Source organism: Streptomyces sp. NBC_01551, from assembly GCF_026339935.1.
Lineage (GTDB): Bacteria > Actinomycetota > Actinomycetes > Streptomycetales > Streptomycetaceae > Streptomyces.
The window spans coordinates 3,613,509-3,670,635 of sequence record NZ_JAPEPX010000001.1; the positions used below are offsets into that span (position 1 = coordinate 3,613,509).

Annotated in this window: 50 protein-coding genes, 1 tRNA gene and 1 pseudogene (2 of these 52 only partly in view); 27 read left to right on the forward strand and 25 right to left on the reverse strand. The window is 71.9% G+C overall.

What is annotated here, in order from left to right:
- The 7 genes from OG982_RS16220 to OG982_RS16250 all read right to left on the reverse strand — a co-directional run.
- Positions 1-285, reverse strand: partial view of a sulfate adenylyltransferase subunit 1 gene (locus OG982_RS16220; RefSeq protein ID WP_266948784.1) — the 5' portion only. 1,077 nt of this gene lie to the left of the window's left edge; the window shows 285 of its 1,362 coding nt (coding positions 1-285); it begins with the start codon at positions 283-285; its stop codon lies beyond the left edge, outside the window.
- Between the two features lie 2 nt (positions 286-287).
- The gene (gene cysD, locus OG982_RS16225; RefSeq protein ID WP_266786186.1) at positions 288-1,226 is read right to left on the reverse strand and encodes a sulfate adenylyltransferase subunit CysD; all 939 of its coding nucleotides are present in this window, start codon (positions 1,224-1,226) and stop codon (positions 288-290) included.
- The gene (cysC, locus tag OG982_RS16230; RefSeq protein ID WP_266786184.1) at positions 1,223-1,771 is read right to left on the reverse strand and encodes an adenylyl-sulfate kinase; all 549 of its coding nucleotides are present in this window, start codon (positions 1,769-1,771) and stop codon (positions 1,223-1,225) included. Before cysC ends, cysD begins: the two co-directional genes overlap by 4 nt.
- Before the next feature lie 56 nt (positions 1,772-1,827).
- Positions 1,828-2,604: an alpha/beta fold hydrolase gene (locus OG982_RS16235; RefSeq protein WP_266786182.1), complete on the reverse strand. Its 777-nt coding sequence runs from the start codon at positions 2,602-2,604 to the stop codon at positions 1,828-1,830.
- Between the two features lie 112 nt (positions 2,605-2,716).
- Entirely contained in the window at positions 2,717-3,337 is a 621-nt protein-coding gene (locus OG982_RS16240; protein WP_266786180.1) for a DNA-binding response regulator, read from the reverse strand.
- Between the two features lie 54 nt (positions 3,338-3,391).
- The gene (locus tag OG982_RS16245) at positions 3,392-5,503 is read right to left on the reverse strand and encodes a histidine kinase (protein ID WP_266786178.1); all 2,112 of its coding nucleotides are present in this window, start codon (positions 5,501-5,503) and stop codon (positions 3,392-3,394) included.
- A 208-nt stretch (positions 5,504-5,711) separates the two neighbouring features.
- Positions 5,712-7,916: a TOMM precursor leader peptide-binding protein gene (locus tag OG982_RS16250; protein ID WP_266948786.1), complete on the reverse strand. Its 2,205-nt coding sequence runs from the start codon at positions 7,914-7,916 to the stop codon at positions 5,712-5,714.
- A 330-nt stretch (positions 7,917-8,246) separates the two neighbouring features.
- Between OG982_RS16250 and OG982_RS16255 the strand changes: the two genes are divergently transcribed.
- Positions 8,247-9,134, forward strand: a complete 888-nt coding sequence (locus tag OG982_RS16255) for an AfsR/SARP family transcriptional regulator (protein WP_266786174.1) — start codon at positions 8,247-8,249, stop codon at positions 9,132-9,134.
- A 97-nt stretch (positions 9,135-9,231) separates the two neighbouring features.
- On the opposite strand, the gene OG982_RS16260 is transcribed toward OG982_RS16255, so the two are convergent.
- From OG982_RS16260 to OG982_RS16275, 4 genes and pseudogenes are all read right to left on the reverse strand, one after another.
- Positions 9,232-9,591, reverse strand: a complete 360-nt coding sequence (locus tag OG982_RS16260) for a hypothetical protein (RefSeq protein ID WP_266786172.1) — start codon at positions 9,589-9,591, stop codon at positions 9,232-9,234.
- 270 nt (positions 9,592-9,861) lie between these two features.
- Positions 9,862-10,086, reverse strand: a pseudogene (locus tag OG982_RS16265) (histone deacetylase); the annotation flags it as partial.
- A gap of 296 nt (positions 10,087-10,382) precedes the next feature.
- A tRNA-Pro gene (locus OG982_RS16270) sits at positions 10,383-10,456 on the reverse strand.
- Between the two features lie 107 nt (positions 10,457-10,563).
- Complete coding sequence (locus OG982_RS16275; RefSeq protein WP_266786168.1) at positions 10,564-11,502, reverse strand: metallophosphoesterase; 939 nt, start codon at positions 11,500-11,502, stop codon at positions 10,564-10,566.
- Positions 11,503-11,570: 68 nt separating this feature from the next.
- On the opposite strand from OG982_RS16275, the gene OG982_RS16280 reads away from it, so the two are divergent.
- Complete coding sequence (locus OG982_RS16280; protein ID WP_266786166.1) at positions 11,571-12,032, forward strand: GatB/YqeY domain-containing protein; 462 nt, start codon at positions 11,571-11,573, stop codon at positions 12,030-12,032.
- 73 nt (positions 12,033-12,105) lie between these two features.
- Here the strand turns inward: OG982_RS16280 and OG982_RS16285 are convergent, their stop codons facing one another.
- Together OG982_RS16285 and OG982_RS16290 are read right to left on the reverse strand one after the other, a co-directional pair.
- On the reverse strand, positions 12,106-14,445 hold the full coding sequence (locus OG982_RS16285) for a transglycosylase domain-containing protein (protein ID WP_266786164.1): 2,340 nt from the start codon (positions 14,443-14,445) through the stop codon (positions 12,106-12,108).
- Between the two features lie 614 nt (positions 14,446-15,059).
- Positions 15,060-15,545 carry a hypothetical protein gene (locus tag OG982_RS16290; RefSeq protein ID WP_266792360.1) on the reverse strand — a complete coding sequence of 162 codons (486 nt, stop codon included), beginning with the start codon at positions 15,543-15,545 and terminating at the stop codon, positions 15,060-15,062.
- 519 nt (positions 15,546-16,064) lie between these two features.
- Here OG982_RS16290 and OG982_RS16295 point away from each other — a divergent pair.
- Complete coding sequence (locus OG982_RS16295) at positions 16,065-16,415, forward strand: WhiB family transcriptional regulator (protein WP_214934658.1); 351 nt, start codon at positions 16,065-16,067, stop codon at positions 16,413-16,415.
- A 62-nt stretch (positions 16,416-16,477) separates the two neighbouring features.
- On the opposite strand, the gene OG982_RS16300 is transcribed toward OG982_RS16295, so the two are convergent.
- Both OG982_RS16300 and OG982_RS16305 read right to left on the reverse strand, forming a co-directional pair.
- Entirely contained in the window at positions 16,478-17,743 is a 1,266-nt protein-coding gene (locus tag OG982_RS16300; RefSeq protein ID WP_266786162.1) for an ArsA family ATPase, read from the reverse strand.
- Entirely contained in the window at positions 17,740-18,726 is a 987-nt protein-coding gene (locus tag OG982_RS16305; protein ID WP_266791920.1) for an ArsA-related P-loop ATPase, read from the reverse strand. The genes OG982_RS16300 and OG982_RS16305 overlap by 4 nt, the downstream gene beginning before the upstream one ends.
- An 84-nt stretch (positions 18,727-18,810) precedes the next feature.
- On the opposite strand from OG982_RS16305, the gene OG982_RS16310 reads away from it, so the two are divergent.
- From OG982_RS16310 to OG982_RS16330, 5 genes are all read left to right on the forward strand, one after another.
- On the forward strand, positions 18,811-18,975 hold the full coding sequence (locus tag OG982_RS16310; protein WP_266786160.1) for a DUF4177 domain-containing protein: 165 nt from the start codon (positions 18,811-18,813) through the stop codon (positions 18,973-18,975).
- The gene (locus tag OG982_RS16315; protein ID WP_266786158.1) at positions 18,972-19,442 is read left to right on the forward strand and encodes a RidA family protein; all 471 of its coding nucleotides are present in this window, start codon (positions 18,972-18,974) and stop codon (positions 19,440-19,442) included. The genes OG982_RS16310 and OG982_RS16315 overlap by 4 nt, the downstream gene beginning before the upstream one ends.
- A 483-nt stretch (positions 19,443-19,925) precedes the next feature.
- Positions 19,926-20,840, forward strand: a complete 915-nt coding sequence (locus OG982_RS16320) for an NUDIX hydrolase (RefSeq protein ID WP_266786156.1) — start codon at positions 19,926-19,928, stop codon at positions 20,838-20,840.
- Complete coding sequence (locus tag OG982_RS16325; protein ID WP_266786154.1) at positions 20,837-21,682, forward strand: MBL fold metallo-hydrolase; 846 nt, start codon at positions 20,837-20,839, stop codon at positions 21,680-21,682. Before OG982_RS16320 ends, OG982_RS16325 begins: the two co-directional genes overlap by 4 nt.
- Positions 21,679-21,960 (forward strand): hypothetical protein, encoded by a 282-nt coding sequence (locus OG982_RS16330; RefSeq protein WP_266786152.1) that lies wholly within the window; start codon positions 21,679-21,681, stop codon positions 21,958-21,960. The genes OG982_RS16325 and OG982_RS16330 overlap by 4 nt, the downstream gene beginning before the upstream one ends.
- Positions 21,961-21,964: 4 nt before the next feature.
- Here OG982_RS16330 and OG982_RS16335 read toward each other — a convergent pair whose 3' ends face one another.
- Complete coding sequence (locus OG982_RS16335) at positions 21,965-22,774, reverse strand: nucleotidyltransferase domain-containing protein (protein WP_266786150.1); 810 nt, start codon at positions 22,772-22,774, stop codon at positions 21,965-21,967.
- 231 nt (positions 22,775-23,005) lie between these two features.
- Positions 23,006-23,680, reverse strand: coding sequence for a Crp/Fnr family transcriptional regulator (locus OG982_RS16340; protein WP_003981529.1), 675 nt, complete (start codon positions 23,678-23,680; stop codon positions 23,006-23,008).
- Positions 23,681-23,968: 288 nt separating this feature from the next.
- Here OG982_RS16340 and nth point away from each other — a divergent pair, with 288 nt between their 5' ends.
- The 3 genes from nth to OG982_RS16355 all read left to right on the forward strand — a co-directional run bounded on the left by nth (position 23,969) and on the right by OG982_RS16355 (position 27,042).
- Positions 23,969-24,808, forward strand: a complete 840-nt coding sequence (nth, locus tag OG982_RS16345; RefSeq protein ID WP_266791918.1) for an endonuclease III — start codon at positions 23,969-23,971, stop codon at positions 24,806-24,808.
- A 355-nt stretch (positions 24,809-25,163) separates the two neighbouring features.
- Positions 25,164-25,826, forward strand: coding sequence for a CoA pyrophosphatase (locus OG982_RS16350; protein WP_266791917.1), 663 nt, complete (start codon positions 25,164-25,166; stop codon positions 25,824-25,826).
- Between the two features lie 13 nt (positions 25,827-25,839).
- On the forward strand, positions 25,840-27,042 hold the full coding sequence (locus OG982_RS16355) for a MarP family serine protease (RefSeq protein WP_266786148.1): 1,203 nt from the start codon (positions 25,840-25,842) through the stop codon (positions 27,040-27,042).
- A gap of 335 nt (positions 27,043-27,377) precedes the next feature.
- Here OG982_RS16355 and OG982_RS16360 read toward each other — a convergent pair whose 3' ends face one another.
- The 5 genes from OG982_RS16360 to OG982_RS16380 form a co-directional block, all read right to left on the reverse strand.
- Positions 27,378-28,349 carry an alpha/beta fold hydrolase gene (locus OG982_RS16360; protein WP_266786146.1) on the reverse strand — a complete coding sequence of 324 codons (972 nt, stop codon included), beginning with the start codon at positions 28,347-28,349 and terminating at the stop codon, positions 27,378-27,380.
- On the reverse strand, positions 28,346-28,804 hold the full coding sequence (locus tag OG982_RS16365) for a phage holin family protein (RefSeq protein ID WP_266786144.1): 459 nt from the start codon (positions 28,802-28,804) through the stop codon (positions 28,346-28,348). Before OG982_RS16365 ends, OG982_RS16360 begins: the two co-directional genes overlap by 4 nt.
- A 54-nt stretch (positions 28,805-28,858) precedes the next feature.
- Positions 28,859-30,280 carry a Na+/H+ antiporter NhaA gene (gene nhaA / locus OG982_RS16370; protein WP_266786142.1) on the reverse strand — a complete coding sequence of 474 codons (1,422 nt, stop codon included), beginning with the start codon at positions 30,278-30,280 and terminating at the stop codon, positions 28,859-28,861.
- A gap of 201 nt (positions 30,281-30,481) precedes the next feature.
- Complete coding sequence (gene acs / locus OG982_RS16375) at positions 30,482-32,437, reverse strand: acetate--CoA ligase (protein ID WP_266786140.1); 1,956 nt, start codon at positions 32,435-32,437, stop codon at positions 30,482-30,484.
- Positions 32,438-32,628: 191 nt separating this feature from the next.
- Positions 32,629-35,007 carry a SulP family inorganic anion transporter gene (locus OG982_RS16380; RefSeq protein ID WP_266948787.1) on the reverse strand — a complete coding sequence of 793 codons (2,379 nt, stop codon included), beginning with the start codon at positions 35,005-35,007 and terminating at the stop codon, positions 32,629-32,631.
- Positions 35,008-35,240: 233 nt separating this feature from the next.
- Between OG982_RS16380 and OG982_RS16385 the strand changes: the two genes are divergently transcribed.
- Entirely contained in the window at positions 35,241-36,569 is a 1,329-nt protein-coding gene (locus OG982_RS16385) for a hypothetical protein (protein ID WP_266786136.1), read from the forward strand.
- 57 nt (positions 36,570-36,626) lie between these two features.
- Here OG982_RS16385 and OG982_RS16390 read toward each other — a convergent pair whose 3' ends face one another.
- The gene (locus OG982_RS16390) at positions 36,627-37,643 is read right to left on the reverse strand and encodes an ATP-binding protein (protein ID WP_266786134.1); all 1,017 of its coding nucleotides are present in this window, start codon (positions 37,641-37,643) and stop codon (positions 36,627-36,629) included.
- Positions 37,644-37,752: 109 nt separating this feature from the next.
- Between OG982_RS16390 and OG982_RS16395 the strand changes: the two genes are divergently transcribed.
- Positions 37,753-38,574 (forward strand): oxidoreductase, encoded by an 822-nt coding sequence (locus OG982_RS16395; RefSeq protein ID WP_266786132.1) that lies wholly within the window; start codon positions 37,753-37,755, stop codon positions 38,572-38,574.
- Between the two features lie 1,111 nt (positions 38,575-39,685).
- Here OG982_RS16395 and OG982_RS16400 read toward each other — a convergent pair.
- The gene (locus OG982_RS16400; RefSeq protein WP_266791915.1) at positions 39,686-40,555 is read right to left on the reverse strand and encodes an HAD family phosphatase; all 870 of its coding nucleotides are present in this window, start codon (positions 40,553-40,555) and stop codon (positions 39,686-39,688) included.
- Between the two features lie 522 nt (positions 40,556-41,077).
- Here OG982_RS16400 and ssd point away from each other — a divergent pair.
- Genes ssd through OG982_RS16435 form a run of 7 tightly spaced genes read left to right on the forward strand, consistent with a single transcriptional unit; the run spans position 41,078 to position 45,952 of the window.
- Complete coding sequence (gene ssd, locus OG982_RS16405) at positions 41,078-42,211, forward strand: septum site-determining protein Ssd (protein WP_266791913.1); 1,134 nt, start codon at positions 41,078-41,080, stop codon at positions 42,209-42,211.
- Complete coding sequence (locus OG982_RS16410) at positions 42,208-43,356, forward strand: TadA family conjugal transfer-associated ATPase (protein WP_266786130.1); 1,149 nt, start codon at positions 42,208-42,210, stop codon at positions 43,354-43,356. Before ssd ends, OG982_RS16410 begins: the two co-directional genes overlap by 4 nt.
- On the forward strand, positions 43,353-44,237 hold the full coding sequence (locus OG982_RS16415; RefSeq protein ID WP_266786128.1) for a type II secretion system F family protein: 885 nt from the start codon (positions 43,353-43,355) through the stop codon (positions 44,235-44,237). Before OG982_RS16410 ends, OG982_RS16415 begins: the two co-directional genes overlap by 4 nt.
- Positions 44,237-45,013: a type II secretion system F family protein gene (locus tag OG982_RS16420; protein WP_266786126.1), complete on the forward strand. Its 777-nt coding sequence runs from the start codon at positions 44,237-44,239 to the stop codon at positions 45,011-45,013. The genes OG982_RS16415 and OG982_RS16420 overlap by 1 nt, the downstream gene beginning before the upstream one ends.
- A 36-nt stretch (positions 45,014-45,049) precedes the next feature.
- Positions 45,050-45,247 carry a DUF4244 domain-containing protein gene (locus OG982_RS16425; RefSeq protein ID WP_266786124.1) on the forward strand — a complete coding sequence of 66 codons (198 nt, stop codon included), beginning with the start codon at positions 45,050-45,052 and terminating at the stop codon, positions 45,245-45,247.
- Positions 45,234-45,602: a TadE family type IV pilus minor pilin gene (locus OG982_RS16430; RefSeq protein WP_266786122.1), complete on the forward strand. Its 369-nt coding sequence runs from the start codon at positions 45,234-45,236 to the stop codon at positions 45,600-45,602. Before OG982_RS16425 ends, OG982_RS16430 begins: the two co-directional genes overlap by 14 nt.
- Positions 45,599-45,952 carry an Rv3654c family TadE-like protein gene (locus tag OG982_RS16435; protein WP_266786120.1) on the forward strand — a complete coding sequence of 118 codons (354 nt, stop codon included), beginning with the start codon at positions 45,599-45,601 and terminating at the stop codon, positions 45,950-45,952. The genes OG982_RS16430 and OG982_RS16435 overlap by 4 nt, the downstream gene beginning before the upstream one ends.
- Before the next feature lie 585 nt (positions 45,953-46,537).
- On the opposite strand, the gene OG982_RS16440 is transcribed toward OG982_RS16435, so the two are convergent.
- Positions 46,538-49,060 (reverse strand): DEAD/DEAH box helicase, encoded by a 2,523-nt coding sequence (locus tag OG982_RS16440; protein WP_266786116.1) that lies wholly within the window; start codon positions 49,058-49,060, stop codon positions 46,538-46,540.
- A gap of 81 nt (positions 49,061-49,141) precedes the next feature.
- Here OG982_RS16440 and bldG point away from each other — a divergent pair, with 81 nt between their 5' ends.
- From bldG to topA, 7 genes are all read left to right on the forward strand, one after another.
- The gene (gene bldG / locus OG982_RS16445; protein WP_008743037.1) at positions 49,142-49,483 is read left to right on the forward strand and encodes an anti-sigma factor antagonist BldG; all 342 of its coding nucleotides are present in this window, start codon (positions 49,142-49,144) and stop codon (positions 49,481-49,483) included.
- A gap of 88 nt (positions 49,484-49,571) precedes the next feature.
- Entirely contained in the window at positions 49,572-50,000 is a 429-nt protein-coding gene (locus tag OG982_RS16450; protein WP_266786114.1) for an ATP-binding protein, read from the forward strand.
- 427 nt (positions 50,001-50,427) lie between these two features.
- On the forward strand, positions 50,428-52,836 hold the full coding sequence (locus OG982_RS16455; RefSeq protein WP_266786112.1) for a sodium-translocating pyrophosphatase: 2,409 nt from the start codon (positions 50,428-50,430) through the stop codon (positions 52,834-52,836).
- 138 nt (positions 52,837-52,974) lie between these two features.
- Positions 52,975-53,538, forward strand: coding sequence for a small secreted protein (locus OG982_RS16460; protein WP_266786110.1), 564 nt, complete (start codon positions 52,975-52,977; stop codon positions 53,536-53,538).
- 184 nt (positions 53,539-53,722) lie between these two features.
- On the forward strand, positions 53,723-55,249 hold the full coding sequence (locus OG982_RS16465; protein WP_266786108.1) for a methyltransferase: 1,527 nt from the start codon (positions 53,723-53,725) through the stop codon (positions 55,247-55,249).
- A gap of 102 nt (positions 55,250-55,351) precedes the next feature.
- A complete protein-coding gene (locus OG982_RS16470; protein ID WP_266786106.1) occupies positions 55,352-55,549 on the forward strand; it encodes a hypothetical protein in 198 nt (65 codons plus the stop codon).
- Positions 55,550-55,816: 267 nt separating this feature from the next.
- A protein-coding gene (gene topA, locus OG982_RS16475; protein WP_266786104.1) for a type I DNA topoisomerase crosses the window boundary here: on the forward strand, positions 55,817-57,127 show its beginning. Its footprint extends 1,518 nt past the window's final position; 1,311 of the gene's 2,829 nt are visible here — the first part of the coding sequence; the start codon lies at positions 55,817-55,819; the stop codon falls past the right edge of the window.

The following is a 57,127-nucleotide window of genomic DNA, read 5'->3' on the forward strand; positions in this document are numbered from 1 at the left end:
CCGCCGGCTGGTGGCGAAGTAGCGGTAGGCGACGTCGATGGTGATGCCCTGTTCCCGCTCGGCGCGCAGGCCGTCGGTGAGCAGTGCCAGGTCGGGGGCGTCCTGGCCGCGGCCGCGGGAGGCGTGCTCGACGGCCTCCAACTGGTCGGCCGGCACGGACTTGGAGTCGTGGAGCAGGCGGCCGACCAGCGTGGACTTGCCGTCGTCGACGGAGCCGGTGGTGGCGAAGCGCAGCAGCGAGGCGGAGGCGGCCTCCTGGGGGACGGCCTCCCGGGGGGCGGCCATGGTTAGAAGTACCCCTCGCGCTTGCGGTCCTCCATGGCGGCCTCGGAGAGTTTGTCGTCGGCCCGGGTGGCGCCGCGTTCGGTGAGTCGGCTGGCGGCGATCTCGGCGATGATCTGCGCGTTGGTGGTGGCGTCGGAGTCGACGGCGCCGGTGCAGGACATGTCGCCGACGGTGCGGTAGCGGATCAGCCGGCGCCGCGGCGTCTCGTGCTCCGCGGGGCCGCCCCAGTCGCCCGCGGTCAGCCACATGCCGTCGCGGCTGAACACCTCGCGCTCGTGGGCGTAGTAGATCTGAGGGAGCTCGATGCCCTCGCGCTCGATGTACTGCCAGACGTCCAGCTCGGTCCAGTTGGAGAGCGGGAAGACGCGGACGTGTTCGCCGGAGGCGTGGTGGCCGTTGTAGAGCTGCCACAGCTCGGGGCGCTGGCGGCGCGGGTCCCAGGCGCCGAACTCGTCGCGCAGCGAGAAGACCCGCTCCTTGGCGCGGGCCTTCTCCTCGTCGCGCCGGCCGCCGCCGAAGACGGCGTCGAAGCGGTGGGAGCCGATGGCGTCCAGCAGCGGCACCGTCTGCAGCGGGTTGCGGGTTCCGTCCGGGCGCTCGCGCAGCCGGCCGTCGTCGATGAAGTCCTGGACCATGGCCACGTGCAGCCGCAGCCGGTGGCGCGCCACCACGCGGTCGCGGTGCTCGATGACCTCGGGGAAGTTGTGCCCGGTGTCGACGTGCAGCAGCGAGAAGGGGACCGGCGCCGGGTGGAAGGCCTTGAGGGCCAGGTGCAGCATGACGATCGAGTCCTTGCCGCCGGAGAACAGGATCACCGGGCGCTCGAACTGACCGGCCGCCTCGCGGAAGATGTGCGCCGACTCCGCCTCCAGGGCGTCCAGGTGCGACAGCGCGAAGGGGTTCCCCGACGCCTCGGTCACACTCTGGGTCGCGGTCGTCATGCCAGGCCCCTCTCGGTCAGGAAGGTGTGCAGCTCGGCGGCGGATTCGGCCACCGAGCTGCCCTGCGTCTGGATACGCAGCTCCGGGTTCTCCGGCGCCTCGTACGGGTCGTCCACGCCGGTGAGACCCGAGATCTCACCGGCGGCCTGCTTCGCGTAGAGGCCCTTGACGTCGCGCTCGGAGCAGAGCCCGACGGGGGTGGCGACGTGGACCTCCAGGAACTGCGTGCCCTGGGCGGCGTGCCGCGCGCGGACGGCGGCGCGGGAGTCGGCGTACGGGGCGATGACGGGGGCCAGCACGATGACCCCGTGGGAGGCCAGCTTCTGAGCGACGAAGCCGATCCGGGTGACGTTGGCGTGCCGGTCCTCCCGGCTGAACCCGAGCCCCCTGGACAGGAATTCGCGGATCTCGTCACCGTCGAGCACGTCGACCTCGCGGCCCTCGGCGCGCAGCCGCTCGGCGAGGGCGAAGGCGAGGGTGGTCTTGCCGGCGCTGGGAAGCCCGGTCAGCCACACGGTGGCGCCCTGGATGTGAGCTGTGGTCACGGCGATGCTCTCCTGAAGGTGGGTGGACGGCCGGGACCGCGCCGTCTGCGGGACCGTCAGGTGGTGGCGAACTCGGCCAGGACCTTGCCGAGGACGTCCATGTCGATCCGGTGCCAGGATCCGGGCAGTTCGAGCCCCCGGCCGTTGGGAAGGGCCGCCGTCGTCGCCTGCGCGGCGGCGCGCAGCCAGGCGCTGGTGCTGTCGCTGTTGAGGACCAGCGTCTCGGTGGTGTATCCGGCGAGCCGGTCGGCCGGGACGCTGTAGTCGCCGCAGATCGCCGCGTCGTAGGAGAGCGTGTGGGCGTTCGCCAGGTTCATCGCCCAGATCGGGCCCTTGCGCCACTCCGCGACCGTGTCGGGGGTGAAGCCGAGGAAGCCGCCGAGGAAGTACTCGACGGCCTCTTCGCGCCGGTCCTCCGACAGGATGACCCGGAGCGTCTTGGCGAAGTTCCAGACGGGCTTGGGGAATCCGTCGACCCGGTAGAACGGCTCGTGGAGCGCCAGCTTGGTGATCGGGGCGCCGGCCAGCGCCGCCTCGATCGCCAGGTTCGCGCCCGAGGACCCGGCGAAGACGACGGCCTCGCCGCCGGCCTCCTGGATCACCGCCTCCAGGTCCTCTATCTCGCGCTGGACGGCGTACTCGGGGGCGTCGCCGCTCTCCCCGCGCCCGCGGCGGTCGTAGACATAGGTGGTGCAGTGCGGCGCGAGCTCGGGAACGAGCGCGTCGAAGATCGTGTGATCGCGGAACGAACCGTTGAGGAGCACGATCGGCGGGCCTTCGCCCGCCTTCTCGTAAGCGATCGACGTGCCGTCCCGCGAAACGACCTTGCGCATCACGCACTCCTCATGCCGAATGGAGGTGCTCTCACCCCGCCGTATGTCGGCATCCTTGAGCGCGTCGGTGGACTGCCGGTCGAGGACCGGTCGCGGGTGGCCCGCGTGCCCCTCAGGCGAGCCAGCCCGCCTCGGTGGCTATCCGGACGGCATCGATCCGGTTGCGGGCGTTGAGTTTCACCACGGTCGTCGTCAGGTAGTTGCGCACCGTGCCGATCGACAGGTGCAGCTTCGCCGCTATCTCCCGTGGCTCGTCGCCCTGCGCGGCCATGCTGAGCACCTCGGTCTCGCGATCGGACAGCGGGTTGTCCCCGATGTCCCACGCGCTCATCGCTAACTGCGGGTTGATCACCCGGCGGCCCGCGGCCACCTCCCGTACGGCCTGCGCGAGCCCCTCGGACGGGGAGTCCTTGAGAAGGAACCCCGTGACGCGCGCGGACATCGCCCGGCGCAGCAGGCCGGGACGGCCGAGCCCGGTCATGATCAGCGTGCGGCATTCCGGCAACTGGTCGTGCAGCGCCTCGGCCGCCGTGAGGCCGTCCATGTTCGGCAGGTCGACGTCCATGATCGCCACGTCCGGCCGGCACTTCATTGCGGTGGGGACGATCAGGTCACCCCGGTCCACCACGGCGACGACTTCCAGGTCCGGCTCCAGTTCGAGCAGCGCGACCAATGCTCCCCGCACCATGTGCATGTCCTCGGCCAGGAGAATTCTGAGCCGCCGTCTCTCCACTTATCCCCCACCTTCCCCTGCGAATTAAACACCCGGAAAGTGCTCGCGACCCCGTCAGATCGCGGCCTCCGCCTGTTGACGTGTCAACGGCGGGTCGTCTGCCGGGGACACGTCCGATCCCGGCGGCCGCCGGCGCTGCGACAGGTCGAGCGCGTCCGGCTGCCCGCGGTACCCCCGGTACCCGCGCGCCACCAGCCGGACGTCGGCGAGCGCCTGGCGGGACAGTTCCAGCATGGTCGCCAGCTCCTCGCGCGCCGGCTCCGGCGCGTGCGGCAGCAGCCGGTGGATCAGCGCGCACTTCATCGTGACCTCGGACAGGCTCGACCCGAGCACCTCGTGCAGCTCCCGCTCCACGATCAGCCGCTCGCGGGCGACGGCCAGCCGCGCCAGCGCGCCCCTGGCCTCGTGCAACTCGGTGACCAGCCGGTACAGAGCGGTGAACCCGTAGACGACCAGACCCGCCACCAGCGAGGAGTCCGCCAGGTAGACGATGTCGGCCAGCGGGACGCCGACGGCCGCCGCCAGGGGCACGACGACCGCGACCGAGGCAGCGTAGAGCACCAGCCGGAGCCTGCCCGCCACGGTGATCAGGAGCGATCCGGCGAGGAACCCGGCCATCGAGCCCCAGGGCTTGCCGAGCCACAGCAGCGGGGCGTAGGTGGCCGCGGCCTGGAGCCCGAGGCTCAGGGCCCGCGCCCGCACGGACCAGGCACGGGCGCCGCGCAGCGAGTGGAGCGTCTGCACCACCACGACGACGGCGAAGCAGCCCAGGAAGGCGAGCACGGCCGTCCCGGAGGCGGCGTCGCCCGCCGCGTTGATCACGGTGATGAGCGTGTAGCCGGCCAGTACGGCCACGAGCATGCTCCGCGCCATGCGGGGCGCCCAGCGGCCGTCGGCGCGCTCGCGGTCCCGGGTGCCGGCGGTGTCTTCGGCGCCCTCGGCGTCCCGCGCGCCCTGTGCGCCCTGCGCGTCGGATTCCGCGCGCCGGTCCTCGCGCCGGCAGGTGACCGGGGCGTGGGCGACGACCTCGAACCAGCCGTCGCCGGCCGGTCCGCTGGTCAGGTCGCCTCCGACGCCGCGCAGCCGGGTCGTCAGGTTGCCGAGCCCGCTGCCGCCCGCCAGCCCGGTGTCCGCACTCACGTCCCCGACCCCGTCGTTGCGGATCCGCAGCGACACCGTCCCGCCCTCCCGGGTGGCGGTGACCGAGCAGTGCCGCGCCCTGCTGTGGCGCAGCGCGTTGGTCACCGCCTCGCGCAGCACGATGGCCAGTACGGTGTCCATCTTCTGCGGCAGCGGCCCACAGGCCAGGTCGGCCTCGGCCTCGATCCGGGCGGCCTGGAGCACCGACAGCGCCGACTCGGTCTCGGTGGCCAGCGACATGTCGCGGTAGCCGGTGGAGACCAGGCGTACGTCGGCCAGGGCGCCGCTGGCGATGCCGAGCACCTCGGCGATCTCGGACTTGGCCCGGTCGGGCGCGGCCGGGAGCAGCCGGTGGCCGAGGTCGGTCTTCAAGGCGATCGCCGACAGGCTGTAGCCGAGGACGTCGTGCAGGTCGCCGGCGACCCGCAGCCGCTCCTGTACGACGGCCATCCCGGCCAGCTCGCGCCGGGTCTCGCGGATCTCGGCGACGAGCCCGGACAGCGAGCTGACCCCGAAGATGATGAGGCTGGCGAGCAGCGTGGCGCCGAACCCGTAGACCGCGATGCCCGCCCCGGCCATCGCGACGACCGCGGGCACGATGCCCGCGGTGACCACGGCGTACAGCGGCCAGCGCAGCCGGCCCGGCACGGCCAGCAGCACCGAGCCCGCGAGCAGTCCGGCCATCGCGCCCCACGGCACCCCGAGCCAGGGGAGCGGGAGGTAGGTGACCACGGCCTGGGCGGCCAGGGTCAGCACACGGACGCGGACGGGCCAGGTGCGCGGCCGCCGGGTCGAGTGCGCGAACTGCAGGGCGAGTACGGCCACCAGACAGAGCGTCAGCAGGACCAGTCGCCCGGGGCCGGGGTCCTGGTCGAGGACGTTCAGCACCGTGACGAGCGTGTGGCCGCCGAGCACCCCCAGTGTGACCAGGAGCGCCATGCGCGGCGCCTGCGGTCCGGATCCGTCGTCCGCGCTGTCCCCGTCGTGCGTGCCGTCCGTGCCCTCGCCGTGGAGTGCGTCGAGCATCGGCGCATGCCTCCTGGTCCGACCTGCGGTGACTGAGAGGACAGGCAACTGCCCGGCATCCCCCCATTGGATACCGCGGATGATCTTACCGACGAAGCATCATCTTGTCATGAGCAAGTCTGTAATTCTCTTAATTCGTTTTTGACGGACTCCGATCGTCACCTTGGGTGATCTTCCGGGCCGGAGGAAAATGGTTGATCTTCCGGTTCTAGAGGAAAAGCGGAATCGGGTTGAGATTCTCATAACGGGTGGGGGAATCGAGCCTCCCCAGACGTACCGGTACGTCGAACAGCCGGCCCGGCGCGAACCTGGCCCAGAAGTGCCGCAGCCCGGGTACGACGACCTTCACCACCGGCAGCCCGAGGTCGGGCCGGGTCTGGTCGAGGACGAGCACCTCCAGACCATGGCTCCGGGCCAGCTCGCAAAGGTGTTCCAGGTCCTCCAGCAGGTCGGCGCGCGGGGTGTACCCGTATTCCGCCGGAGTGCGCGCGGGCAGTTCGGGGTCGGGCAGGAGATAGGTCTGGGAGGCGACCTTTGCCCCGCGGAACCAGTCCAGCAGGTGCCCGGGCAGCCCCGGCGCGTAGCCGTCCGTCACGGCGGGCAGCAGCTGGCCCAGCTCGGTGACGGCGCGGCTCAGTGCGACGGCGGGGTCCAGGTGCGCACCGAAGCCGAGCATGATGTCCTCGGCGTCCGCGCCGACGCGGTGCGAGACCGCGGCCATCACCGGGATGCCCAGATCGGCGGTCAGATCGAGCACCCAGAGCGTGCGGTCCAGCTCGCGGAAACGTTCCGGCAGAGCGGAGATCCACGGGGCGCCGAACGAGTCGAGATCCACCCCGGCGTGATGCGTCCGGTTGTACCACCACAGCGCCACGGCGTCGCGCTCGACGAGTTCCAGGAAACCCTGGAGGATCGCGTCCTCGACCGAACCGCCCGCCGCGTTGCCATTGGAGTCGGCGAGCACCGAGGCGACGCCCTCGCCGCCGAAATACAGCTGGCCGGTCGGCAACAGCCGGTGCCTGCCCCCGGTGAGTGACCACACCGGTGTCCATTCGATCTTGGCATTTTCGTCGAACGGCTCTGGCACATGCTGGAAGGGAATACCCGGGGCATTCCACCGCTCGCGCTCTTGGTACTGGCGTTCGTCGAACAGCATGCATTCACCCGGGTGTACGGCGACGGGCGCGAGATCGCGATAACTGCCCAGCACCGTCGCCTCGTCACCGCAGCGCGACGCGCTGTACCGCTCGACCGCCTCGCACAGCCCGCTGACTCTGGCGTCCAGATCGGTGCGCCCCTTGCCCCCGCTCTGCATGCGCAGTCCGGCACGGAAGGAGGGCAGATCGGATTCCGCCAGCGCCAGGTTCGGCCCGGACCGGTAGCAGTGCAGGAACGACGGGCTGCGCGGATCGCGCACGACCCGTTCGACGATCCCCGTGACGGGGTCCGCGAGGTGCCCGAACCGCTCCCACATCTGCTCCGCCGACAGCGCCCGGTGCCCGGTGCCCGCCAAGGAGCCCTTCGGCCGAGAGACCGGGCGGACCGGCCGCAGGGCACGGTCGCCGACCAGGCCGGGATCGCCGCAGTCCTGACACTGCGGGCGGACCGGGACGCGGTGGTGGGTCGCGTTGAGGGTCAGCGTGTCCAGGGTCCAGACGGCGTTCTGGCAGTCGTCGCGCAGGCCGGCCAGCCACTTCGCGGCTTCGAGCGCCGCCGTCTGCAGCCCGAGCTCGCGGGTCGCCGCCAGCGAGGCCTCCGGCACCCGTACCGGGCCGGCCAGTCCCAGCGCGCGCCGCACCTGGCTCTCACCGCGCCGGTGCGAGCGCAGCCGTACGGCCAGGCAGGACCAGCAGGGCCCCGTCCCCGGCTCGAACACCGGGCCGATCCAGAGCTGCGCCCCGTACGGCTTGGCCGGCAGCCACGGACGCCCGTCCGCCAGCCGGGCGGCGTTGAACGCGGCCATCGCCGGGTCGAGGTAGTCGTCGCACACCACCAGGGTGAAGGGCGCCTCGGGGCCGCAGGACAGCCCCGCCGCACGGCAGGCGCGCTCGGCCGCGGCCGCGTCGGCCCCGCCGAACGCGACGACGCTCAGCGCGGCGTCCCCCGGGCCGCCGGCTCCGGCCAGGTCCCAGTACGCGCCGGCCGCGGCGTCCTGCGGCCCGGTGTGGAAGCCGACGAGGCCCGCCGCGGCGAGCCGGTCGAGCATGCCGTCCAGCTTCTCCGCCGGGATCTGCGCGGTGGCCCGCAGCTCGGCCAGGGTCAGCGAGCCGTCGAGCAGCGGCGCCACCTTCTGGATGGCCGTGCCGGACAGTGCCGTCGTGCCCCGGGGCGAGACCAGGTAGACCGCTTCGCCCGGGACGATCTCGGCCCGCAGGTGTCTTCGGAATCCGATCGGCCGTACGTCGGCGAGCATGCTCTGCCGCTCTACTGCGCCGCGACCGGGGTCAGGATGAAGCACCACCCGGGCGGCTCGGGGTCGAAACCGGCGCCGTCGAGGTTCTCGATGATCAGGTCGTCGGAGCTGGGGGTGATCTGCATGATGCCGCCTCCTCAGTTCCGCAGTCCGGGTCGTCGCTGCGGTGACCGAAGTCTCCAACCACCCCCCGGCGGGACGCCATGCGCTGATTCACGTTCCCCGTGTGAATTCTTCACATGGGAGAGATGTGCCCTTCAGTGGGCAACTCCCGGCCGTCTGGGGATGCTGGTGACCGAGATCGATAGGTGCGATGCCTGGAGGAATGGAATGTCCGAAGGCCCTGAAAGCTACGACCCCGTCAATGCTGCGCAGCAGCCCGGACCGCTGCGTATCGGGCTGCTCGGCTCGCTGTCCCTGCATCTCGACCGCACGCCGGTTACGGCCAGCGCCCCCAAGCAGCGGCAGGTGCTGGCTCTGCTCGCGCTGAACGCGGGCAGGGTCGTCACGGTGCCGGCGCTCATCGAGGAACTCTGGGGAGACCGTCCCCCGCGCAGCCACGCCACCACACTGCAGACCTACGTCCTGCAACTGCGCAACGCGCTCGCGCTCGCGGCCGCCGACTCCGACCGTCCGGGAGTACGCCAGATACTCAGCACCCGGCACAGCGGCTACCTCCTCGAAGACGGCGCCTGCGAGACGGACGTCGAGGTGTTCGAGCGCCGCGTCAGCGCCGGCCGCGCCGCCTCCGAGCGGGGCGATCACCGCCGCGCCTCGGAAGAGCTGGGCAAGGCCCTGCAGTTGTGGCGCGGCCCCGCCCTGGTGGACGTCCGCAAGGGCAGCGTCCTGGAGATCGAGGCGGTCTCCCTGGAGGAGAGCCGGCTCGGCGCCCTGGAACGGCGCATCGAGTCCGACCTCGCCCTGGGCCGCCACGCGGACCTCCTCGGAGAGCTGACCCGCGTCGTCGCCCGCAACCCGATGAACGAGAACCTCTGCGCCTATCTCATGATGGCCCTCTACCGCGCGGGCCGAGTCGGTCGCTCCCTGGAGGCCTTCCACCGCCTGAGGTCCGTCCTCAACCACGAACTCGGCGTCGAACCCTGCCCCCGCCTGCAGAGCCTCCAGACGGCGATCCTCTCGGGAGCCCCGGCCCTGGACGTCTGGTCCGTCTCCTGGTCCCCGGAAGAATTCGCCGCGAGCCGCCTGGCCCGCGTCTGACCCGCCGCCCCGAGTGGCGATGACCCTGCCCCCGGTCATCGCCACCACCTGGCGATCGCGCTCCGCTGCGCGGGGCCCGCGGTGCGCCGTGTGGTGATCAGCCGGTCCGAGCGCCTCTCCACCGGCCCGGAGCGAGCGGCACCGGCATCAGCGAGGCGAACGCGCAGTGCGCGAACACCTGGAATACGAGCGCCTGCGCGACCGGACTCGCGTACGCGGCCGGCAGGGCGAAGAGCGCCAGCGGGAAGGCCAGCAGGCAGCGGAAACGGACCGGATCCATCCGGGTGTGCGCCATCCCCGCCCCGACCGCGAGGAGCACCGAGGGGATTCCGATGAAGACCATCATCCCCAGGGCGATCCGGACGAGCTCCCCGTACCTTTCTCGCTCCGGCGCGGTGAACGCCGCCGCCACCCACGCGGCCACGTACAGACCCACGTAGGTCAGGACGCACCGCATGACGCGACCCCCCTCCGACGCCGCCCCGCTCTGCCCGTGACCCTCGGCCGCACCCATCCGACCCCCCCTGACACACCAACTGAACACGTTCAACTGAACGCGTTCAAGATAGTGCATGTTCAGTCGATGCCCCTCGCCGCGTGTGGGGGTAGCCGAGGGCGAGCGCCCGTTGATGTCACTGGGTGATGTCGGCCTCCGGCAGTTCCCGCACCTGTGCCGCCGTCCACACGCCGGCGGCGCCGGGGCAGGCAGCGAGGTACTCGGGGATGTCCTGTACATCTCCTGCGCGGCGATGTCGGACATCTGGCCGACCGTCACCAAGTGGGCTCGGCCACGCATCCACCCGGGAGCTGTCGGGTCATAGAACCCGCGGCCCCCCGTCCATACGGGGGACTGCGTCGCGAAGTACAGGCACCCCTCCAGCTCGACCGCGATCGAGCGCTCAGGCGCCCTCGTGTCGCGGCAGCCCGGGTAGGTACGTGCCGCTCCGGGGGGGCAGACGCTCAGACTCCCTCGTGTCGGCATCCTGAACGTGATCCCGTTCTCGTATCTCACCTGGATCAGGCCACCCCGCGCCAACACGCCGCCGGGCGCCGTCCTCACGGCGCGCCGCCGGATGTCGGCCGGGTCGCCCGTGACGGTCCTGGATGCCCTGCTGAGGGCGGATCGCTAGGGGAGCGTGGGAGCCGTTCCGGCGAAGATTTCTCCCAGGATTCTCCCAGGAGGGTTGGGAGAAACAGTCAGGGCCGGTCTCCTCGGAAGGAGACCGGCCCTGAGCTGGTGTTTCTCTGTCGGGGTGGCGGGATTTGAACCCACGACCTCTTCGTCCCGAACGAAGCGCGCTGCCAAGCTGCGCTACACCCCGATCGCCGCCTTGGCAGCTCTTGCTGTCCTGGCGACATCGATTACTTTAGCGGACCCGTGCCCGGACGCGAAATCCGGTTTTCGCGGGGGCCCCGGAGGGGGCCACGGCTACGGCTTCGGGGTCAGGGTCAGGAGCGTCGCCTCAGGGGGGCAGGCGAAGCGGACCGGGGTGAAGCGGTTCGTGCCGCAACCCGCCGAGACGTGGAGGTACGCGCGCTGCCCGGCGGCCTCGTGGGTCGAGAGGCCCTTCACCCGGTCGGTGTCGAGGTCGCAGTTGGTGACGAGCGCCCCGTAGAAGGGGACGCACAGCTGTCCGCCGTGGGTGTGCCCGGCCAGGATCAGCGGGTAGCCGTCCGCCGTGAAGGACTCCAGGGTGCGCAGGTACGGGGCGTGCACGACGGCCATCGAGAAGTCCGCGTCCGCCTCCGGGCCGCCCGCGACCATCTCGTAGCGGTCGCGCTTGATGTGCGGGTCGTCCAGGCCGGTGAAGGCGAGCTCCAGCCCCTCCAGCTTCATCCGGGCCCGCGTGTTGGTGAGGTTCTGCCAGCCCGCCATGTCGAAGGCGTCCCGCAGCTCCTCCCACGGGTTGTGGACGGCGCCGACGACCGGCTTGTTGCCGTTCAGCCCGTGCCGGCCCTGCGCCTTCTCGATGAGGTAGCGCCCGGGATTGCGCAGCCGCGGCCCGTAATAGTCGTTCGACCCGAACACGTACACGCCCGGGAACTCCATCAGCGGACCGAGGGCGTCGAGGACCTCGGGCACGCCGTCCGTGTCGGAGAGGTTGTCGCCGGTGTTCACGACGAAGTCCGGGCGCAGGCCGGCGAGGGACTGCAGCCAAGCCCGTTTCTTGCGCTGGCCGCTGACCATGTGGATGTCCGAGACCTGGAGGACGCGCAGCGGGCGCATCCCCCGGGGCAGCACCGGCACCGTCACCCGGCGCAAGCGGAACGACCGCGCCTCGAAACCGGCGGCATAGGCCAGACCCGCGGCTCCCACCGCCGCGATCCCGGCGGTGACCTTCAGGGGTACTCCGTAACGCGCACGCATGCCCCCATCGTCGCAGACCCGGAAAACCGGAGGGCGCCACCCGCCCCGCACCTGGCAGACTCATGGCCATGACCACGCTCAAGGCCAAGCTCCAGGAAGACCTCACCACCGCCATCAAGGCGCGCGACGAGCTGCACTCGTCCACGCTGCGACTGACCCTCGCCGCCATCACCAAGGAGGAGGTCGCGGGCAAGGAAGCGCGCGTGCTCTCCGACGACGAAGTGCTCAAGGTGATCGCCAAGGAGGCGAAGAAGCGCCGCGAGGCCGCGGACGCCTTCGCCCAGGGTGGCCGTCCGGAGCAGGCCGCGCGCGAGACCGCGGAGGGCGAGTTCCTCGACACGTACCTGCCCAAGCAGCTCGGCGACGACGAGCTGCGCGCGATCGTGGCGCAGGCGGTCGAGGAGGCCAAGGCGGCGGGCGCCGAGGGGCCGCGGGCCATGGGCGCCGTCATGAAGATCGTGAACCCGAAGGTGGCCGGGCTGGCGGAGGGCGGCCGCGTCGCCGCCGTCGTCAAGCAGCTCCTCGCCTAGCGGACGGGAACATGAAGGGAGGGACCCGGCCGTCGGCCGGGTCCCTCCCTCGTTTCCTGCTCTTGCGTGCCGCCTACTGGGTGTCGCGGCCGCCGGTCACGCCGGGGATCCCCGGGATCCCCGGGAGCGTGTTGCCTCCCGTACCGCCCGTGCCACCCGTGCCAGCCGTACCGCCAGCGCCGCCGTTCGCGCCGCCGCCGTTCGTCGCTCCGGCGTTCGTCGCGCCGCCCGGCCGGCCGCCCGGCTTGTTGTCGCCGCCGCCACCGCCCGGCTTGCCCGGCTTCCCGGGCTTGTTCGGGGTCGGGTTCGGGCTGGTGGGCCGGCCGCCGCCGTTCGGGTTCGACGGCTCGGCGATGTGCACCGTGGCGAACTGCGGCGCCTCGCGCCCGGACAGCGCGTCCGAGACCGCGTCCTTCCAGATCGGGCCGGGCAGGCCGCCACCGAAGACCTTCGGGTAGTACTGCCCGCCGATGGTGATGTTCTCCATCGAGATCTTCTTCGCGCCGCCCGAGCCGACCCACACCGCGCCGGACACGTTCGGCGTGTAGCCGACGAACCAGGCGTTGTAGCGGGAGTCCGTCGTACCGGTCTTGCCCGCGCTGTCGCGGTTGGACAGGCCGGCCTTCTCACCGGTGCCGGAGTCGACCACTCCGAGCAGCAGGGTGTTGATGGTGTCGGCCGTCGTCTCCGACATCGCCCGGTCGCACTTGGACTTCGGCACCGAGAGCGCCTTGCCGTGCGAGTCGGTGATCGACTCGATGGCCACCGGGGTGCAGTAGACGCCGCGGTTCGCGAACGTGGCGTACGCGTTGGCCATCGTCAGCGGCGACAGCTCGGCGGAGCCGAGCGCGATGGACGGCGACTCCGGCAGCTTCACGCCGCTCGCCGGGACGACGCCCAGCTTCTGCGTCATCTCGGTGACCGGGCAGAGCCCGATCTCGTCGATCATCTGCACGAAGTACGTGTTGATCGACTTCTCCATCGCGGTCCTCAGCGCGTACGGACCGACCTCGTCCTCGGTCTCGTTCTCCGCCGTCTCCCGCTTCCTGCCGTTGTTCGTGTACTGCGTACCGTCGCACCGCGCGATCGGGGACGGGTAGTCGATCTTGTTCGGCGCCGAGTAGACCTTGGTCGCCGGCATGCCCTGCTCCAGCGCGGCGGCCGCGATGAACGGCTTGAACGTCGAGCCGACCTGGAAGCCGAAGTTGGAGCCGCCCATCCGCTTGTCCACGGAGTAGTTGATCTGCGTCTCGTTCTTCCCGAAGCCGTACGGCTTCGACTGGCCCATCGCCAGGACCCGGCCGGTGCCCGGCTGGACCATGGTCATGGCCGTCGCGATCGAGTCGTCCTGGTAGACGTGGTCCTTGATCGAGGCGTTGGTGGCCTCCTGCGACTGCGGGTCCAGGGTGGTACGGATCGTCAGACCGCCCTGGTTCCAGATCTTCGCCCGCTCCTCGCGCGTCTTGCCGAACACGGCGTCCGTGAGGAAGGAGTTGCGGACGTAGTCGCAGAAGAAGCCCGCGCCCTTGACCGCGGTGATGCAGCCGTTCTTGGGCCGGGTCACCTTCAGCTGGACCGGCTTGGCCTTCGCGGCGTCCGCCTCGGCCTGCGAGATGTCCTTCACGTCGGCCATCCGCTGGAGGACGGTGTTCCGCCGCTTCAGCGCCTCCTGCGCGTCGTTCACCGGGTCGTACCGGCTCGGCGACTGCACGAGGCCGGCGAGCAGCGCCGACTCGTCCAGGGTCAGGTCTTTGGCCGGCTTGCTGAAGTAGCGCTGCGCGGCGGACTCGATGCCGTACGCCTGCTGGCCGAAGTACGTGATGTTGAGGTAGTTCTCGAGGATCTTCTTCTTCCCGAGCTCCTCCTCGACCTGGATCGAGTACTTCAGCTCGCGGACCTTGCGGCCCAGGCTCTTCTCCTGGGCCTCGCGGACCTTCGTCTCGTCGTCGCCCGCCTCCTCGACGAACACGTTCTTCACGTACTGCTGAGTCAGCGTGGAGGCGCCCTGTGCGGCGCCGCCCTCCTGCGCGTTGCGGTTGACCGCGCGCAGGATGCCCTTGAGGTCGACCGCGCCGTGCTCGTAGAAGCGCGAGTCCTCGATCGCGACGATCGCCTTCTGCATGTACGGCGAGATGGCCGTCAGGGGGACCACCTGCCGGTCACGTGAATAGACCGTGGCGATCAGGCCACCCTCGGCGTCCAGAATCGTGGTGCGCTGGCTCAGCGGCGGTGTCTTGAGATTGGCCGGGATCTCATCGAATCCTTCGACCGTGCCCTTGGCCGCGAGTCCGAGGGCGCCTGCGCCCGGGATCGCGATTCCGGCCAGGACAACTCCGGAGAGGACGGACACCCCGAGGAACTTGGCGGCTTGCTGTGGCCCGGTGAGCCCGCCGCCCGAGCGCTTCTTTCCCATGGAGGGCAGCCTAATCCGTTGTCAGCGGCATTCTGCGGGACCAGGGGTCTCTCGGGATGTTCGAGTACCAGACCGTGACATCCAAGCGCAGTCGGGCCGTCGAGGCCTCAACGTAGATCGGTGCGCGGTCTGGTCATGGTGGTGGCGGCCAGGCGGGCGCTGAAGGGAATGTCTTCGAAGGACCGGGTCCCTGGAGACCTCGGCCAAGATCGGCGCCCTTAAGCGTCTGCCTGGCAACCACCACCCGCATCGAGCACCGTTGGTGTTCGTGAGCCGGCGTCACGAACGGCTGGTGAGGTGGCGGACCGGCCCTTGTGCCGAGTCCTGGGATCAGGTCGCTGCGTGGCCCGCATGAGCTCGTGACCAGTGCAAACACCGAAATCTGGGGAGGGAGTCCTGATCTGCTGCGGAATCGACTGGGCGGAACGAGCCCACGACGTCGCCCTGGTCCTGGCCAACAGCCTCCGCACCGACATGCACGCCTGCGGGCCTTCGCCTCACTGCGGGCATCCGCCGGGGCCAACGCGCACTACCGGCGTCGACGCGAACAAGGCGACTGGCACGCGGCCGCCCAACGCAACCTCGTCACCGGAAGCCAGCGCCGCCTGACCGGATCAGCCGCCGAACGGCGTGAGGCAGGCATCCAGCGCTCTGCGCTGCGCGTCCGGCAGGTGATCGCCCAGTGGCTCCTTGCGCGGGCTGTGCTCGCCTGCGCAGATCCAGGCACGCTCATCCTCGTCGAACGACCACGGCGCGGCTCCCCACATCGGGTGCCCCTGGAGAAGGCGGCGTGCCAGTGCCTCGCCGTCGTCCGGGGTGCCCTGAGCGGTCAGTGCCTCCTGTACCAGGGTGACGGCTTCGGCCGGGATGTTCGTGTCGCCCAGGACAGGGAGCAGGAGAAGCAGCCGGGCGTTGTTGTAGTGCGCGACGACGCTGTGCCCGCCCATGAGCGGGACCCGGAACATGGGCCAAGCGGCCTTGTCGCTCAGGCGCTCCAGCATGCCCTCGACGTCCGCCGGGTCAACGCCGAAGGACTCGACCTGCGATCCCTCGTACATCTCGACCAGGTGGGCGGCCCAGAACTCCGGCTCTGCCGGCAACGGCAGACCGTCCACCACGGGAGAAGACGCATGCAAGCGCCTTGCCATCACCGTGGCCTGATTCTCGCGCTGGACGATCCCGTTCGTTCGACCACCCCCGCGCCAATCCAAGGCCGGCTTGACGTGTTGGCATCGTGAGGTGTCTACGTTCTCATTCGCCGGACACACGAGAATGCCTTGGCCTAAGCTGTCCCCAACTGTCACAGCAGTGAGGTGCGACATCAAGCCCTCGGCTTGATTTTCACCCTTCCCGAATGGGGTGGACTGATGTCCGAATCCTGCCCCTCACTCTGATGGTCTGCCGCCGATTCCACCCGAATTGCCGGAATGGTCGGGCATGTCGTCCGATCACTCCGTCGGGTGATCTGCCGCTTACCCATAGTCCGTTCGGACCATTCAAGATTGGGCCCGTCGGGGGTGTTGCGCTGTGTCCTCCTTCCGTAACGTCCTCAACTGGCAGCGGTGAATATGCCGCTACCGCCGTGGGGGAGCCTCGATTCGGGAGAGGACGGCGCCGGGATGGGCTGGGTTACCGACTGGAGTGCGCAGGCAGCCTGCCGCACTACCGATCCGGATGAACTGTTCGTTCAAGGAGCGGCACAGAACAGGGCCAAGGCGGTGTGCACCGGATGTCCGGTGCGGACCGAGTGCCTGGCCGACGCGCTCGACAATCGTGTCGAGTTCGGCGTGTGGGGCGGTATGACAGAGCGGGAACGACGTGCGCTGCTGCGCCGGCGTCCCACCGTCACCTCGTGGCGACGGCTGCTCGAAACCGCACGCACGGAGTACGAGCGCAGTACGGGCATCCTCACCGTGGATGTCGACGCGGAGGTTGACGTTCCGTACGAGACGTACGCGGCGGCCGGGTAAACCACACCCGCGCGGCCCCGCGCACGGACGCCCCCGCATGACGGGGGGCGTGGTACGAACGCCTACGCTCCGGCCGGAACCCCGGCCGCGAGCCGTTCTCCGATGGCCCGTAGCCCGGCGAGGTCGTGCACATCGCCGGGCAGGGCGGCCACTTCGGCCACCGCCACCTCGGGGTGCAGCGAGGTGAAACGATCGCGGGTGCGCTGTTCGCGCGCGATCACCTGCATCCGTTCGGCGTGCAGGCGCAGCAGGCCTGCCGTGATCTCGTCCACGTCGGCGTCGGGAGAAGAGCGGTCGTCGTCACGAAGTCCAGCTTTCCCGGACTCCTGATCGACAATGCCGCCTTCCTCAAGATTCTCCGCGGCCGCCAACGCCCGCTCGGCGGACAGCCGGTCGGCGTCGCTGCCGTGTACGCGGTTGAGTACGAGCCCGGCCAACGGCATCCGCTCCGCGGCCAGCCGCTCGACGAAGTACGCCGCCTCGCGCAGTGCGTCCGGTTCGGGCGCCGCGACCACGAGGAAGGCCGTACCGGGGGCCTGGAGCAGCCGGAAGGTGGCGTCCGCGCGCGTGCGGAAGCCGCCGAACATGGTGTCCATCGCGGCCACGAAGGTCTGTACGTCCTTCAGCAGCGAGGCGCCCATCAGCTTGCTCAGCGTGCCGGTCATCATCGACATGCCGACATTGAGGAACTTCATCCCCGCCCGGCCGCCCACCTTCGCCGGGGCCATCAGCACGCGGATGAACTTCCCGTCCAGGAAGGACCCCAGGCGCTTCGGCGCGTCCAGGAAGTCCAGCGCGGACCGGCTCGGCGGGGTGTCCACGATGATCAGGTCCCAGTCGTCCCTGGCCCGCAGCTGCCCCAGCTTCTCCATCGCCATGTACTCCTGTGTGCCCGCGAAACCGGCCGACAGGGACTGGTAGAAGGGGTTGGCCAGGATCGCCTCGGCGCGCTCCCGGTCCGTGTGGCCCTCGACGATCTCGTCGAAGGTCCGCTTCATGTCCAGCATCATGGCGTGCAGTTCGCCGGAGTCGGCGGGGTCCCCGTTGCCCTCGCCCTCGCCCGCGCCCCCGACGCCGGCGACCTTGCGGGGCGTGTTGTCCAGGGAGTCGATCCCCATCGACTGGGCCAGCCGCCGCGCCGGGTCGATGGTGAGCACCACCGCCCTGCGCCCGCGCTCCGCCGCCCGTACGCCCAGGGCCGCCGCGGTGGTCGTCTTGCCGACCCCGCCCGAGCCGCAGCACACGATGATCCGGGTCGCGGGGTCGTCCAGCAGCCCGTCGATCTCCAGCCGCGCCGGCTTGTCCATGGCCATGCCAGCCTCGCTCATTCGTCGCCCGCCTGCTTCCGGAGTTCGGTCGCCAGCTCGTACAGCCCGGCCAGGTCCATCCCCGCGCCGAGCAGCGGGAGTTCGTACGTCGGCACGTCCAGCCCCTCCAGTACGGTCCGCTGCGCGCGCTCCAGCTCCACCCGGCTCGCGTGCTCGGCGGCCTGCGCGATCAGCGGGTCGACGAGGCGCTCGGCCAGCTCCCCGCGCCGGGCGCCGCCGAGTCCGGCCCGCGACAGCGCCTTGGCGACATCGGCCCGGCGCTCGCCGGCCGCGGCGCGCAGGGCGTCTTCGTCCAGGTGGTGCGGGCGCACCATGTTCACGATCACCCGGCCGATCGGCAGCCCGGCCGCGCGCAGCTCCTCGATCCCGTCGGCGGTCTCCTGGACGGGCATCTCCTCCAGCAGCGTCACCAGGTGGACGGCCGTCTCCGGGGACTTGAGCACCTTCATGACGGCCTGGGCCTGGTTGTGGATCGGCCCGAACCGGGCCAGCCCGGCCACCTCGTCGTTGACGTTGAGGAAGCGGGTGATCCGCCCGGTCGGCGGGGCGTCCATGATCACGTGGTCGTAGACGAACTTCCCCGCCTTGTCCTTGCGGCGGACCGCCTCGCAGGCCTTGCCGGTCAACAGGACGTCGCGCAGCCCGGGCGCGATGGTCGTCGCGAAGTCGATCGCGCCGAGCTTCTTGAGCGCGCGGCCGGCCGAGCCGAGCTTGTAGAACATCTGGAGGTAGTCCAGGAGCGCCCGTTCGGCGTCGATGGCGAGGGCGTACACCTCACCGCCGCCGCCTCCGGGAGCCACGGCGATCTTGCGCTCCTCGTAGGGGAGCGCCTCCGCGCCGAAGAGCTGTGCGATTCCCTGCCTGCCCTCGACCTCCACGAGTAGAGTCCGCCTGCCCTCGCGCGCGAGGGCGAGCGCGAGTGCCGCGGCGACCGTGGTCTTGCCGGTGCCGCCCTTGCCGCTGACCACCTGGAGCCTGCTCACAGCGCCCGAGCCTAATTCCTCCGTCACGACACCGATGGTGCCGGGTGGCGTTGTGGCGGTGTCGCGGCGGCTACCCTCGCTCCCATGTCTAAGAAGTTCGAATACGCGACGGTCCCGCTGCTGGTCCACGCGACCAAGCAGATCCTGGACACCTGGGGCGAGGACGGCTGGGAGCTCGTCCAGGTCGTGCCCGGCCCGAACAACCCCGAGCAGCTGGTGGCCTACCTCAAGCGGGAGAAGAAGCATTGAGCACCGTAGAGGCGAAGCTGACCGAGCTCGGCCTGACGCTCCCGGACGTCGTCCCGCCGCTGGCCGCGTACCAGCCGGCCGTGCGATCGGGCTCGTACGTCTTCACCGCCGGCCAGCTGCCGATGGTCAAGGGCAGCATGCCGATCACCGGCAAGGTCGGTGCGGAGGTCTCCGCGGAGCAGGCCAAGGAACTGGCCTCGATCTGCGCGCTGAACGCGCTGGCCGCCGTGAAGTCGGTCGTGGGTGACCTCGACAAGATCGCGCGTGTCGTGAAGGTCGTCGGCTTCATCGCCTCGGCGCCGGACTTCACGGGCCAGCCGGGCGTGCTGAACGGCGCGAGCGAGCTGCTGGGCGAGGTCCTCGGCGAAAAGGGCGTCCACGCCCGCAGCGCGGTCGGCGTCATGGTCCTTCCCCTGGACGCCCCGGTCGAGGTCGAGATCCAGGTCGAACTCGTAGCCGGAGCCTGACCCCTCCGGGGGTGACGGGCTCTCGGGCCGCGCCTGCGACGGGCGATGCGCCCGTTCCGGGCCGCAGGGTCGTTCCACGGACGGGCCGGGTGCACACGCACCCGGCCCGTCCGTGCGTCGAGGGCCGACCCGGCAATCCAGCCTCGCCGGCGTTTGAGGCGCGGGGGTCCGGGGGCAGCGCCCCCCCCCGCAGGGCGCCCCGCACCGCCCCCGGGCAAGGGCCCGGGGCTGCGCCCCGGAGCCGACGGGGCTGTACCCGGGCCGGAGCCCGAGGGCGGCCCGGCATCGGCCGTGGCGTCAGGCTGCCGCCCGCGTGGCCCGGGGGCGCGGCCGCGCAGGGTGTCCTGCCGTCGGCTGCCGCCTCGGCGGTGGCGCCGAGGGCCCCGGCCGCAGGCCGGACCGGGCGGTCCGGGCGACACGCCCCGCCACAGGCACCGGGAGGGGCCCCTCGAACATCGGGCCGGATGGCCGTAGCATCCCGCCATGCCGAACGGTGAGCACGGAACGCAGACCCCGCCCCCCTCCGGAGGCCAGTGGTACCCCCCGGAGTGGCCCGACCGCATCCGCGCCCTCGCGGCCGGCTCCCTCACCCCGGCGGAGCCCAAACGCGCCGCGACGGTGATGCTGCTCCGCGACACCCCCGACGGCCCCGCCGTGCACATGCTCCGCCGTCGCGCCTCGATGGCCTTCGCCGGCGGCGCGTACGCCTACCCCGGCGGCGGCGTCGACCCCCGCGACGAGGACCACCGCATCGGCTGGGCCGGCCCCGGCCTGGCCGACTGGGCGGACCGGCTCGGCACGGACCCCCGTACCGCCCAGGCGATCGTCTGCGGAGCAGTCCGGGAGACCTTCGAGGAGGCCGGCGTCCTGCTCGCCGGCGAGACCCCCGACACCGTCGTCGACGACACCACCGCCGACGACTGGGAGGCCGACCGCCAGGCCCTCGTCGCCCGCGAGCTGTCCTTCGCCGAGTTCCTCGACCGCCGCGGCCTCCTGCTGCGCTCCGACCTGCTCGGCGCCTGGGCCCGCTGGATCACCCCCGCGTTCGAGCCGCGCCGCTACGACACCTGGTTCTTCGTCGCCGTCCTCCCGGAGGGCCAGCGCACCCGCAACGCCTCGACCGAGGCCGACCGGACCGTCTGGATCCGCCCGGCGGAGGCGGCGAGCGGCTACGACAAGGGCGAGCTGCTGATGATGCCGCCCACCATCTCCACGCTGCGGTCCCTGGAGCCGTACGAGAGCGCCGCCGACGCCCTGACCGGCGCCGTCGCCCAAGACCTCACTCCCGTCCTCGCCCAGGCCGCCCTGGAGGACGGCGAGGTGGTGCTCAGCTGGCCGGGCCACGACGAGTTCACCAAGCGCGTCCGCCTCGGCCGCCCCGGAGGGGACCCCGCATGACCGACGCCGCCGCACTCCCCGGCCAGCCCCGCGGAGTCGTCACCTCCGGGCGGGCGACCGCCCGCGCGGTCAACGTCCTGGCCCCCAACGCCTCCGCGATGACCCTGGACGGCACGAACACCTGGCTCGTCTCCGAGCCCGACTCCGACCTCGCCGTCGTGATCGACCCCGGCCCGCTGGACGACGTACACCTGCGGGCGGTCGTCGAGACCGCCGAGCGGGCGGGCAAGCGGGTCGCCCTCACCCTCCTCACGCACGGCCACCCCGACCACGCCGAGGGCGCCGCCCGCTTCGCCGAGCTGACCCGCACGAAGGTCCGCGCGCTCGACCCGGCGCTGCGCCTGGGCGACGAGGGGCTCGCCGCCGGGGACGTGATCCGCACCGGCGGGCTGGAGATGCGGGTGGTCCCGACGCCCGGGCACACCTCGGACTCGCTCTGCTTCCACCTGCCCGCCGACCGGGCCGTCCTGACCGGCGACACCATCCTCGGCCGCGGCACCACCGTCGTCGCGCACCCCGACGGGCGCCTCGGCGACTACCTGGACTCGCTGCGCCGGCTGCGCTCGCTGACGGTGGACGACGGCGTGCACATCGTCCTCCCGGGACACGGCCCGGTCCTGGACGACGCCCAGGGCGCGGTGGAGTTCTACCTGGCGCACCGCGCCCACCGCCTCGCGCAGGTGGAGACGGCAGTCGAGAACGGCCACGTCACCCCCGAGCAGGTCGTCGCCCACGTCTACGCGGACGTGGACCGCTCGCTGTGGCCGGCCGCGGAATGGTCCGTCCGGGCGCAGCTCGAGTACCTTCAAGATCACGGACTGATCCCGGGAGGGCCCGAATGACCACGCTGTACCTGCTGCTCGCGCTGCTCGCCACGGCCGCGTGGACCACGGCGACGGTGAGCACGCGCATGAAGGCCCTGCAGCGCCGGGCGGACCGCCTGGAGCGCCGGCTGGGCCTGGTCCTGGACCACTTCGGCATAGCGGAGCCGGAGCCGGCGGGCCTGGAGGAGGTACGGACCCTCGCGCGCGAGGGCCGCACGGTCGAGGCGATCCGGGTCTACCGCAAGGTCACGGGCGCGGACCTGCTGGAGGCCAAGCAGGCGGTCGAAGCGCTCTAGCCCTCTAGCGCTCCGTGCGGGGCGCCTTCGTCCCGTGCCGGGCGGTGTACTCGTCCGCGAGCCACGGCCCGAGGTCCTCGGTGAAGCCGCGCAGCACGGCCGGGTCCCCGACGGGATCCAGCGCCACCGCGGCCGCGGCCCGCATCTGCGCAGCGCGCTCGGGGTAATACCGGCCGAAGACCTCCGCCGATTCGGCGAGATCGCTGGTCCAGCCGGCGTAGCGGGGCATGACCAGGGTGAACCCGGTGCGCACCAGGTGCCGGGCGAAGCCCCGGCTCAGCTTCCGGTACTCCTCGGGCGAGGCGGCCTCCCGCACGCGGGCCCGCCACGAGGGCAGCAGCTCACCCAGGCCGCCGTTGGTCTCACGGGCGAGCAGGGTGTCCGGACGGTACCGGGGCAGGTGCTCGGCCAGGTCGGCGCCGAGCAGCGGGGTGCAGAGGCAGGCGAGGAACCAGCCGAGGTCGAAACGTTCCTGCTCGCTGAGCAGGGCGTCCTTGCCGTACAGCAGGATCCCGACGCCGTCGATCTGCGGGAAGTCCTCGTCGAGCCCGCGCGCGAGCACCTCGGCGGTGTCGCGGTCGTCCTCGCCGGGTTCGTGGTGCAGGGCGAGCAGCAGATCGAGGTCGGACCGCCCGGGCCGCGCCGTGCCGCGCGGCACGGACCCGTACAGGTACGCGCTGTGCAGCCGCCCCCCGTACGCCTCGGCCAGCCGCCCCCGCGCGGCGGCGACTACCGCGGCGAACTCCCCCTGCACCCGCCCGAGCGCCCCCTCCCGCTCGAAGTACCCACCGGCATCCAGCCCTCTGCGCTCCATGGGCCCACTCTGCCCTTCCCCTGGCCGGGGTTCGACACGATTTCGCCCCCGGGCGGCGCACCCCCGCCCGACCGCCGGCGCTCGCCCCCACGCTGCCGTGAAGCTCACGCGGGGCCGCATGATCCAGCCCCGCCGGCGCTTGAGGCGCGGGGCCCGGGCGGATCCGGCGGCGGAACGCGCGGAGGGGCCCCGCCCAGGTGGGTGGGGCCCCTCCGCGGAGCTGTCGGCCGGTCAGCGCGAGCGCTTGGCCAGGCGCTCCACGTCCAGCAGGATCACCGCACGCGCCTCCAGGCGGAGCCACCCACGGCCGGCGAAGTCCGCCAGCGCCTTGTTGACCGTCTCGCGGGACGCGCCGACCAGCTGGGCCAGCTCCTCCTGCGTCAGGTCGTGCACGACGTGGATGCCCTCCTCCGACTGCACGCCGAACCGGCGCGACAGGTCCAGGAGCGCCCGCGCCACGCGGCCCGGGACGTCCGAGAAGACCAGGTCGGACATCTGGTCGTTGGTCTTGCGCAGGCGCCGCGCGACGGCGCGCAGCAGCGCGGTCGCGACCTCGGGCCGGGCGTTCAGCCACGGCTGCAGGTCGCCGTGGCCCAGGCCGAGCAGCTTGACCTCGGTCAGCGCCGTCGCCGTGGCGGTACGCGGGCCCGGGTCGAACAGCGACAGCTCGCCGATCAGCTCGCCGGGGCCGAGGACGGCCAGCATGTTCTCGCGGCCGTCGGGGGAGGTGCGGTGCAGCTTCACCTTGCCCTCGGTGACGACGTACAGCCGGTCACCGGGGTCGCCCTCGTGGAACAGGGCGTCGCCGCGTGCGAGTGTCACCTCGCCCATCGAGGCGCGGAGCTCCGCGGCCTGCTCGTCATCGAGCGCCGCGAAGAGCGGGGCGCGCCGCAGAACGTCGTCCACGAGTCTCTCTCCTATGTCGACCAGCTCCAGGGGACCGTGCTCCCCATTTTGCCGGACGGCTCAAACAGTGCGATCAATCACAAGGATGCCGGACGCACGGGTGTGCTGTGCGGCGAGAGGTCTTTCGGGGTGGTGTTACCTGAGGTCCGGACGGGTGTCAGCGCCCGGCCTTAGGCTGGCCGGGTGTCCAACAAGCCGGTGAGAGCACAGGCCAAGGGGTCCGCGGCAGTGGCCGGGCCCCACAATTCAGCTGTGGGCGAACAAGCCCCCACGAAGGCGTCCCCGAAGATCCCAGCACCCCCCGAGGGCAAAGCTTCGGCCAAGAAACCCGGGACCGCGCCGAAGGCCCCCAAGGCGGAATCCCACCTCGGCATGGTCCGCAGAGCCCGCCGGATCAACCGGGAACTGGCCGAGGTGTACCCGTACGCCCATCCGGAGCTGGATTTCCGGAATCCCTTCGAGCTCCTCGTCGCGACCGTCTTGTCCGCCCAGACGACCGACCTCCGCGTGAACCAGACGACCCCGGCCCTCTTCGCCGCCTACGCGACCCCGGAGGACATGGCGGCGGCGGACCCGGAGGCGCTGGAGGAGATCATCCGGCCGACGGGGTTCTTCCGGGCGAAGTCCAAGTCCCTCCTCGGCCTCTCGCAGGCCCTGCGCGACAACTTCGGCGGCGAGGTCCCCGGCCGGATAGAGGACCTGGTCACCCTCCCCGGCGTCGGCCGCAAGACGGCCAACGTGGTCCTCGGCAATGCCTTCGGAGTCCCGGGCATCACCGTCGACACCCACTTCGGCCGCCTCGTGCGCCGCTGGAAGTGGACCGAGCAGGAGGACCCGGAGAAGGTCGAGGCGGAGATCTGCGCGATCTTCCCCAAGAGCGAGTGGACGATGCTCTCGCACCGCGTCGTCTTCCACGGCCGCCGGATCTGCCACTCCCGCAAGCCCGCCTGCGGCGCCTGCCCGATCGCCCCGCTCTGCCCGGCCTACGGGGAGGGCGAGACGGACCCGGAGAAGGCCCGCAAGCTGCTCAAGTACGAGAAGGGCGGCCAGCCGGGCCAGCGGCTGAGCCCGCCGCCGGACTACCCGGGCCTGCCGGCCCCACCGCTGGGCGCCACCCCGGCATCCTGAGCACGCAGCACACACCGAGGAACGAATCCGGCCACGGCCCGCGTTGTGCCGGTGTCGGTAACGACAGGGAGCAGGGGTGCCTATGACGCGCGGAAGCGGTAGCAGGACGCGGGACGAGAGCGTGGCTGCCCAGCCCGCCCCGCCCCCTCGGCAAGGCGTGCACGGCGGCCAGGGCGGCCAGGACCCGCACCACGGCAGCCACGGCAGTCACAGCGGCCACGGCAGCCACAGCGGCCAGGGCGGCCAGGGCAGCCACGGCAGTCACAGCAGCCACAGCGCCGCCGAAGGCGCCCCGGCCCCCGCCCACGCCGCCCAGGCCCAGGCCCACGCCGCCCCGGCCCCCGCCCCCGCCGCCATCGCCCTCTCCACCGACGGCCTGCCCGGCTGGCTCGCTCCCGTCGTCCACGCCGCCCGTACGGTCCGGCCGACGCAGCTCAGCCGCTTCCTGCCCCCCGAGGACGGCCGGGGCCGCCAGTCCGCCGTCCTCATCCTCTTCGGCGAGGGCCCCCGCGGCCCCGAGCTGCTGCTCCAGGAGCGCGCCGGCAGCCTCCGCTCGCACGCCGGCCAGCCCTCCTTCCCCGGCGGCGCCCTCGACCCGGAGGACGGCGATCCGCACACCACCGGCCCGCTGCGCGCCGCCCTGCGCGAGGCCGAGGAGGAGACCGGCCTGGACCCGGCCGGGGTCCAGCTCTTCGGGGTGCTGCCCCGCCTCTACATCCCGGTCAGCGAGTTCGTCGTGACCCCGGTGCTCGGCTGGTGGCGCACCCCGAGCCCGGTCGGCGCCGTCGACCCGGCCGAGACGGCCCGGGTGTTCACGGTTCCCGTGGCGGATCTCACGGATCCGGATCATCGGGTCACGGTGGTCCACCCCGGTGGCTTCCAGGGCCCCGCCTTCACCGTCGAATCGGCCCTGGTCTGGGGTTTTACCGCCGGTGTGATCGACCGGATCCTGCACTACGCGGGCTGGGAGCAGCCCTGGGACCGCTCGCGCGAGGTCCCGCTCGACTGGCGCGCATGAGACGGTGACCCTCGTGAACGTGCTGGACATCCTGTTGCTGGTCGCCGCCGTGTGGTTCGCGATCGTCGGCTACCGCCAGGGGTTCGTCGTCGGCATCCTGTCGGTGATCGGCTTCCTCGGCGGTGGTCTCGTCGCCGTGTCCCTGCTCCCGCTGATCTGGGACTGGGCGACGAACAACGGCACCGAGGTCACCACCCCGGTCGTCGTGATCGCCGTGGTCGCGATCATCATCTGCGCATCGATCGGCCAGGCCCTGACCACCCATCTGGGCAGCAAGCTGCGCCGCCACATCACGTGGTCACCGGCCCGCGCGCTCGACGCGACCGGCGGGGCGCTGGTCAACGTCGTCGCGATGCTGCTCGTGGCGTGGCTGATCGGCTCGGCGCTCGCCGGGACCTCGCTGCCCACCCTGGGCAAGCAGGTCCGTAACTCCAAGGTGCTGCTCGGCGTGTCGAGGGTGGTGCCGACCCAGGCGAACACCTGGTTCTCGGACTTCAGCTCGACCCTGGCCCGCAACGGCTTCCCGCAGGTCTTCAGCCCGTTCTCCAACGAGCCCATCACCGAGGTGCAGGCGCCCGACCCGGACCTCGCCACCGGCGACGTCGCCGCGGCAGCCAAGCGCTCGATCGTGAAGGTCGTCGGCACCGCGCCCAGTTGCAGCAAGGTGCTGGAGGGCACCGGCTTCGTCTTCGCGCCGGGCAAGGTGATGACCAACGCCCACGTCGTCGGCGGGGTCGGCGAGCCGACCGTACAGATCGGCGGCGAGGGCAAGCTGTACGACGGCAAGGTCGTGCTCTACGACTGGCAGCGCGACATCGCCGTCCTGGACGTGCCCAAGCTGAAGGCGCCCGCGCTGGAGTTCACCGAGAAGGACGCGGTGACCGGCGGCGACGCGATCGTCGCCGGGTTCCCCGAGAACGGCGGGTACGACGTGCGCGCCGCCCGGGTCCGTACCCGGATCAACGCCAACGGCCCGGACATCTACCACCGGGGCACCGTCCGGCGCGACGTGTACTCGCTGTTCGCGACGGTCCGTCAGGGCAACTCCGGCGGCCCGCTGCTGACGCCCGACGGGCGGGTGTACGGGGTCGTGTTCGCGAAGTCCCTCGACGACCCGAACACCGGTTACGCCCTGACGGCGGACGAGATCCGCGACGACATCCAGCAGGGGAGGATCGCGAACCGCCGGGTCGACAGCCAGGGCTGCGCCCTCTGACCCGACGGGACGGGCGGCCCCGCCGCCGGAGCTCTACATCCGTGGATGGCGCAGGCGCGCCGAGACCCACCGGGCCCGGCGGCGCAGGATGCGGGGAATCCCGAGTCGGAGGTCGTGGCCGTCGCGGCCGTCCCTCTCGTGGGTGCCCGGCGTCGCGGCCGAGCGGCGTTCGTGTGCGGTGTCACCGTAGTCGTGCGTCCAGCCCATACTCCGAGCTGTGCCCGTGCCCCAAGGTCCGTAACCCCGTCAGGGGCGGCCAATTGGCCTATGCGCCGGGCAATTGAATGTTCGTAAGACAGGCCTACGAATGGCAGGTTGGGCGGTCTGCCACGCGATCAGCGGTCCGGCTCGGGGTCCCCCAGCCAGTTCACCAGCTCGGTCGAGAAGGCCACGGGGTCCTCCTCGTGCGGGAAGTGCCCCAGGCCGTCGAACAGCCGCCACCGGTAAGGGGCTTCGACGTACTGCCCGGAACCGGCCGCGCTCCGCGTGCGCATCACGGGGTCGAGCGAACCGTGCAGGTGCAGCGTCGGCACCCGCACCGGCCGCTTCATCCGGCGGTTGAACTGGAGCCCGTCCGGCCGGGCCATGGACCGCATCATCCAGCGGTACGGCTCGATGGAGCAGTGCGCGGTGGACGGGATGCACATGGCCCGCCGGTACACGGCGATGCGCTCGTCGTCCTCGTCGTCCGGCAGCATCGGCCCGGACCAGTCCCGGATCAGCTGCCCCACGAGCGCCCCGTCATCGGCGACGAGCTGCCGCTCGGGGATGAACGGCCGCTGGAAGCCCCAGATGTGCGAACTCGCCCGGGTCTGCCCGAAGTCCGCCAGCATCGCCGAGCGCCACCGCCGCGGGTGCGGCATCGACGACACGACCAGCCGGCGGACCAGCTTGGGCCGCATCACGGCCGCCGTCCACGCGAGGTAGCCGCCCAGGTCGTGTCCGACGAGCGCGGCGTCCGGCTCGCCGAGGGACCGTACGACCCCGGTGATGTCGAGCGCCAGGTTCGCCGGGTCGTAGCCGCGCGGGGTCCGGTCGCTGCCGCCCACCCCGCGCAGGTCCATGGCGACCGCGCGGTACCCGGCGTCGGCGAGCGCGACCATCTGGTGCCGCCAGGCCCACCAGAACTGCGGGAACCCGTGCAGCAGCAGGACCAGCGGCCCGTCACCCAGCTCGGCGACGTGGAACCGGGCCCCGTTGGCCGCGACGTCCCGGTGCGTCACAGCCCTCCCGCCGGGTACGCCGATCCTGACCGCCGTCGCGGCGGTGGGCGGGGTACTGCCGAAATCCGGCGAGGGCGCTGTCATGAGGACGAGCGTGCCACACCCACGGCCTTGTCACTGACCGGCCGCGGATGCGGCTTGACGGTCTGGATCAGCGCGGCGGTCTCCTTGACGGAGGCGATCGACCTCTCCGGCGGGCTGACCTTCTTGAACCTCTTCACGGCGATCAGCGCGAGCAGGCCCGCGAGCAGCAGGAACGCCACGCCCACGATCAGGAAGGACCAGGCGAGCCCGAGCCCGAGGTTGTGGATCCCGTACGCGGCGGCGAAGCTCAGCACCGGCAGCGAGAACAGCGCGAACACGCCGGCGATACCGATGGCGGTGCCACCGATCCCCACGCGCTTGACGTCCTGGCGGATCTCCGCCTTGGCGAGGGCGATCTCGTCGTGCACCAGGGCGGACATCTCGGCGGTGGCCGAGGCGACCAGCTGGCCGAGTGTGCGCTCGGCGCCTTCTGCCCCTTGGTCCACTGCACTCATCGCTCTCTCCCTTTGTCGTCTGCTGCCGGCGGCTGTCCTCCGTCGTCAGTCAGATCATGCCGGACGGTCGGCCTCGGCGCTGGACCCGGCCGTTGCTTCCGCGCCGGATGCCGCCGCCGCGGACGCCTTGCGGCGGTGCTCGGCCGCCTTCTCCTCGTGGATGCGCGCCATGCGCAGGTGGTACTCCGGTTTGTCCTGTTCGTAGATGTCCGGGATGCCGTCGAGGTCCTCGTCGAGCTCCTCGGCCGCGGTCAGCGCCCGGTACTTGCGGTCGCGCAGCTTGAGCAGCACGCTCGCGACGATCGCGGCGATGAGGGAGCCGAACAGGACGGCGGCCTTGATCTCGTCCGTGAGGGTGGCGTCGCCGGCGAAGGCGAGTTCGCCGATCAGCAGCGAGACGGTGAACCCGATGCCGGCGAGCGAGGCGACGGCCAGGACGTCGGGCCAGGCGAGGTCCTCGTTCAGTTCGGCCTTGGTGAAGCGGGCGGCGAGCCAGGTGCCGCCGAAGATGCCCACCGTCTTGCCGACGACCAGGCCGAGGACCACGCCGAGGGTCTCGGGCCGGGTGAAGACCTGTGCGATGGCTTCGTCGGAGAGGGAGACGCCGGCGGAGAACAGGGCGAAGAGGGGGACGGCGAGCCCGGCCGAGACGGGCCGTACGAGGTGCTCGACGTGCTCGCCGGGGGACTGGCGCTCGCCTTCCCTGCGCGAGCAGCGGAGCATCAGGCCCATCGCGACACCGGCGATGGTGGCGTGGACGCCGCTGTTGTACATCAGGCCCCAGATGACCAGGGCGAGCGGGACGTAGACGTACCAGCCGCGCACCCCCTTGCGGAGCAGGAACCAGAAGAGGACCAGGCCCACGACCGCGCCGCCGAGAGCGAGGAAGTCGATCTCGCTGGTGAAGAACACCGCGATGATCAGGATGGCGAAGAGGTCGTCGACCACGGCCAGGGTCAGCAGGAACGCGCGCAGGGCGGACGGCAGCGAGGTGCCGATGACCGCGAGGACGGCGAGCGCGAAGGCGATGTCGGTGGCGGTCGGGACGGCCCAGCCGTCCGTGGAGCCGTTGCCTAGGGTGTTGACCAGGACGTAGACCAGCGCGGGCACGGCCATGCCGCAGACGGCGGCGATCACCGGGAGGGCGGCCGCCTTGGGGTCCCGCAGGTCGCCCGCGACGAGTTCGCGCTTGAGCTCGATGCCGGCGACGAAGAAGAAGATCGCGAGCAGTCCGTCGGCCGCCCAGTGCTGGAGCGAGAGGTCCAGGCCCAGGGCGGCCGGGCCTATGTGGAAGGAGCGGACGCTGTCGTAGCTGTCGGCGATGGCGGGGATGTTCGCCCACAGGAGGGCGGCGATCGCGGCCACGAGGAGCAGCACACCGCCGACGGTCTCGGCGCGCAGGGCGTCGGCCACGAACCGGCGCTCGGGCAGTGAGAGCAGGCCGAGCAGCTTGCGGCGGGGGGTGGGCGTGGCCACGGGTGGGCACCTCCGGATGGTCGACGGCATGACAAAACCTGTTGCCGACCAGACTTCCCGGCGCACCCTGTTGAAAATTTACGCTTTCACTACTTTACAGGGCACACGCAAGGTCTTACTGGATGATCGTTACTTTAAGCGCGAAACGGGCATCCGGCGCGTCGCGCCCGATGCCCGTCCCGTGATCGCTTCGGCGGGGGATCAGTCCTCGCTGCCCGCCGCGGGCAGCTTGCTCTGGATCAGGTCCATCACCGAGGAGTCGGCCAGCGTGGTGACGTCGCCGACCGCGCGGTTCTCGGCGACATCGCGCAGCAGCCGCCGCATGATCTTGCCCGAGCGGGTCTTCGGCAGCTCCTGGACCGGCAGGATCCGCTTCGGCTTCGCGATCGGGCCGAGGGTGGCGCCCACGTGGTTGCGCAGCTCCGCGACCAGGCCCTCGGTCTCGGAGGCGGTGCCGCGCAGGATCACGAACGCCACGATGGCCTGGCCGGTGGTCTCGTCGGCCGCGCCGACCACGGCCGCCTCGGCGACCGAGGGGTGGGAGACGAGCGCCGACTCGACCTCGGTGGTCGAGATGTTGTGGCCGGACACCAGCATCACGTCGTCCACCCGGCCGAGCAGCCAGATGTCGCCGTCCTCGTCCTTCTTGGCGCCGTCGCCCGCGAAGTACTTGCCCTCGAAGCGGGACCAGTACGTGTCGATGAACCGCTGGTCGTCGCCCCAGATGGTGCGCAGCATCGACGGCCACGGCTCGGTGAGGACCAGGTAGCCGCCTCCGCCGTTCGGGACCTCGTGCGCCTCGTCGTCCACGACGGTGGCGGAGATCCCGGGCAGCGCGCGCTGCGCCGAGCCCGGCTTGGTGTGGGTGACGCCCGGGAGCGGCGAGATCATCATCGCGCCGGTCTCGGTCTGCCACCAGGTGTCCACGATCGGACAGCGGTCGCCGCCGATGTGCTTGCGGTACCAGACCCAGGCCTCGGGGTTGATCGGCTCGCCGACCGAGCCCAGCACGCGCAGGCTCGACAGGTCGAACTTCGCGGGGATGTCGTCGCCCCACTTCATGAACGTGCGGATGGCCGTGGGCGCCGTGTAGAGGATGGTGACGCCGTACTTCTGCACGACCTCCCAGAACCGGCCCTGGTGCGGGGTGTCCGGCGTGCCCTCGTACATCACCTGGGTGGCGCCGTTGGCGAGCGGCCCGTAGACGATGTAGGAGTGTCCGGTCACCCAGCCGATGTCGGCGGTGCACCAGTAGACGTCGGTCTCCGGCTTCAGGTCGAACACCGCGTGGTGGGTGTACGCGGCCTGCGTGAGGTAGCCGCCCGAGGTGTGCAGGATGCCCTTGGGCTTCCCCGTGGTCCCCGAGGTGTAGAGGATGAAGAGCGGGTGCTCGGCGTCAAAGGCCTGCGGGGCGTGCTCGGTCGACTGGCGGCCGACGATCTCGTGCCACCACACGTCGCGGCCCTCGGTGAAGGCGGTGTCCTGGCCGGTGCGCCGCACCACCAGCACGTTCTTGACCTGCGGGCACTTGCCGACGGCCTCGTCGATGGCGGGCTTGAGGGCGCTGGGCTTGCCGCGGCGGTAGCCGCCGTCGGCGGTGATCACCAGCTTGGCGTCGGCGTCCTGGATGCGGGAGGCCACGGCGTCGGCGGAGAAGCCGCCGAAGACCACCGAGTGCGCGGCGCCGACGCGGGCGCACGCCAGCATCGCGACGACCGCCTCCGGGATCATCGGCAGGTACACGGCTACGCGGTCGCCGGCCCGCACGCCCAGCTCGGTCAGGGCGTTGGCGGCCCGGGAGACCTCGTCCTTGAGCTGCGCGTAGGTGATCGACCGGCTGTCGCCGGGCTCGCCCTCGAAGTGGAGGGCGACGCGGTCGCCGTTTCCGGCCTCGACGTGCCGGTCCACGCAGTTGTACGCGACGTTCAGCTTGCCGTCCGCGAACCACTTCGCGAAGGGCGGGTTGCTCCAGTCGAGCGTCTCGGTCGGCTCCGTGTCCCAGGTCAGCCGCCGGGCCTGCTCGGCCCAGAAGCCCAGCCGGTCCGCATCGGCCTGTGCGTACGCAGCCTCGGTCACATTGGCGGCGGCGGCCAGATCGGCGGGCGGTGCGAACCGCCGCTCCTCCTTGAGCAGATTGGCCAGGCTTTCGTTGCTCACGACATCTCCCTTTCCCAGGGTGTCCGTTGTGTCCCCGGGGCATAGCTCATCAGTCAGACGTCCAGGTGACAAGGGCTAGCCGGAAATTGGTTTAGACCTATATCACGTGCGGGCCCACGCGCGAGTGGCCCCTTCCCGCTGCAGGTGCGGAAAGGGGCCACTACGGTGCACGGAATCCGGAGGGTATCGGTTCACACCCGGCCGGACGCCACGCTGTGGCCTGACTGCGCCGGTCCGCGCCCGGTAGGACGGACGCTGTCGAAGACCCGGCAGTCGAAGAAGTCCTCGCCCTCGGAGAGCAGGTACGCCTGCGCCTCGCCCACGTGGAAGTACATCCCGTGCAGCTCCAGGGTGCCCTCGGCGAGCCGCCGGGCCACCGACTCGTGTGCCCGCAGGTGCTCCAGCTGCTGTACGACGTTGGTCAGGCAGAGCTGCTCGACCGCGTCCGCCGGGAGCCGCCCGGAGATCCGGGCCCAGGCGTGGTGCCGGCTGGCCATCCGCTCCAGGCTGGGCAGCCCGTGCCGCAGCCAGCGCCGCAGCGGGGTCATCGGCGCGTCCGGCGTGCTGTTCAGCAGCGCCTGCATGGCCCCGCAGCCGGAGTGCCCGCACACCGTGATGCTGTCCACCTTCAGCACGTCCACGGCGTACTCGATGGCCGCCGCGACCGAGTCGTCCGTCGCCTCGGCCCCCGGCAGCGGGACCAGGTTGCCGACGTTGCGGACCGTGAAGAGGTCGCCGGGGCCGCTGGCCGTGATCATGCTCGTCACCAGACGGGAATCGGCACAGGTGAGGAACAGTTGGGAGGGCCGCTGCCCCTCGCGGGCGAGCCGGGCCAGCTCATCGCGGACATGTGGGGCGGTATCCCGCTGGAACGCGCTGATTCCGCTGGCCAGTCGGCCCGCCCCGCTACGGCGGGGCTCCGCCTGGGCGTCGCCGGCCGCGCCCGCGGCTTCCGCCGCGCTGGGCATCGTAAGATCGTCGGCCGAGCGGTGGGCGCAGTGGTTCTGCCACGGGGTCCAGGGACGACAGCAGTGGTGCGCCCCGCGCCCGTGCCGGTCCGTCTCGGGGATCTTGGCGCCGGAGCGGCCGGTGACCTCCACCGAGCCCCCGTGCGCCACATGGGAGTCCTGCCAGTCCTGGAGCGTCTCGTACGCCGCGTGGTCCATGAACGAGCCGTCGAGCTCGACCACCGCCTCCCCGTCGTGCGGGATCTGGTTCAGCACCCGGCTCAGGCGCGGCACCGCGAGGAAGGTCAACTGCCCGCGCGCCCACACCCGGTGGACTCCGTCGAGCTCCTCCACGGTGATCCGCGTCCGGGTCAGCCGGTACAGGGCCAGCGCCACGGCGACCGCGATGCCGATCGCGACCCCCTCCAGCACCCCGCCGAGGACGACGCCCGCGATGGTCGTGGCGTAGACGAGAACCTCCCGGTGCCGGGTGACACTGCGCAGGTGGTTGATGCTGACCATCTGCACGCCCACCGCCATCACCAGCGCGGCCAGCGCCGCCAGCGGGATCAGGTCGAGGACCGGCACGAGCAGCCCGGCCGCGATCAGCACCCACAGCCCGTGGAACATGGCCGATTTCCGGCTGGCCGCACCCGACTTGACGTTCGCCACGCTGCGGACGGCCACCCCCGTGACGGGCAGCCCGCCCAGCGCTCCGGAGACGATGTTGGCCGCGCCCTGGCCGCGCAGCTCGCGGTTGAGATCGGCGCGCGGCGGGCGGTTCGCCGTACCGCGCTCGGAGGCGATCAGCTTGTCGGTCGCGACCGCCGACAGCAGCGACTCCACGCTGCCGACCAGCGTGATCGTCAGGACGGCGGCGATGATCCCGAGGACCGGGCCCTCGGGCAGCTCGGGCAGGGCGTGGCTGCGCCAGGACGGCAGGTCCACCCGGGGCAGGCTGAGCCCGGCCAGCGCCGCGAACGCCGTCGCGGTGGCGACGGCGGCGAGCGCGGCCGGCACCTTGCGCAGGGCCTTCCCGGCCCGCCCGGGCAGGCGCGGCCAGCCGAGCAGGACGACCATGGTCAGCGCGCTGATGCCGAGCGCGACCGGATGCAGATCGGCCAACTGCGCGGGCAGGGCCTGGACGTTGGCGACGACGGAGCTCTGCGGGGTGCCGCCGAGCACGATGTGCAGCTGGGCGATGGCGATGGTCACGCCGATGCCCGCGAGCATGCCGTGGACGATGGCCGGGCTGACCATCAGCGCCGACCGGGCGGTGCGCAGCAGGGCGAGACCGAGCTGGCAGCAGCCGGCGAGCACCGTGATGGCACAGGTGGTCCGCCATCCGTAGCGCTGGATCAACTCGGCGGTGACGACGGTGAGTCCGGCGGCCGGTCCGCTCACCTGGAGCGGGGCGCCGCCGAGCCGCCCGGCCACGATCCCGCCGACGGCGGCGGCCACCAGACCGGCCTGGAGCGGGGCGCCGGTGGCCAGGGCGATGCCGAGGGAGAGCGGCAGGGCGATCAGGAAGACGGCGATGGAGGCGGACAGGTCCGCCGGGAGGTCGGGGGGAAGCCGGGAGGGGAGGCCCTTGGCGGTGCGTGGCGGGGAGGTGGCTGTCATAGGTCCCGTCTCCTCGGGGGAGGGGTGAAGCGGCGGGAGTCTCAACGCTCAGTAAACGGATGGTAATGGAGAGTAAAGGGTAGTGGAAGGAAATGCGGGCAAATGGCCTACGAATTACCACTCCAGAGTGATTAAGCATTTTGTACGGCTTGTCACATCTTCCTCACGGTGGACCGCATGGGACGTTGCGGCGCGGAAGTCCTGCGATGGAACTGCGAGGGAGAGGTGGACGGATGATCACCGCCACGAAGAAGATCGCCGGTGGCCTGGTCACCGCGACGCTGGTCCTGTGCGCTGCCGGGTGCTCGGAATCCGCCAAGTCCCCGTCCGGCGGGCGCGGCGGCCCGAACGGCGCCGCCGCGCCGGTGGCCCCCGGGAGCGTCCTGCGGCCCATCGGCGACGGCTCGACCGCGTACACCGGCCCGCAGCCGAACGTACAGAAGGCGCAGAAGCTGAAGCCCGGTGAGAAGCCGCCGCAGTTCGTGGTGTTCTCGTGGGACGGGGCCGGCGAGGACAGTCAGAAGCTCTTCTCCCACTTCAGGGAGGTCGGCAAGGAGTACAACGCCCGCATGACGTACTTCCTCAGCGGCGTGTACATGCTCCCGGAGGAGAAGAAGGACCTCTACACCGCCCCGCAGCACTCCTCCGGCCGCTCCGACATCGGCTTCGGAGACCTCCAGGGCATCAAGGACACCGCCACCCAGGTCCGTGCGGCCTGGATGGAGGGCAACGAGATCGGAACCCACTTCAACGGCCACTTCTGCGGCCCCGACGGCGGCGTCGGCACCTGGTCGGTGGAGGAGTGGAAGAGCGAGATCAGCCAGGCCAAGTCGTTCGTCAAGAACTGGAAGACCAACGCCGGCCTGAAGAGCATGGACCCGCTGCCCTTCGACTACGACAAGGAGCTCATCGGCGCCCGCACCCCCTGCCTCGAAGGCCAGAAGAACTTCATGCTGGCGGCCAAGGACCTCGGCTTCCGCTACGACTCCAGCGGCATCAGCAAGCAGATCTGGCCCAAGAAGACGGACGGTCTCTGGGACCTCCCGCTCCAGCTCGTGCCCATGCCCGGGCGTGCTTTCGACACGCTGAGCATGGACTACAACTACATGGTCAACCAGTCCGGCACGACCTCGCAGGGCGACCCCTCGCAGCACGCGTACTGGGGCGAGCAGATGCGTGACGGACTGCTCCAGGCCTTCGAGCGGGTCTACCAGGGCAACCGCGCGCCGCTGATCATCGGCAACCACTTCGAGTCGTGGAACGGCGGCACCTACATGCGCGCCGTGGAGGACTCGATCAAGAGCATGTGCACGCAGAAGGAGGTCCGCTGCGTGCCGTTCCGCGAGCTGGCCGACTGGCTGGACGCGCAGGACCCGAAGGCCCTGGAGTGGATGCGCACCCTCGACGTCGGCGAGGCGCCGAAGGAGGGCTGGACGAAGTTCCTGACGGCGGGGCCGCCGCCGAAGCCGGCCGCCCCCGCCGAGGCGAAGCCGGCCGGGGGCCCGGAGGGCTCGGACGCGGCGGAGTCCTCGGAGTCCTCGGAGTCCGAGGAGGGCTACTGAGGAAGGCTGCTGAGGAGCACCGCTGACAACTGCTGGTGACGAGCGCTGCTGACGGACCTAGCCGGAACTGCTGACGAGGTTCCCCGTCAGCTCCTCCAGTCCGCTCGCCAACCCCTCGTGGAGCACGAACGCGGGGTCGACCTGGGCCGCCAGGTCGACCCCGGTCTTCGCGTTGCCCCAGCTCTCGGCGTTGCGCAGGTGGAAGTGCACCATCTGCTCGGTGTACCGGGCCCAGTCGCGCTGGGCGTACGAGTCGTCCGCCGCGTCCTGGAGCGTCTGGAGGGCGAATCGGTTCGTCGCCTCCAACAGCTCGAAGGCGGCCGGGCGGCCCTTCTCCATCGCCCGCACCCAGTCGGAGTGCCCGACGGTGACCAGCAGGTCCTCGCCCACCTCGTCCTGGAGGAACTCGATGTCCTCGGGGCCCTGGACCTTGTTGCCGACCACCTTCAGGCAGACGCCGAAGTCCCGCGCGTACTCCTTGTACTGGCGGTAGACGGAGACGCCCTTGCGGGTCGGCTCGGCGACCAGGAAGGTCATGTCGAAGCGGGTGAACATGCCCGACGCGAAGGAGTCCGAGCCGGCCGTCATGTCGACGACGACGTACTCGTCGCGGCCGTCGACCAGGTGGTTGAGGCACAGCTCCACCGCCCCGACCTTCGAGTGGTAGCAGGCCACACCGAGATCGGACTCGGTGAACGGCCCGGTGGCCATCAGCCGCACCGGCTCCCCGTCGAGTACGAGGGTGCGCGCGCAGGCCTCGTAGACGGGGTTGTCCTCGGAGACCCGCAGCAGACGCGAGCCGGATCCGGGCGGGGTCGTCTTGATCATGGAGTCGGCGGACGCGATGCGCGGGTTCGCGCCGCGCAGGTACTCCTTGATCAGCGGCAGGTGCGCACCCATCGCGGGCAGCGCGGCGGCCTCGTCCTCGCCGAGCCCGAGGGCGGCGGCGAGGTGCTGGTTGATGTCGGCGTCCACCGCGACGACACGGGCTTCATTGGCGGCGAGGTGGCGGATGAAGAGGGAGGACAGCGTGGTCTTCCCGCTGCCGCCCTTTCCCACGAAAGCGATCTTCATGTTCACCAAGCGTAGCGGCATGGTCGCGTTGAGTGGCTTGGGTGAGTGAAGAAGACCACTCCAAGGAGGGGTCGGTGCTATGGGCGGACAGTGCGTAGGCTCCCTACTTATGAGTAGCGCTTCCGACCCCCTGGCACCCCTGGGTTCGCTCCCGGGCGTGGCCGAGTCCGTGGATTCCGTACGCAAGGCAGTGGACCGGGTCTACGGGCACCGGGTCATGCGCCGCCGCAGCGGGGAGATCACCTCGGAGGCCGCGCTGCGCGGCGCCCGGGGGAGCGCGGCGCTGTCCGGCGCGGACTGGGCCCTGGAGGAGGTGCGCCGCCGGACCGACTTCGGCGCCGAGTCCGAGGCGCGCACGGTGGGCGCGGCGCTGCGGCTGACGGCGGAGGCCGGGCAGCTGCTGAGCATCTGGCGCCAGTCGCCGCTACGGGTCCTCGCGCGGCTCCACCTGGTCGCGTCGGGCTCGACGGCCGACGGGGACACCGTGGGCCGCCCCCGTCTGGCGGGCGAACCGGTGGACGAGCCGCTGATCACCCTGCCGCTCCCGGGCGCGGACGAGGTCGCGGGCCGGCTGGACGGGCTGTCCCGGCTGATCATCGCGGGCGGTTCGGCCCCCGCGCTGATCACGGCGGCAGTGGTGCACGGTGAACTCCTCGCCCTGCGGCCGTTCGGCTCGTACAACGGCCTGGTCGCGCGGGCGGCGGAGCGGATCGTCCTGATCAACAGCGGCTTGGACCCGAAGGCGATCTGCCCGGCGGAGGTAGGCCACGCCGAGCAGGGCCGGGAGGCGTACCTGGCGGCCTTCGAGGGCTACGTCTCCGGCACCCCGGAAGGCATGGCGGTCTGGATCGCCCACTGCGGCCGCGCGGTCGAACTCGGAGTCCGGGAGTCGACGGCGGTCTGCGAGGCCCTCCAGCGAGGCGCGGCGTAACCCCGCACCTCCCCGGACACGGGTTGCGGCGACACCGTCAAACTTTGGTGTCGCCGCTGGCATTTACGCCCAGTTACCAAGCGTCCTCGATATATGCCCATCAGGTCGGGGACTTTGCCCGTTACCTGGTGCGGCTGGCCCGTAATCGACGGGTCGACGTCGCGTGGGTGCTCGGCGTTCATGCTTCGGTCCGTGGGCCTTACTGCGTTTTAAAGATGATCCTCTCGGATGTTCTTTGGTCTCGCGGGCCGTGACTCCTTTGTACTCCGCTTCCGACCCATGCGAAACCCCTGCCCCGACTTCTTTACTTTCCGCCCCATTCCCACATCAACCGGACACCCCCGCATCCCCCCAGCTCACCCCCCGGGCAGGCTGTGCCGCCGCCCGAGGCGCGAGGCGTGCGCGGCGGGCCAGTCAGGCTGCGGTCTGGACCGCCGGCTCATTCCAGCCACGCGCCCGTCCGGGACCCCAACCCCCTCCATCCCGCTCACCGGCGCCCCAAATCCACGCCCCGCCGCCGCTTGAGCCACGGGCCCGGGCGAAGTCCGGGGGTTTCGGCCCGTCCCGCTTTGGGCCAGCCCCGGGCGGAATCCCAGCGGCTTCGGCCGTCCAGCTTTCTGGGCCAGGCCCGGGCAGAGCCCGGGCGGTTTCGGTCCGTCCGGCCTTTGGGTCAGCCCGGGCGGAGTCCCGGCGGTTTCGGCCGTCCAGCTTTTTGGGTCAGCCCGGGCGGAGTCCCGGCGGTTTCGGCCCGTCCGGCCTTTTGGACCAGGGCCGGGCGGAGCCCGCGGGGTCCAGCCCGTCCCGCGTTTGAGGACCGGGTCCGGGCAGAGCCCGGGAAACGGTGAAAGGGCGGGGCGGGGAGAAGACCCGCGCAGCGGCACCCGACGGCGACGAGCGGCCGGGGTCAGGATCAAGGTCGGGCGGGACACACCCGACGCGGGTCGGTGTCAGGCGGGATCCAGCCCCGCCTCAGGGCTGGAGGGGATCCGGCCCCGCCCTCAGGGCTGGAGGGGATCCGGCCCCGCCCTCAGGGCTGCGTGGGATCCGGCCCCGCCTCAGGTCCGGGCAGGAGCCGGCCCCAGGCCGGCCCCGGGCGGGGCAAACCGCAGGGTCAGGCCGAGGCGGCAGCCGAAAGGGCCCGCCGCCGACTGGCGTACCAAACCAGCCCGGCGGTAGCAGCGGCAGCGCCCACGGCCGCGGCAGCGACCAACGCCGGCCGCCCACCCATCGCAAACCCCGGCAGCCGCTGCTTCAACCGCACCGGCCTGTTGAACACCAGCACCGGCCACTCCCGCGCCACCGCCTCCCGCCGCAACGCCCGGTCGGGATTCACCGCATGCGGATGCCCCACGGCCTCCAGCATCGGCACATCCGTGATCGAGTCGCTGTACGCGTAGCACCGCGCGAGGTCGTACCCCTCGGACTCCGCGAGCTCCCGCACGGCCTCCGCCTTCGTCGGCCCGTACGCGTAATAGTCGATCTCCCCGGTGAAGCACCCGTCCTCGCCGACCACCATCCGCGTGGCGACGACCCGGTCCGCGCCGAGCATCTCGCCGATCGGCTCGACCACTTCCGCGCCGGAGGTCGACACGATCACCACGTCACGGCCCGCCGTGTGGTGGGCCTCGATCAGGGACGCGGCCTCGTCGTAGATGATCGGGTCGATGAGGTCGTGCAGGGCCTCGGCGACGATCTCTCGCACCTGCTGCACGTTCCACCCCTTGCAGAGGGCGGACAGGTACTCCCGCATCCGCTCCATCTGGTCGTGGTCGGCGCCGCCGGCCAGGAAGATGAACTGGGTGTACGCGGTGCGCAGCACGGCCCGGCGGTTGATCAGGCCGCCTTGGTAGAAGGACTTGCTGAACGTCAGAGTGCTCGACTTCGCAATGACCGTCTTGTCCAGGTCGAAGAAGGCTGCGGTACGAGGCAAGGAGTGCGGCAAGGGCTGGTTTTCCACGCCCCGAGCATATGCGCCCACCATTCGGCGTAAGGTGTGGCGCGTGGGTTTGCCTGAGAAGGCTCTCGGGTACACCATGGAAGTCACGGATCGTTCGCGACCGTGCTAACCCGGTCTGGCTCCTCCCCCCCCCGAGTCGGACCGTGGGGACGACCCCCGCTCTCCCCCCCGGCGGGGGTCGTCGCATGTCCGGACGCGGTTTGCGTCCTCTGCCTTCGGCCCTTGGTGACCATCTCCCCGGCCCTTCCTCTTCGGTGGCCCGCGTGCCGCCGGCCCTCACCCCGTCAGACGCGTGACGCTCCGTAGTTGTTCCGGCGCGCTCTGGAACTCACCTGATGGGGTGGCGGAGTTATTCACAACGGCCCGGTTGTCCACAGTTTTCGGGCAAGATCCACTTCTTTTTCCGGATCCCGTCACCGTGATTCCAGCCGCGAAGTCCGCGGCCTTCGGATTTGCGGTGAGAAGGGGGCGGAGATCGTGGCTGGATCGAAGTCGTGTGAAGTGCCGGAGCGTGTGTTCGTCGGTGGGAACAGGCCGTCGGCCCGTGTGGGCGCGGCCGGGGCCGGTGGCGGACGGCCGCTGATCATCACCGAGGACCCCTTGCTGCTCGACGACCTGCTGCGGCTGTGCGCCGCCGCGGGCGCCGAGCCGCATGTGCACCATGCGGTGCCCGAGCAAAGCGGGACCGGCGGTGCCGGGGGTGAGGCAGTCGCCGGTGAGGCGCGCGGGGGAGTCGGATGGGAGTCCGCGCCGCTCGTCCTCGTCGGGGACGACGCCGCCCGGCGGGCGCGCGGGGCGCCGCGCCGGGACGGGGTGTTCCTCGTCGGCCGGGAGCTGGACGACCCCCTGGTGTGGCAGCGGGCGGTGGAGATCGGCGCCGAGGAGGTGCTGCGGCTCCCCGACGCCGAGAACCGGCTCGTCGACCGCATCGCCGATGTGGTGGAAGGGGCCGGGAAGCCCGCCCTCGCCGTCGGGGTGATCGGCGGCAGCGGCGGGGCCGGAGCCTCCACCCTCGCCTGCGCCCTGGCCATCAGGGCCGCCCGGGCCGGGGAGCGCACCATCCTCATCGACGGTGACCCGCTCGGCGGCGGCATGGACGTACTGCTCGGCGGCGAGGGCGCCGAGGGGCTGCGCTGGCCGGACTTCGCCGGCTCGCGGGGCCGCGTCGGCGCCGGAGCGCTGGAGGAGTCCCTGCCCGAACTGCACGCGCTGAGGGTGCTCAGCTGGGACCGGGGCGAGCGGGTGGTCGTGCCGCCCGCCGCGATGCGGTCCGTCGTGGCCGCCGCCCGACGGCGGGGCGGGGTCGTGGTGGTCGACCTGCCGCGCCGGGTGGACGAGGCCGTGGCCGAGGTGCTGGCCCAGCTGGACCTGGTGCTGATGGTGGTTCCGGGCGAGCTGCGGGCGGTGGCCGCGGCGGGCCGCGTCGCTGCCGGGGTACGGATGGTCGCCCGGGACGTCCGCGTCGTCGTACGGGGCCGCTGCCCGGGCGGGCTCGATGCCGAGGCGGTCGCCGGCCTGCTGGGCGTCCCGCTGGCCGGCGAGGTGCCGGTCGAGGTCGGCCTGCCCGGGAGGGTGGCCGAGGGAGAACCGCCCGGGTCGCAGCGGCGCGGCGCGCTGGCCCGGTTCTGCGACGGCTTCTGGCAGCGGGCGCTCGGCCCCGCCCAGGGGGTGCCGGCATGAGCGCGGTACTGCTGGACGCGGTGCGCCAGCGCCTCGCCGAGAGCGGGGCGGAGCCGACCCCGGCCAGGGTCGCGGCCGCCCTGCGGGCCCAGGGCCGGCTGCTGGGCGACGCGGAAGTACTGGGTGCCGCCGCCGAGTTACGGTCCGAGCTGGTCGGCGCGGGCCCCCTGGAGGCGCTGCTCGCCGATCCCGAGGTCACCGACGTGCTGGTGGCGGCCCCCGATCGGGTGTGGGTGGACCGGGGCGGCGGGCTGGAGCTGACCGAAGTGACCTTCCCGGACGCCGAGGCCGTGCGCAGGCTGGCCCAGCGGCTCGCCGCCGTCGCGGGACGGCGGCTGGACGACGCCCGGCCGTGGGTGGACGCCCGGATGCCGGACGGCACCCGGCTCCATGCGGTCCTGCCGCCGGTCGCGGTCGGGTCCGCCTGCCTCTCCCTGCGCGTGGTGCGGCCCCGCGCGTTCACGCTGGAGGAACTCGTCGCGGCGGGAACACTGCCGCCCGGCGGACAGAAACTGCTGCGGGCGATGGTGGAGGCCCGGCTGTCGTTCCTCGTCTCCGGCGGGACCGGCACGGGCAAGACCACCCTGCTCAGCACCCTGTTGGGGCTGGTGGGCCCGGCGGAGCGGATCGTACTGGCCGAGGATTCGGCCGAGCTGCGCCCCGACCATCCGCATGTGGTGCGGCTGGAGACCCGGCCGGCCAACCAGGAGGGCGCGGGGCTGGTCACCCTGGCCGATCTGGTCCGCCAAGCGCTGCGGATGCGGCCGGACCGGCTCGTCGTCGGGGAGGTCCGGGGGGCCGAAGTGGCCACTCTCCTCGCCGCGTTGAACACCGGGCACGAAGGCGGCTGCGGCACCGTCCACGCGAACGCGGCCGCGCACGTCCCGGCCCGGCTGGAGGCGCTCGGGACGGCCGCCGGGCTGGATCGGGCCTCCCTGCACAGCCAGTTGGCGGCCGCGCTGAGCCTGGTCGTGCATCTCGTCCGGGACCGGGACGGGCGCCGCCGGGTCGCCGAGGTGCATGTGCTGGAACGGGATCCGGCGGGGCTGGTCGTCACGGTGCCCGCGCTGCGCTGGGCGGCGCGCGGGTTCGTACGGGAGCGGGGCTGGGAGCGGCTGCGACCGCTGATGGGCGGTGCGCGGTGAACGCCGGGGCGGCGCTGCCGGTGCCGGTGTTCGCCGGGGTGCTGTGCGCCGGAGCGGCGGCCTGGGGGCTGGCCGGGGGCGACCGGGTGTCCCGGCGGGCCCGGGTGCTCCTGGCTGGAGGCGGCCCCGTGGTGCCGGGCGGGCCGGTGCGCTGGGAGCGGCTCGTGGTCGGGGTTCGGGTGCGGGCGGCAGGCCGGCGCGAGTGGGGCTGCCTGGGCGTCGGTCTCGTGGTCGCGCTGCTCGGCGGGTCGGTGATCCCGGTGGTGCTGGGCGCGGCGGCCGTACCGCTGGTGCGGCGGTGGCTGCGGGCCCGGGAGCGGGAGCGCGCCCGGGCGGCCCGGGCGGCGGAGGTGGTGGCGCTGTGCGGGGCGGCGGTGGGCGAACTGCGGGCCGGAGCGCAGCCCGGGCAGGCGCTGACCGCGGCGATACGGCGTACCGCGTCGGGCCCGGGCGGCCCGGGCGCCGCGGAGGCCGGGGTGCTGGCTGCGGCGGCGTTCGGCGGGGACGTACCGGGCGCGCTGCGGCTGGCGGCCCGGGAGCCGGGCGCGGAGGGGCTGGCCGGGATGGCGGCCTGCTGGCGGGTCTCGGTGGACGGCGGCGCGGGCCTGGCGGCCGGGCTGGACCGGCTGGAGGGGGCGCTGCGGGCCGAGCGGGACCGGCGGGAGTCCCTGCGGGCCCAACTGGCCGGAGCCCGCTCGACCGCGGTGGTACTGGCCCTCCTCCCACTGGTGGGCCTGCTCATCGGCACCGGGCTCGGGGCGGACCCGCTGCGCGTGCTGCTGCACACCCCGGTCGGGTGGGGCTGCCTGGGGGCGGGCGGGGTGCTGGAGGCGCTGGGGCTGCTGTGGTGCCGGCGGATCGTGGGAGCGGGGGAATGGTGATGACCGGATTCGTGGTCCACAGGCTGGGGATGGCGCTGTGCCTCGCGATGGCGGTGCTGTGCGCGGGGTCGGCGGTGGCCGCCCGGATACGGGAGCGGGCGGCCCGCCGCCGGATCGGCGTCCTGCTGGCGGTGTTTCCGGTGCGGCGTGGGCCGGTGTTAGACCGGCGGATACGGGGCCTGGCACGGGCCTGGGCCTGGCCGGCCGGGGCGCTGCTGGCGGGCTGGGCGCTGGTCGGCGGCGCGGTGGGCGTGCTGATCGGCTGCGGGGCGGCGTTCGGGGCGTGGCGCTGGGCGCGCCGGGCGCGACCGCCGGCCGGGGTGGACCCGAGGGAGGCGGAGCGTCAGTTGCCGTTCGCGGCGGACCTGTTGGCCGCCTGCCTGGCGGCCGGGGCGGGGCCCGTGGAGGCGGCGGAGGTGGTGGGCGAGTCGCTGGGAGGCCCGGTGGGCGAGCGGCTGGCCCTGGCCGGGGCGGAACTCCGGCTCGGCGGCGAACCGGGGTCGGCGTGGGGGAGGTTGGCGGAGATACCGGGAGCCCGGGGGCTCGCGGAGTGCCTGGAGCGGGCGGCGCGCACCGGGGCGCCGGCGGCGGAGCCGGTCTCCCGGATGGCGGCGGCCCTGCGCGAGGACCGGACCCGCCGGGCGGGCGCCCGGGCACAGCGGGCGGCGGTGCTCGTCACGGCGCCGGTGGGCCTGTGTTTCCTTCCCGCGTTTCTCGCGGTGGGGGTGGCTCCGGTGGTGATCGGTATGGCTTCCGGGCTCCTCTCGAACACCTGAAATCACATCAAGAACATAAATCGACTGGAGGTTGACATGAGGATCATCTGGTTTCGTGTGCGGAAGGCGCTGAGCGGTCATCGGAGCGATGCGGGGATGTCCACTTCGGAATACGCCATGGGCACGATCGCGGCGTGTGCATTCGCGGCCGTTCTGTACAAGGTGGTGACGAGTGACGTGGTCTCCACGGCCCTTCAGTCGACCATCGGGAAGGCGCTCGATGTGCCGTTCTGAGAAAACTCCGCGCGACGGCGGATATGTGACGGCGGAAGCCGCGCTGGTCATCCCGGCTCTGGTTCTCTTCGCGGCGCTGCTGGTGTGGGCGCTGATGGCGGCGGCCGCGCAGATCCGCTGCGTGGACGCGGCCCGCGCCGGCGCGCGGGCGGCGTCCCGCTCGGAGCCGAGGGACACCGCTCTGGCGGCAGCCAAGGCTGCCGCCCCGCCGGGCGCGCAGGTGGCCCTGACCCGCTCGGGCGACCTCTGGCACGTCCGCGTAACAGCCCCTCCACCGGGCCCCCACACCCTCCCCTTCCGCCTGTCCGCCGAGGCGGCGTCCCTGGCGGAAGACACCGTGGGGCCACCGCCGTGACCACCGACCGGTGCCGGGAGCGGGGCTCGGCGACGGTGTGGGGCGCGCTGGTCGCGACGGTGCTGGTGGCGGTGTTCGGCGGCGTGCTGCTGCTCGGGCAGGCGGTGGTCGCGCGACACCGGGCCGCCGCAGCCGCCGACCTGGCGGCGCTCGCGGCGGCGGCGAGCTGGGCCCACGGCCCCGAGACGGCGTGCGCCACGGCCATGCGCGTGGCCCGCGCCCAGGGCGCAACGCTGACGTCCTGCACCCTGCGGGGCGAGATCTCCGAGATCTCGGCCCGCGCCCCGACGGGCCCTTTCGCCCCCGCCGCCACCGCCCGCGCGGGCCCGCCCCTGGCTCCCGCCGGGTGAGGGCGCCAGCCGCCGGGGGCCGGGGCGGTTCGCCCCGGCCGTCAGGCCCGGGCGGGCCGGCTCGGCTCCCGGGCGGTTCGCCACGGCCGTCAGGCCCGGGCGGGCCGGCTCGGCTCCCGCCGGGTGACGGCGTCGGCGGTCGGTTAGGCGCGCTGGTCGGCCTGTGGGTCCGGCCGGGTGGGGTTCGGGGTCGTCCGGCCTGACTGTCGGTGCCCGTGTGCACGGGCTCCCGGCGTGCCGCGGACGTGGGCCCAGACGAGCGCTCCGTCGGCGGAGAAGGCCGCCGAGCCGCTGTCCGGGTACAGGTGGTCCCGGCGGTCCTGGTACCCCTCGTACGCGGCGTGTACGGCCTCGCAGGAGCCTTCCTGGCAGCGGTGCCGGACCTCCGGGCCCCCGGGCCCTGCTCCAGGGCCATCAGGTCCCGCCCCTGGGCCGAGTCCCACCCTGATCCGATCCCTGCCCCCCGGGCCCACGCCCCAGGCCCACGCCGCCGGGCCCCGCCCCCGGTTCGGCCTAAGCCCCCGCCCCCGGTTCGGCCTAAGCCCCCGCCCCCGGTTCGGCCTAAGCCCCCGCCCCCGGTTCGGCCTAAGCCCCCGCCCCCGTGTCGGCAGCCGCCCCCGGTTCGGCCTCGGGAGTCGTCCCCGCCTCGGCTCCCGTCGCCGGGGCCTCCGACAGGAGTCGGGTCAGGAGGCGGATCGCGCCGCGTTTGTGCAAGGGGTCGTTGCCGTTGCCGCATTTGGGGGACTGGATGCAGGACGGGCAGCCGGCCTCGCATTCGCAGGCGGCGATGGCGTCGCGGGTCGCCGTCAGCCAGGCGCGGGCCGTGTGGAAGGCGCGTTCCGCGAAGCCGGCGCCGCCGGGGTGGCCGTCGTAGACGAAGACGGTCGGGAGCAGGGTGTCGGGGTGCAGCGGGACGGAGACGCCGCCGATGTCCCAGCGGTCGCAGGTGGCGAACAGCGGGAGCAGGCCGATGGAGGCGTGCTCGGCGGCGTGCAGGGCGCCGCCGAGGATCTCGGGGTTGATCCGGGCCTCGTCGAGCTGGTCCTCCGTGACCGTCCACCACACGGCCCGGGTGCGCAGGGTGCGCGGCGGCAGGTCGAGCTTCGCCTCGCCGAGCACCTCACCGGTGATCAGCTTGCGCCGCAGGTACGAGACGACCTGGTTGGTCACCTCGACGGAGCCGAAGCAGAGCCTGCCCTGGCCCCAGGGGATCTCGGAGTCGGTCTCCAGGACGGAGATGGCGGTGGTGTCGCGGGCGGTGGTGGAGTACGGCGGGCTGGCTTCCTCGACCAGCGCGACCGAGTCCTCCAGGTCGAGGTGCTTCACCAGGTAGGTGCGGCCCTGGTGGAGGTGGACGGCGCCGTCGTGGACGGAGGTGTGGGCGGCGTCCCCGTCGACCGTGCCGAGCAGCCGCCCGGTGGCGGCCTCGACGATCTGCACCGGGCGGCCCCCGCCGCCCCGGATGTCGGTCAGGTCGCAGGCCCGCTCCCGGCGCGTCCAGTGCCAGGCGGTGGCCCGCCGGCGGAGCAGCTTCGCGGCCTCCAGCTGCGGCAGCAGCTCCCGGGCGGCCGGGCCGAACAGGGTCAGGTCGGCCTCCGTCAGGGGCAGCTCGGCGGCGGCCGCGCACAGGTGCGGGGCCAGCACGTACGGGTTGTCGGGGTCCAGGACGGTGGCTTCCACGGGCTGCCGGAAGAGCGCGTCGGGGTGGTGGACCAGGTAGGTGTCCAGCGGGTCGTCCCGGGCGATCAGGATGGCCAGGGCGCCCTGCCCGGAGCGCCCGGCGCGGCCCGCCTGCTGCCACAGGGAGGCCCGGGTGCCCGGGTAGCCGGTGATCAGCACGGCGTCCAGGCCGGAGACGTCGACGCCGAGCTCCAGCGCGGTCGTCGCGGCCAGGCCGAGCAGCTCGCCGGAGTGCAGGGCCCGCTCCAGGGCCCGGCGCTCCTCGGGCAGGTAGCCGCCCCGGTAGGCGGCGACACGCCGGGGCAGGGAGCGGTCCACCTCGGCGAGCCGCTCCTGGGTGATCACGGAGATCAGCTCGGCCCCGCGCCGGGAGCGGACGAAGGCGACCGTCCGGACGCCCTGCACGACGAGGTCGGTCAGCAGGTCGGCCGTCTCGGCGGTGGCGGTGCGGCGCACCGGGGCGCCCTTCTCGCCGCGCAGCTCGGTCAGCAGCGGCGGCTCCCACAGCGCGAAGACCACTTCGCCGCGCGGCGAGGCGTCGTCGGTGACCTCGGTGACCGGTACTCCGGTCAGCCGGGACGCCGCGGCGGCCGGGTCGCTCGCGGTGGCGGAGGCCAGCAGGAACACGGGATCGGAGCCGTAGCGGGCGCACAGCCGCCGCAAGCGGCGCAGCACCTGGGCGACGTGCGAGCCGAATACTCCCCGGTAGGTGTGGCATTCGTCGATGACGACGTACCGCAGGGCCTTCAGGAACGAGGACCAGCGGGGGTGGGCCGGCAGGATCCCCCGGTGCAGCATGTCGGGGTTGGTCAGGACGTAGTTGGCGTACTGGCGCACCCATTCGCGTTCTTCGACCGGCGTGTCCCCGTCGTAGACGGCGGGGCGGACGGCGTTTGCGAGCGGGGCGGCCAGTTCCCGTACGGCGCGCCGCTGGTCGGCCGCGAGGGCCTTGGTGGGGGCCAGGTACAGGGCGGTGGCGCCGCGCCCGTTGGGGGCCTCGGCGCCGTCCGCGAGGGCCGAGAGCACCGGCGCCAGGTAGGCCAGGGACTTGCCGGAGGCGGTTCCGGTGGCGACGACCACCGACTCGCCGTCCAGGGCGTGCTCGGCGGCCGCGGCCTGGTGTTCCCACGGATGTTCGATCCCGGCGGCCGTGATGGCGGCCACGACATCCGTTCGGATGCGGTCGGGCCAGACTGCATGACGACCCGCCCGAGGGGGCAAGTGCTCCGTATGGGTGATGCGCGCAGCCCGCGAAGGCCCCCGTGAGAGCCGGTCCAGAACGGTTCCCGGGGCGGGTCGGGGGTCCGCTGGTGGCGTGGGCGGACCGGGGCGGTGAGTATTGGCCATTGGAACCGAGTGTGTCACTGGCGTGCGGGACAATGGTCCCAAGGCGTCGTGCGCGCCTGCCGGTAAGTGATTGAATGCCATCGCGGCAGCCAATCCCTCGCCTACCTTCGGGTGGGGAGGCCCCTGGGGGGCGCCGCTCGATAGCAAGGTGCTGGAGGATCCGTGGACCTGTCCCTGTCGACTCGCACTGTCGGCGACCGTACGGTCGTGGAGGTCGGTGGCGAGATTGATGTGTATACCGCGCCCAAGCTGCGCGAGCAGTTGGTCGAGTTGGTGAACGACGGCAGCTACCACCTGGTTGTCGACATGGAGCGAGTGGACTTCCTCGACTCCACCGGCCTCGGTGTGCTCGTGGGAGGCCTCAAGCGCGTCCGCGCGCACGAGGGCTCACTGCGTCTGGTGTGCAACCAGGAGCGCATCCTGAAGATCTTCCGCATCACCGGTCTGACCAAGGTCTTCCCGATCCACACCACGGTGGAAGACGCCGTCAACGCCACCGACTGACGGCTCCTGTCCGTAGGAGCAGGGGCACCGGACCGTCGGTCGGTCCGTGCCCCTGTCAAGGCACGCCCGTAGTCCGAGGGGGACGCGCATGGCCACCGTTGAACTGCGCTTCAGCGCCCAGCCCGAACACGTCCGGACGGCCCGCCTGGTCGCGGCCGCCGTGGCGCGCCGGGCCGGCGTCGAGGAGGCCCTGCTCGACGAGGTCCGCCTCGCCGTGGGCGAGGCCTGCTCGCGTGCCGTCGGACTGCATCGCGTCAACGGACTGCTCGCGCCCGTCCGGGTGGTGCTGACCGAGGAGGAGAAGACCTTCTCCATCGAGGTCGCAGACGAGGTGCCCGGCCCGGCGGATGCCGTGCCGGGTATCGCCGCCGCCCTGGACCCGGACAACGACGGCGAGGACGAGATGGGCCTCGCGGTCATCAGCGGGCTCGTCGACGACGTCGAAGTGACCACCGGAGCGTCGGGTGGGACCATCAGGATGAGCTGGCCCGTGTCCGGCGCGACCGACCTCGACTAGCCCCTCCACGCCCGCGGGGCGAGAGCGGGAGGCGGGCACTTCGGCGTGCCCGCGCGTCTGGGCGTGCCCGCGCGTCTGGGCGTGCCCGCGCGTCTGGGCGTGCCCGCGCGTCTGGGCGTGCCCGCGCGTCTCGGCATGCCCGCGCCCGTTCCCGACGCGCACTCGTCTGAACTTCTTTTGATCTTATTCAAGGCCCTGTCGACTACCGTCGAGCAGGGCCTTTTCTCGTGCTCCCGCGCGCCCCTTCCCGGGAATTGATCAAGCGTCAATGCTTTTGCCCCATTACCACTTTCGAGGGTAATGGAGTGACGGGATCTATTGGTGAGGAGCAAGAGCAGGCCAATTCCGTTTCCCGCGTACTGTTTTGATCAGGGCGCGCTCCCTACAATCCGTCCACATCTTGAGCTCATCACGTCAAGGAGGACGAATGACGGGGCTCTTCACCCCCAACGCGCCGATCGGCACTTCCGATCTGGCAGCCGCTGTACTCACCGATGACAATCGGCTCATCGTGATCGTCATTGCGGCGGTCGCACTCGCCGCGCTCGTCGTCGCGCAGATCCTGGTCCGCCAGGTGCTCGCCGCCGACGAGGGAACCGATGCGATGAAGAAGATCGCCGCGGCCGTCCAGGAAGGCGCCAACGCCTACCTCGGTCGGCAGCTGCGCACCCTCGGCATCTTCGCCGTCGTGGTGTTCTTCCTGCTCTTCCTGCTCCCCGCCGACGACTGGACGCAGCGGGCCGGCCGGTCCGCCTTCTTCCTCGTCGGCGCCCTCTTCTCCGCCGCCACCGGCTACATCGGCATGCGGCTGGCGGTCCGCGCCAACGTCCGCGTCGCCGCCGCGGCGCGCGAGGCCACCCCCGCCGAGGGCGAACCCGCCAAGGACCTGACCGACGTGTCGCACAAGGCGATGAAGATCGCCTTCCGCACGGGCGGCGTGGTCGGCATGTTCACCGTCGGCCTCGGCCTGCTCGGCGCCTCCTGCGTCGTCCTGGTCTACGCCGCCGACGCCCCGAAGGTGCTGGAGGGCTTCGGCCTCGGCGCCGCGCTGATCGCGATGTTCATGCGTGTCGGCGGCGGCATCTTCACCAAGGCCGCCGACGTCGGCGCCGACCTGGTCGGCAAGGTCGAGCAGGGCATTCCGGAGGACGATCCGCGCAATGCCGCGACCATCGCCGACAATGTGGGCGACAACGTCGGCGACTGCGCCGGAATGGCGGCCGACCTCTTCGAGTCGTACGCCGTCACGCTCGTGGCCGCGCTCATCCTCGGCAAGGCCGCCTTCGGCGACCTCGGTCTCGCGTTCCCGCTGATCGTCCCCGCGATCGGCGTCATCACCGCCATGATCGGCATCTTCGCGGTCTCCCCGCGCCGCTCCGACCGCAGCGGAATGACCGCGATCAACCGCGGCTTCTTCATCTCCGCCGTGATCTCCCTGGCGCTGGTCGCGATCGCCGTCTACGCCTACCTGCCGGCCACCTACAAGGAGCTCGTCGGCGTCGAGGACGCCGCGATCGCCAACCACTCCGGTGACCCGCGCGTCCTGGCCGTCGTCGCCGTCGCCATCGGCATCGTGCTCGCCGCCCTGATCCAGCAGCTGACCGGCTACTTCACCGAGACCAACCGCCGTCCCGTCCGGGACATCGGCAAGTCCTCCCTGACCGGCGCGGCCACCGTCGTCCTCGCCGGCATCTCGGTCGGCCTGGAGTCCGCCGTCTACACCGCGCTGCTCATCGGCCTCGGCGTCTACGGAGCGTTCCTGCTCGGCGGCACCTCGATCATGCTGGCGCTGTTCGCGGTGGCCCTGGCCGGCACCGGCCTGCTCACCACCGTCGGCGTCATCGTCGCCATGGACACCTTCGGCCCCGTCTCCGACAACGCCCAGGGCATCGCCGAGATGTCCGGCGACGTCGAGGGCGCCGGAGCGCAGGTCCTGACCGACCTGGACGCGGTCGGCAACACCACCAAGGCCATCACCAAGGGCATCGCGATCGCCACCGCCGTGCTCGCCGCGGCCGCGCTCTTCGGCTCGTACAACGACGCCATCGCGAACGCGGTCAAGGAAGTCGGTGCCAAGGCGGGCGAGATGAACCTCAGCCTGGACATCGCCCAGCCCAACAACCTGGTCGGCCTGATCCTGGGCGCGGCGGTCGTGTTCCTGTTCTCCGGCCTCGCCATCAACGCCGTCTCCCGCTCCGCGGGCGCCGTCGTCTACGAGGTGCGCCGCCAGTTCCGCGAGCACCCCGGGATCATGGACTACACCGAGAAGCCCGAGTACGGGCGCGTCGTGGACATCTGCACCAAGGACGCGCTGCGCGAGCTCGCCACGCCCGGTCTGCTCGCCGTGCTCACCCCGATCGCCGTCGGCTTCTCGCTCGGCGTCGGCGCGCTCGGCTCGTTCCTCGCGGGCGCCATCGGCACCGGCACCCTGATGGCGGTCTTCCTCGCCAACTCCGGCGGCGCGTGGGACAACGCGAAGAAGCTCGTCGAGGACGGCCACCACGGCGGCAAGGGCAGCGAGGCCCACGCCGCGACCGTCATCGGCGACACCGTCGGCGACCCGTTCAAGGACACCGCGGGCCCCGCGATCAACCCGCTGCTCAAGGTCATGAACCTGGTGGCGCTGCTGATCGCCCCGGCCGTCGTGCAGTTCAGCTACGGCGCGGACGCCAGCGCGACCGTACGGGCGATCGTCGCCGTCATCGCCATCGCCGTCATCGTCGGCGCGGTCTACGTCTCCAAGCGCCGCGGCATCGCGGTCGGGGACGACGCCGAGGGCGAGGGCGCCACGGCGGAGCGGGTGGCGGGACCGGCCGACCCGGCGGTGGTTTCCTGACCGTAGGGCCACCGGCTCGAAGGTACGACCGAACGGCGGACAGGCGGCGCGGACTGACGCGCCGTCTGTCCGCCTTTCCGCATGGCCCGATCGAGGGCGTGTATCTTCCGGCCGAGAGCCTTCGAAGGGACCAACCCGGTGAACAAGAAGATTGCGGCCGCAGTGTCCGGCGGCGCGGTGCTGATGCTCGTCCTGTCCGGGTGCGGCGGGGACGACAACGACAAGAAGGCCGATGCCTGGGCCAAGAAGGTCTGCGACGCCTGGCAGCCCGAGCTGAAGAAGATCGAGGCAGCAAACGCGGACATCAAGCGCGTGTCCTCGGAGAGCAACAAGCCCGAGGAGGTCCAGAAGACGGACTCCGAGGCCTTCCAGACCATGTCCGACTCGTACAAGGCGATGGGCGCCGCGCTGACGGGGGCGGGGGTGCCGCCGGCCAAGGAGGGCCAGGCGACCCAGGACGCCGCCGTGAAGGGCTTCGAGGAGACGTCCAAGGGCTACGCGGAGCTGAAGGTCAAGGTCGACGCCCTCGACGTCAAGGACCAGAACAAGTTCGCCGAGGGGCTCAAGGAGGTGGCCAACGGCCTCGCCGAGGCCACCAAGGGCGGCGAGCAGGCGCTCGACAAGCTCAAGGCGGGCGGCCTCGACAAGGTGATGAACAGCCAGAAGGGCTGCCAGGTCACCGTGGTGGCCTCGCCGCAGTAGCCGACGGCCGCGGCGGCACGCCGCCGACCGGAGCGGGCGGTACGTCGACCAGGGTGGCCGGGGTCCCCAGCGGACTCTGCGCCGCCCTGACGCGTACCCGGGGCCCGAGGGGCGTCCCGTACGCGGCGGCGGGCGCGGCGTGGAGGGCGCACCGATTCCCCGGGCCAGCGGACACAATGGACGGGTGAGTACCACCAGCCTCCCCTCGCCCGAACACGCCCGCGAACTCCGCGGAGCCCTGCTCGCCGCCGGCTTCACCGCCGACGGGCTGCTCGACCTGCTCGGCGCCCCCGCCTACGCCGCCCTGGCCCGCAGCGAGACGGTCCCCGCCCTGCGCGCCACGCGCGGCGGCGGAGACGGCCCGCTCGCGACGCTGGTCCGGCTCTTCCTGCTCCAGCAGCCCGCCGCGTACGCGCACGCCGAGGGCGCCCTGCCCGTGGAGGCCGCGCTCGCCGACGGCTGGCTGCGGCGCGAGGGCGACGTGGTGCACGCCACCGTGGACGTACGCCCGTACGGCGGCCCCGACGGCGAGGACTGGTTCATCGTCTCGGACCTCGGCTGCGCCGTCGGCGGGGCCGGCGGGATCGGGCGCCGCGAGGAGGGGGTGGTCCTCGGCGTCGGCGGCGCCTCCACCACCCTGGCCGGGATCACCGTCCGCGTGCCGGTCGCCACCGCGCTGGACCTCGGCACCGGATCCGGCATCCAGGCCCTGCACGCCGCCCAGCACGCCACCCGGGTCACCGCCACCGACGTCAACCCCAGGGCCCTGGAATTCACCCGTCTGACGCTGGCGCTGTCCGGGGCGCCCGAGGCCGAGCTGCTCGCCGGGTCGCTCTTCGAGCCCGTCGGCGACGCGACGTACGACCTCATCGTGTCCAACCCGCCCTTCGTGATCTCGCCCGGCGCCCGGCTGACGTACCGGGACGGCGGCATGGGCGGCGACGACCTGTGCCGGACCCTGGTCCAGGAGGCCGGCGCGCACCTCAACCCCGGCGGGTACGCACAGTTCCTCGGCAACTGGCAGCACGTGGAGGGCGAGGACTGGCACGACCGGGTCCGCTCCTGGGTGCCGCGCGGCTGTGACGCGTGGATCGTGCAGCGTGACGTGCAGGACGTGACGCAGTACGCGGAACTGTGGCTGCGCGACGCGGGCGACCACCGGGCCGACCCGGCCGAGTACGAGCGGCACTACGAGGACTGGCTGGACGAGTTCGAGGCCCGCGGGACCAAGGCGGTCGGATTCGGCTGGATCACGCTGCGCCGCACCGACGCGCCCGAGCCCTCGATCGTCGTCGAGGAGTGGCCGCACTCGGTGGAGCAGCCGCTCGGCGACGCGGTGCTGGCCCACTTCGCCCGGCAGGACTACCTGCGCGCCCACGACGACGCCGCCCTGCTGGCCGGCCACTTCATGCTGGCCGCCGAGGTGATCCAGGAGCAGGTCGGCGCGCCCGGCGCGGAGGACCCGGAGCACGTGGTGCTCCGGCAGAACCGCGGCATGCGGCGCGCGACCAAGGTCGACACGGTCGGGGCGGGATTCGCCGGAGTGTGCGACGGCTCACTCAGCGCGGGCCGGATCCTGGACGCGATCGCGCAGCTGATGCAGGAGGATCCGGTGGTCCTGCGCGACCGGACCCCGGAGGCGATCCGGATGCTGGTGGAGCAGGGTTTCCTGGAGCCCGTGACCGGACCGGCGGGCCGGTCCGCCCCGTGATGTAACCCACGGTTCACCCCCCGTTACCCGGAGGCTGTCAGGCTCTTCGGCAGGCGGGATCCGGGGGGATCCCGGGAGTGGCTCAGGGGCAAGGGGAGCAGCGTGGAAACCGGTCCGGCGATGTTCGCGGCGGCCGTGTTCCTGCTGTTCGGAGCCGCTCTGCTGGCCTGGACGGGGGCGCGCGTCCTGCACCGCGCGCCGGTCGCCGAAGGCGTGCGCCCCGTCGTGGCCGTCCCGCTGGCCGTACTGGCCGGCGGGACCGCCCTGGCCCTCGGGGTCTGGTGCCTCACACGGCTGTGACGCGGCCGTACCCGTCGGCGTGAACACGGAGGTCATCCGGGACCTCGGGGGCCCTTCCGGAGCGGGGCCAGACGGCCCTTTGTGCACTCGGCCCGGTGATCGGGACGGGCCCGGCACGGTATCCGGGCGGCAGAAATGGCACTTGTCGGGTTACCGTTCGAGTGGCCGTTGCGGGCTTGTGCCGTTTGACACGGGGGCGGGTTGTACCGTCACACTCCGCAGCGTCGCCGTACTGCGACCGAGTGCCGACCGGAGAGAAGAGCCAAGTTGTCCCCGACTAGCGAGACCGCAAAGGGCGGCCGCCGACTCGTCATCGTCGAGTCCCCTGCCAAGGCGAAGACGATCAAGGGCTACCTCGGCCCGGGATACGTCGTCGAGGCGAGCGTCGGGCACATTCGCGACCTCCCGAACGGCGCCGCCGAGGTCCCCGACAAGTACACCGGCGAGGTCCGACGCCTCGGTGTGGACGTCGAACACGACTTCCAGCCGATCTACGTCGTCAACGCCGACAAGAAGGCCCAGGTCAGGAAGCTCAAGGAGCTGCTGGCCGAGTCCGACGAACTCTTCCTCGCCACCGATGAGGACCGCGAGGGCGAAGCCATCGCGTGGCACCTGCAGGAAGTCCTCAAGCCCAAGGTCCCCGTCCACCGGATGGTCTTCCACGAGATCACCAAGGACGCGATCCGCGACGCCGTCGCCAACCCGCGCGAGCTGAACCAGCGCATGGTCGACGCCCAGGAGACCCGCCGCATCCTCGACCGCCTCTACGGCTACGAGGTCTCGCCGGTCCTGTGGAAGAAGGTCATGCCGCGCCTGTCGGCCGGCCGAGTCCAGTCGGTCGCCACCCGCCTCGTCGTCGAGCGGGAGCGCGAGCGCATCGCCTTCCGCAGCGCCGAGTACTGGGACCTGACCGCAACCTTCTCCACCGGGCGGGCCGGCGACGCCTCCGACCCGTCCACGCTGGTCGCCCGCCTGAACACGGTGGACGGCAAGCGCGTCGCGCAGGGCCGCGACTTCGGCTCGAACGGGCAGCTCAAGAGCGAGGTGCTGCACCTCGACGAGGCGAACGCCCGGGCGCTGGCCGCCGCGCTGGCCGACACCTCGTTCGCCGTCCGCTCGGTCGAGTCCAAGCCGTACCGCCGCTCCCCGTACGCCCCGTTCCGCACGACGACGCTCCAGCAGGAGGCCTCGCGCAAGCTGGGCTTCGGCGCGAAGGCGACGATGCAGGTGGCGCAGAAGCTGTACGAGAACGGCTTCATCACCTATATGCGTACGGACTCCACCACGCTCTCCGACACCGCGGTGTCGGCGGCACGGGCGCAGGTCACCCAGCTCTACGGGGCCGACTACCTGCCGGAGAAGCCGCGCGTCTACGCCGGCAAGGTCAAGAACGCGCAGGAGGCGCACGAGGCGATTCGCCCTTCGGGTGATCGTTTCCGCACCCCGGCCGAGACCGGCCTGACCGGCGACCAGTTCCGCCTGTACGAGCTGATCTGGAAGCGGACCGTCGCCTCCCAGATGAAGGACGCGGTCGGCAACTCGGTCACGGTCAAGATCGGCGGCCGGGCGTCCGACGGC

Excerpts from the sequence above, each read along its gene's own strand:
- cysD (WP_266786186.1), bottom strand. The coding sequence starts at position 1,226 with ATGACGACCGCGACCCAGAGTGTGACCGAGGCGTCGGGGAACCCCTTC.
- OG982_RS16235 (WP_266786182.1), bottom strand. The coding sequence starts at position 2,604 with ATGCGCAAGGTCGTTTCGCGGGACGGCACGTCGATCGCTTACGAGAAG.
- OG982_RS16245 (WP_266786178.1), bottom strand. The coding sequence starts at position 5,503 with ATGCTCGACGCACTCCACGGCGAGGGCACGGACGGCACGCACGACGGG.
- OG982_RS16250 (WP_266948786.1), bottom strand. The coding sequence starts at position 7,916 with ATGCTCGCCGACGTACGGCCGATCGGATTCCGAAGACACCTGCGGGCC.
- OG982_RS16255 (WP_266786174.1), top strand. The coding sequence starts at position 8,247 with ATGTCCGAAGGCCCTGAAAGCTACGACCCCGTCAATGCTGCGCAGCAG.
- OG982_RS16260 (WP_266786172.1), bottom strand. The coding sequence starts at position 9,591 with ATGCGGTGCGTCCTGACCTACGTGGGTCTGTACGTGGCCGCGTGGGTG.
- OG982_RS16275 (WP_266786168.1), bottom strand. The coding sequence starts at position 11,502 with ATGCGTGCGCGTTACGGAGTACCCCTGAAGGTCACCGCCGGGATCGCG.
- OG982_RS16280 (WP_266786166.1), top strand. The coding sequence starts at position 11,571 with ATGACCACGCTCAAGGCCAAGCTCCAGGAAGACCTCACCACCGCCATC.
- OG982_RS16285 (WP_266786164.1), bottom strand. The coding sequence starts at position 14,445 with ATGGGAAAGAAGCGCTCGGGCGGCGGGCTCACCGGGCCACAGCAAGCC.
- OG982_RS16295 (WP_214934658.1), top strand. The coding sequence starts at position 16,065 with ATGGGCTGGGTTACCGACTGGAGTGCGCAGGCAGCCTGCCGCACTACC.
- OG982_RS16300 (WP_266786162.1), bottom strand. The coding sequence starts at position 17,743 with ATGAGCGAGGCTGGCATGGCCATGGACAAGCCGGCGCGGCTGGAGATC.
- OG982_RS16310 (WP_266786160.1), top strand. The coding sequence starts at position 18,811 with ATGTCTAAGAAGTTCGAATACGCGACGGTCCCGCTGCTGGTCCACGCG.
- OG982_RS16320 (WP_266786156.1), top strand. The coding sequence starts at position 19,926 with ATGCCGAACGGTGAGCACGGAACGCAGACCCCGCCCCCCTCCGGAGGC.
- OG982_RS16325 (WP_266786154.1), top strand. The coding sequence starts at position 20,837 with ATGACCGACGCCGCCGCACTCCCCGGCCAGCCCCGCGGAGTCGTCACC.
- OG982_RS16330 (WP_266786152.1), top strand. The coding sequence starts at position 21,679 with ATGACCACGCTGTACCTGCTGCTCGCGCTGCTCGCCACGGCCGCGTGG.
- OG982_RS16335 (WP_266786150.1), bottom strand. The coding sequence starts at position 22,774 with ATGGAGCGCAGAGGGCTGGATGCCGGTGGGTACTTCGAGCGGGAGGGG.
- OG982_RS16360 (WP_266786146.1), bottom strand. The coding sequence starts at position 28,349 with ATGACAGCGCCCTCGCCGGATTTCGGCAGTACCCCGCCCACCGCCGCG.
- OG982_RS16365 (WP_266786144.1), bottom strand. The coding sequence starts at position 28,804 with ATGAGTGCAGTGGACCAAGGGGCAGAAGGCGCCGAGCGCACACTCGGC.
- OG982_RS16380 (WP_266948787.1), bottom strand. The coding sequence starts at position 35,007 with ATGACAGCCACCTCCCCGCCACGCACCGCCAAGGGCCTCCCCTCCCGG.
- OG982_RS16385 (WP_266786136.1), top strand. The coding sequence starts at position 35,241 with ATGATCACCGCCACGAAGAAGATCGCCGGTGGCCTGGTCACCGCGACG.
- OG982_RS16390 (WP_266786134.1), bottom strand. The coding sequence starts at position 37,643 with ATGAAGATCGCTTTCGTGGGAAAGGGCGGCAGCGGGAAGACCACGCTG.
- OG982_RS16395 (WP_266786132.1), top strand. The coding sequence starts at position 37,753 with ATGAGTAGCGCTTCCGACCCCCTGGCACCCCTGGGTTCGCTCCCGGGC.
- OG982_RS16400 (WP_266791915.1), bottom strand. The coding sequence starts at position 40,555 with ATGGTGGGCGCATATGCTCGGGGCGTGGAAAACCAGCCCTTGCCGCAC.
- OG982_RS16410 (WP_266786130.1), top strand. The coding sequence starts at position 42,208 with ATGAGCGCGGTACTGCTGGACGCGGTGCGCCAGCGCCTCGCCGAGAGC.
- OG982_RS16420 (WP_266786126.1), top strand. The coding sequence starts at position 44,237 with ATGACCGGATTCGTGGTCCACAGGCTGGGGATGGCGCTGTGCCTCGCG.
- OG982_RS16425 (WP_266786124.1), top strand. The coding sequence starts at position 45,050 with ATGAGGATCATCTGGTTTCGTGTGCGGAAGGCGCTGAGCGGTCATCGG.
- OG982_RS16430 (WP_266786122.1), top strand. The coding sequence starts at position 45,234 with ATGTGCCGTTCTGAGAAAACTCCGCGCGACGGCGGATATGTGACGGCG.
- OG982_RS16440 (WP_266786116.1), bottom strand. The coding sequence starts at position 49,060 with ATGGCATTCAATCACTTACCGGCAGGCGCGCACGACGCCTTGGGACCA.
- OG982_RS16450 (WP_266786114.1), top strand. The coding sequence starts at position 49,572 with ATGGCCACCGTTGAACTGCGCTTCAGCGCCCAGCCCGAACACGTCCGG.
- OG982_RS16455 (WP_266786112.1), top strand. The coding sequence starts at position 50,428 with ATGACGGGGCTCTTCACCCCCAACGCGCCGATCGGCACTTCCGATCTG.